At 73.3% G+C, this 54,407-nt stretch carries 61 protein-coding genes and 1 tRNA gene (2 of these 62 running past the window's edge); 38 read left to right on the top strand and 24 right to left on the bottom strand.

Going from position 1 to position 54,407, the window contains the following annotated elements; translation table 11 throughout:
- Together FB455_RS19915 and FB455_RS19910 are read right to left on the bottom strand one after the other, a co-directional pair.
- On the bottom strand, positions 1-1,739 hold the 5' portion of the coding sequence (locus FB455_RS19915; protein WP_013283856.1) for a 2-oxoacid:acceptor oxidoreductase subunit alpha. It extends 109 nt beyond the left edge of the window; 1,739 of the gene's 1,848 nt are visible here — the first part of the coding sequence; its start codon is at positions 1,737-1,739; its stop codon lies beyond the left edge, outside the window.
- Between the two features lie 196 nt (positions 1,740-1,935).
- Positions 1,936-3,357 carry a hypothetical protein gene (locus FB455_RS19910; protein ID WP_013283857.1) on the bottom strand — a complete coding sequence of 474 codons (1,422 nt, stop codon included), beginning with the start codon at positions 3,355-3,357 and terminating at the stop codon, positions 1,936-1,938.
- Positions 3,358-3,482: 125 nt separating this feature from the next.
- Between FB455_RS19910 and FB455_RS19905 the strand changes: the two genes are divergently transcribed.
- Positions 3,483-3,860 carry an NADH-quinone oxidoreductase subunit A gene (locus FB455_RS19905; protein ID WP_013283858.1) on the top strand — a complete coding sequence of 126 codons (378 nt, stop codon included), beginning with the start codon at positions 3,483-3,485 and terminating at the stop codon, positions 3,858-3,860.
- Positions 3,861-3,877: 17 nt separating this feature from the next.
- On the opposite strand, the gene folP is transcribed toward FB455_RS19905, so the two are convergent.
- Positions 3,878-4,747: a dihydropteroate synthase gene (gene folP / locus FB455_RS19900; protein WP_013283859.1), complete on the bottom strand. Its 870-nt coding sequence runs from the start codon at positions 4,745-4,747 to the stop codon at positions 3,878-3,880.
- A 152-nt stretch (positions 4,748-4,899) separates the two neighbouring features.
- Here folP and FB455_RS19890 point away from each other — a divergent pair, with 152 nt between their 5' ends.
- Genes FB455_RS19890 through FB455_RS19875 form a run of 4 tightly spaced genes read left to right on the top strand, consistent with a single transcriptional unit; the run spans position 4,900 to position 7,337 of the window.
- A complete protein-coding gene (locus FB455_RS19890) occupies positions 4,900-5,541 on the top strand; it encodes a DivIVA domain-containing protein (protein ID WP_013283860.1) in 642 nt (213 codons plus the stop codon).
- Complete coding sequence (locus tag FB455_RS19885) at positions 5,538-6,038, top strand: SRPBCC family protein (RefSeq protein WP_013283861.1); 501 nt, start codon at positions 5,538-5,540, stop codon at positions 6,036-6,038. Before FB455_RS19890 ends, FB455_RS19885 begins: the two co-directional genes overlap by 4 nt.
- Before the next feature lie 54 nt (positions 6,039-6,092).
- Positions 6,093-6,677, top strand: a complete 585-nt coding sequence (locus tag FB455_RS19880) for a DNA-3-methyladenine glycosylase I (protein WP_041799170.1) — start codon at positions 6,093-6,095, stop codon at positions 6,675-6,677.
- Between the two features lie 36 nt (positions 6,678-6,713).
- Complete coding sequence (locus tag FB455_RS19875) at positions 6,714-7,337, top strand: hypothetical protein (RefSeq protein ID WP_013283863.1); 624 nt, start codon at positions 6,714-6,716, stop codon at positions 7,335-7,337.
- 22 nt (positions 7,338-7,359) lie between these two features.
- Here FB455_RS19875 and FB455_RS19870 read toward each other — a convergent pair whose 3' ends face one another.
- The gene (locus tag FB455_RS19870) at positions 7,360-8,151 is read right to left on the bottom strand and encodes an enoyl-CoA hydratase/isomerase family protein (protein ID WP_013283864.1); all 792 of its coding nucleotides are present in this window, start codon (positions 8,149-8,151) and stop codon (positions 7,360-7,362) included.
- 3 nt (positions 8,152-8,154) lie between these two features.
- A complete protein-coding gene (locus FB455_RS19865; RefSeq protein WP_013283865.1) occupies positions 8,155-8,973 on the bottom strand; it encodes a PaaX family transcriptional regulator in 819 nt (272 codons plus the stop codon).
- A 190-nt stretch (positions 8,974-9,163) separates the two neighbouring features.
- Between FB455_RS19865 and FB455_RS19860 the strand changes: the two genes are divergently transcribed.
- Together FB455_RS19860 and FB455_RS19855 are read left to right on the top strand one after the other, a co-directional pair.
- Positions 9,164-9,331: a DUF3117 domain-containing protein gene (locus tag FB455_RS19860; RefSeq protein WP_013283866.1), complete on the top strand. Its 168-nt coding sequence runs from the start codon at positions 9,164-9,166 to the stop codon at positions 9,329-9,331.
- Between the two features lie 145 nt (positions 9,332-9,476).
- Complete coding sequence (locus FB455_RS19855) at positions 9,477-10,982, top strand: leucyl aminopeptidase family protein (RefSeq protein ID WP_145754531.1); 1,506 nt, start codon at positions 9,477-9,479, stop codon at positions 10,980-10,982.
- Between the two features lie 64 nt (positions 10,983-11,046).
- On the opposite strand, the gene FB455_RS19850 is transcribed toward FB455_RS19855, so the two are convergent.
- Positions 11,047-11,697, bottom strand: a complete 651-nt coding sequence (locus FB455_RS19850; protein WP_083395284.1) for an O-methyltransferase — start codon at positions 11,695-11,697, stop codon at positions 11,047-11,049.
- Between the two features lie 212 nt (positions 11,698-11,909).
- On the opposite strand from FB455_RS19850, the gene FB455_RS19845 reads away from it, so the two are divergent.
- Positions 11,910-13,214 (top strand): S1C family serine protease, encoded by a 1,305-nt coding sequence (locus FB455_RS19845; RefSeq protein WP_030273655.1) that lies wholly within the window; start codon positions 11,910-11,912, stop codon positions 13,212-13,214.
- Between the two features lie 72 nt (positions 13,215-13,286).
- Positions 13,287-13,703: a twin-arginine translocase TatA/TatE family subunit gene (locus FB455_RS19840; protein ID WP_013283870.1), complete on the top strand. Its 417-nt coding sequence runs from the start codon at positions 13,287-13,289 to the stop codon at positions 13,701-13,703.
- Between the two features lie 59 nt (positions 13,704-13,762).
- Here FB455_RS19840 and FB455_RS19835 read toward each other — a convergent pair whose 3' ends face one another.
- The 3 genes from FB455_RS19835 to FB455_RS19825 form a co-directional block, all read right to left on the bottom strand.
- Positions 13,763-14,911: an Mrp/NBP35 family ATP-binding protein gene (locus FB455_RS19835; protein ID WP_013473894.1), complete on the bottom strand. Its 1,149-nt coding sequence runs from the start codon at positions 14,909-14,911 to the stop codon at positions 13,763-13,765.
- Between the two features lie 72 nt (positions 14,912-14,983).
- The gene (locus tag FB455_RS19830; RefSeq protein WP_013283872.1) at positions 14,984-15,592 is read right to left on the bottom strand and encodes a DUF1003 domain-containing protein; all 609 of its coding nucleotides are present in this window, start codon (positions 15,590-15,592) and stop codon (positions 14,984-14,986) included.
- Entirely contained in the window at positions 15,585-16,871 is a 1,287-nt protein-coding gene (locus tag FB455_RS19825; RefSeq protein WP_013283873.1) for a magnesium transporter MgtE N-terminal domain-containing protein, read from the bottom strand. The genes FB455_RS19830 and FB455_RS19825 overlap by 8 nt, the downstream gene beginning before the upstream one ends.
- Positions 16,872-16,904: 33 nt before the next feature.
- On the opposite strand from FB455_RS19825, the gene FB455_RS19820 reads away from it, so the two are divergent.
- A complete protein-coding gene (locus tag FB455_RS19820) occupies positions 16,905-17,774 on the top strand; it encodes a PhzF family phenazine biosynthesis protein (protein ID WP_013473895.1) in 870 nt (289 codons plus the stop codon).
- Between the two features lie 42 nt (positions 17,775-17,816).
- Positions 17,817-18,350: a hypothetical protein gene (locus FB455_RS19815; RefSeq protein ID WP_176921705.1), complete on the top strand. Its 534-nt coding sequence runs from the start codon at positions 17,817-17,819 to the stop codon at positions 18,348-18,350.
- 25 nt (positions 18,351-18,375) lie between these two features.
- Here the strand turns inward: FB455_RS19815 and FB455_RS19810 are convergent, their stop codons facing one another.
- On the bottom strand, positions 18,376-19,071 hold the full coding sequence (locus FB455_RS19810) for an HAD family hydrolase (RefSeq protein WP_030273651.1): 696 nt from the start codon (positions 19,069-19,071) through the stop codon (positions 18,376-18,378).
- 106 nt (positions 19,072-19,177) lie between these two features.
- Between FB455_RS19810 and FB455_RS19805 the strand changes: the two genes are divergently transcribed.
- Both FB455_RS19805 and FB455_RS19800 read left to right on the top strand, forming a co-directional pair.
- A complete protein-coding gene (locus tag FB455_RS19805) occupies positions 19,178-20,134 on the top strand; it encodes a DMT family transporter (protein WP_145754528.1) in 957 nt (318 codons plus the stop codon).
- 66 nt (positions 20,135-20,200) lie between these two features.
- Positions 20,201-22,333, top strand: a complete 2,133-nt coding sequence (locus tag FB455_RS19800) for an APC family permease (RefSeq protein WP_486481555.1) — start codon at positions 20,201-20,203, stop codon at positions 22,331-22,333.
- 2 nt (positions 22,334-22,335) lie between these two features.
- On the opposite strand, the gene FB455_RS19795 is transcribed toward FB455_RS19800, so the two are convergent.
- Both FB455_RS19795 and FB455_RS19790 read right to left on the bottom strand, forming a co-directional pair.
- Positions 22,336-22,623, bottom strand: a complete 288-nt coding sequence (locus tag FB455_RS19795) for a hypothetical protein (protein WP_145754521.1) — start codon at positions 22,621-22,623, stop codon at positions 22,336-22,338.
- Positions 22,624-22,641: 18 nt separating this feature from the next.
- Complete coding sequence (locus FB455_RS19790; RefSeq protein WP_162881502.1) at positions 22,642-23,466, bottom strand: SDR family NAD(P)-dependent oxidoreductase; 825 nt, start codon at positions 23,464-23,466, stop codon at positions 22,642-22,644.
- Between the two features lie 124 nt (positions 23,467-23,590).
- Here FB455_RS19790 and FB455_RS19785 point away from each other — a divergent pair, with 124 nt between their 5' ends.
- Positions 23,591-24,547 carry an HpcH/HpaI aldolase/citrate lyase family protein gene (locus tag FB455_RS19785; RefSeq protein WP_013283881.1) on the top strand — a complete coding sequence of 319 codons (957 nt, stop codon included), beginning with the start codon at positions 23,591-23,593 and terminating at the stop codon, positions 24,545-24,547.
- A 42-nt stretch (positions 24,548-24,589) separates the two neighbouring features.
- On the opposite strand, the gene FB455_RS19780 is transcribed toward FB455_RS19785, so the two are convergent.
- Complete coding sequence (locus FB455_RS19780) at positions 24,590-25,144, bottom strand: DUF4190 domain-containing protein (RefSeq protein ID WP_145754518.1); 555 nt, start codon at positions 25,142-25,144, stop codon at positions 24,590-24,592.
- Positions 25,145-25,260: 116 nt separating this feature from the next.
- On the opposite strand from FB455_RS19780, the gene FB455_RS19775 reads away from it, so the two are divergent.
- Complete coding sequence (locus tag FB455_RS19775; protein ID WP_145754516.1) at positions 25,261-26,151, top strand: SDR family NAD(P)-dependent oxidoreductase; 891 nt, start codon at positions 25,261-25,263, stop codon at positions 26,149-26,151.
- Between the two features lie 3 nt (positions 26,152-26,154).
- Here FB455_RS19775 and FB455_RS19770 read toward each other — a convergent pair whose 3' ends face one another.
- Positions 26,155-26,562, bottom strand: coding sequence for a DUF4190 domain-containing protein (locus FB455_RS19770; protein WP_013283884.1), 408 nt, complete (start codon positions 26,560-26,562; stop codon positions 26,155-26,157).
- Positions 26,563-26,734: 172 nt separating this feature from the next.
- On the opposite strand from FB455_RS19770, the gene FB455_RS19765 reads away from it, so the two are divergent.
- The gene (locus FB455_RS19765) at positions 26,735-27,931 is read left to right on the top strand and encodes an acyl-CoA dehydrogenase family protein (RefSeq protein ID WP_013283885.1); all 1,197 of its coding nucleotides are present in this window, start codon (positions 26,735-26,737) and stop codon (positions 27,929-27,931) included.
- A gap of 9 nt (positions 27,932-27,940) precedes the next feature.
- Here the strand turns inward: FB455_RS19765 and FB455_RS19760 are convergent, their stop codons facing one another.
- Positions 27,941-28,594 carry a PH domain-containing protein gene (locus FB455_RS19760; protein ID WP_145754513.1) on the bottom strand — a complete coding sequence of 218 codons (654 nt, stop codon included), beginning with the start codon at positions 28,592-28,594 and terminating at the stop codon, positions 27,941-27,943.
- An 89-nt stretch (positions 28,595-28,683) separates the two neighbouring features.
- On the opposite strand from FB455_RS19760, the gene FB455_RS19755 reads away from it, so the two are divergent.
- The gene (locus FB455_RS19755) at positions 28,684-29,340 is read left to right on the top strand and encodes a TetR/AcrR family transcriptional regulator (protein WP_013473901.1); all 657 of its coding nucleotides are present in this window, start codon (positions 28,684-28,686) and stop codon (positions 29,338-29,340) included.
- Here the strand turns inward: FB455_RS19755 and FB455_RS19750 are convergent.
- From FB455_RS19750 to trxA, 3 genes are all read right to left on the bottom strand, one after another.
- Positions 29,297-29,704 (bottom strand): CoA-binding protein, encoded by a 408-nt coding sequence (locus tag FB455_RS19750; RefSeq protein WP_145754511.1) that lies wholly within the window; start codon positions 29,702-29,704, stop codon positions 29,297-29,299. The genes FB455_RS19755 and FB455_RS19750 overlap by 44 nt on opposite strands.
- Positions 29,640-31,742 (bottom strand): intein-containing Rv2578c family radical SAM protein, encoded by a 2,103-nt coding sequence (locus FB455_RS19745; RefSeq protein ID WP_222434138.1) that lies wholly within the window; start codon positions 31,740-31,742, stop codon positions 29,640-29,642. Before FB455_RS19745 ends, FB455_RS19750 begins: the two co-directional genes overlap by 65 nt.
- 110 nt (positions 31,743-31,852) lie before the next feature.
- Complete coding sequence (gene trxA / locus FB455_RS19740; RefSeq protein WP_013283893.1) at positions 31,853-32,215, bottom strand: thioredoxin; 363 nt, start codon at positions 32,213-32,215, stop codon at positions 31,853-31,855.
- A gap of 547 nt (positions 32,216-32,762) precedes the next feature.
- On the opposite strand from trxA, the gene FB455_RS19735 reads away from it, so the two are divergent.
- From FB455_RS19735 to FB455_RS19690, 11 genes are all read left to right on the top strand, one after another.
- Complete coding sequence (locus FB455_RS19735) at positions 32,763-33,278, top strand: MaoC family dehydratase (protein WP_013283894.1); 516 nt, start codon at positions 32,763-32,765, stop codon at positions 33,276-33,278.
- Between the two features lie 95 nt (positions 33,279-33,373).
- Complete coding sequence (locus FB455_RS19730; protein ID WP_013473904.1) at positions 33,374-33,865, top strand: hypothetical protein; 492 nt, start codon at positions 33,374-33,376, stop codon at positions 33,863-33,865.
- Positions 33,866-33,899: 34 nt separating this feature from the next.
- Positions 33,900-34,523, top strand: coding sequence for a TrmH family RNA methyltransferase (locus FB455_RS19725; protein WP_013283896.1), 624 nt, complete (start codon positions 33,900-33,902; stop codon positions 34,521-34,523).
- Between the two features lie 90 nt (positions 34,524-34,613).
- A complete protein-coding gene (locus FB455_RS19720; RefSeq protein WP_316250298.1) occupies positions 34,614-35,312 on the top strand; it encodes a DUF6758 family protein in 699 nt (232 codons plus the stop codon).
- A 118-nt stretch (positions 35,313-35,430) separates the two neighbouring features.
- Positions 35,431-35,589: a hypothetical protein gene (locus FB455_RS34350; RefSeq protein WP_013283898.1), complete on the top strand. Its 159-nt coding sequence runs from the start codon at positions 35,431-35,433 to the stop codon at positions 35,587-35,589.
- A gap of 6 nt (positions 35,590-35,595) precedes the next feature.
- Positions 35,596-36,447 carry a PH domain-containing protein gene (locus FB455_RS19715; RefSeq protein WP_091330263.1) on the top strand — a complete coding sequence of 284 codons (852 nt, stop codon included), beginning with the start codon at positions 35,596-35,598 and terminating at the stop codon, positions 36,445-36,447.
- A gap of 93 nt (positions 36,448-36,540) precedes the next feature.
- Positions 36,541-37,248 carry a SigE family RNA polymerase sigma factor gene (locus FB455_RS19710; protein WP_030273628.1) on the top strand — a complete coding sequence of 236 codons (708 nt, stop codon included), beginning with the start codon at positions 36,541-36,543 and terminating at the stop codon, positions 37,246-37,248.
- Positions 37,249-37,304: 56 nt separating this feature from the next.
- The gene (locus FB455_RS19705; RefSeq protein WP_457113318.1) at positions 37,305-38,522 is read left to right on the top strand and encodes a hypothetical protein; all 1,218 of its coding nucleotides are present in this window, start codon (positions 37,305-37,307) and stop codon (positions 38,520-38,522) included.
- 10 nt (positions 38,523-38,532) lie between these two features.
- Positions 38,533-39,399 carry a PHP domain-containing protein gene (locus tag FB455_RS19700; RefSeq protein ID WP_145754505.1) on the top strand — a complete coding sequence of 289 codons (867 nt, stop codon included), beginning with the start codon at positions 38,533-38,535 and terminating at the stop codon, positions 39,397-39,399.
- A 31-nt stretch (positions 39,400-39,430) separates the two neighbouring features.
- On the top strand, positions 39,431-40,045 hold the full coding sequence (locus FB455_RS19695; protein ID WP_013283903.1) for a MarC family protein: 615 nt from the start codon (positions 39,431-39,433) through the stop codon (positions 40,043-40,045).
- Between the two features lie 124 nt (positions 40,046-40,169).
- The gene (locus FB455_RS19690; RefSeq protein WP_486481556.1) at positions 40,170-41,003 is read left to right on the top strand and encodes a RecB family exonuclease; all 834 of its coding nucleotides are present in this window, start codon (positions 40,170-40,172) and stop codon (positions 41,001-41,003) included.
- A 13-nt stretch (positions 41,004-41,016) separates the two neighbouring features.
- On the opposite strand, the gene FB455_RS19685 is transcribed toward FB455_RS19690, so the two are convergent.
- A complete protein-coding gene (locus tag FB455_RS19685; protein ID WP_145754501.1) occupies positions 41,017-41,868 on the bottom strand; it encodes an oxygenase MpaB family protein in 852 nt (283 codons plus the stop codon).
- Positions 41,869-41,948: 80 nt separating this feature from the next.
- Positions 41,949-42,377 carry a Fur family transcriptional regulator gene (locus tag FB455_RS19680; protein ID WP_013473912.1) on the bottom strand — a complete coding sequence of 143 codons (429 nt, stop codon included), beginning with the start codon at positions 42,375-42,377 and terminating at the stop codon, positions 41,949-41,951.
- A gap of 161 nt (positions 42,378-42,538) precedes the next feature.
- Here FB455_RS19680 and FB455_RS19675 point away from each other — a divergent pair, with 161 nt between their 5' ends.
- Positions 42,539-43,021, top strand: a complete 483-nt coding sequence (locus FB455_RS19675; protein ID WP_145754498.1) for a DUF2231 domain-containing protein — start codon at positions 42,539-42,541, stop codon at positions 43,019-43,021.
- Positions 43,022-43,031: 10 nt separating this feature from the next.
- Here FB455_RS19675 and FB455_RS19670 read toward each other — a convergent pair whose 3' ends face one another.
- Positions 43,032-43,586, bottom strand: a complete 555-nt coding sequence (locus FB455_RS19670; protein WP_145754495.1) for a hypothetical protein — start codon at positions 43,584-43,586, stop codon at positions 43,032-43,034.
- Positions 43,587-43,772: 186 nt separating this feature from the next.
- Here FB455_RS19670 and FB455_RS34345 point away from each other — a divergent pair, with 186 nt between their 5' ends.
- Positions 43,773-43,949: a hypothetical protein gene (locus FB455_RS34345; RefSeq protein ID WP_174361685.1), complete on the top strand. Its 177-nt coding sequence runs from the start codon at positions 43,773-43,775 to the stop codon at positions 43,947-43,949.
- Between the two features lie 5 nt (positions 43,950-43,954).
- On the opposite strand, the gene FB455_RS19660 is transcribed toward FB455_RS34345, so the two are convergent.
- On the bottom strand, positions 43,955-44,431 hold the full coding sequence (locus FB455_RS19660; protein ID WP_145754491.1) for a flagellar biosynthesis protein FlgA: 477 nt from the start codon (positions 44,429-44,431) through the stop codon (positions 43,955-43,957).
- A gap of 366 nt (positions 44,432-44,797) precedes the next feature.
- On the opposite strand from FB455_RS19660, the gene FB455_RS34830 reads away from it, so the two are divergent.
- A complete protein-coding gene (locus tag FB455_RS34830) occupies positions 44,798-45,019 on the top strand; it encodes a hypothetical protein (RefSeq protein ID WP_357000229.1) in 222 nt (73 codons plus the stop codon).
- A 218-nt stretch (positions 45,020-45,237) separates the two neighbouring features.
- Here FB455_RS34830 and FB455_RS19650 read toward each other — a convergent pair whose 3' ends face one another.
- The gene (locus FB455_RS19650; protein ID WP_013283912.1) at positions 45,238-45,885 is read right to left on the bottom strand and encodes a 5-formyltetrahydrofolate cyclo-ligase; all 648 of its coding nucleotides are present in this window, start codon (positions 45,883-45,885) and stop codon (positions 45,238-45,240) included.
- 82 nt (positions 45,886-45,967) lie between these two features.
- On the opposite strand from FB455_RS19650, the gene FB455_RS19645 reads away from it, so the two are divergent.
- The 7 genes from FB455_RS19645 (at position 45,968) to FB455_RS19615 (ending at position 54,110) form a co-directional block, all read left to right on the top strand.
- Positions 45,968-48,157, top strand: a complete 2,190-nt coding sequence (locus tag FB455_RS19645; protein WP_186466425.1) for a diguanylate cyclase — start codon at positions 45,968-45,970, stop codon at positions 48,155-48,157.
- Between the two features lie 9 nt (positions 48,158-48,166).
- Positions 48,167-49,156, top strand: a complete 990-nt coding sequence (locus FB455_RS19640; protein WP_145754487.1) for a UTP--glucose-1-phosphate uridylyltransferase — start codon at positions 48,167-48,169, stop codon at positions 49,154-49,156.
- Positions 49,153-50,466, top strand: coding sequence for a molybdopterin molybdotransferase MoeA (locus tag FB455_RS19635; RefSeq protein WP_013283915.1), 1,314 nt, complete (start codon positions 49,153-49,155; stop codon positions 50,464-50,466). Before FB455_RS19640 ends, FB455_RS19635 begins: the two co-directional genes overlap by 4 nt.
- Before the next feature lie 108 nt (positions 50,467-50,574).
- Positions 50,575-51,216, top strand: a complete 642-nt coding sequence (locus FB455_RS19630) for a GNAT family N-acetyltransferase (RefSeq protein WP_145754486.1) — start codon at positions 50,575-50,577, stop codon at positions 51,214-51,216.
- 168 nt (positions 51,217-51,384) lie between these two features.
- A complete protein-coding gene (gene sepX / locus FB455_RS19625; RefSeq protein WP_186466424.1) occupies positions 51,385-52,167 on the top strand; it encodes a divisome protein SepX/GlpR in 783 nt (260 codons plus the stop codon).
- A gap of 180 nt (positions 52,168-52,347) precedes the next feature.
- A tRNA-Ala gene (locus tag FB455_RS19620) sits at positions 52,348-52,421 on the top strand.
- A gap of 963 nt (positions 52,422-53,384) precedes the next feature.
- Positions 53,385-54,110, top strand: a complete 726-nt coding sequence (locus tag FB455_RS19615) for an RICIN domain-containing protein (protein WP_235437318.1) — start codon at positions 53,385-53,387, stop codon at positions 54,108-54,110.
- An 81-nt stretch (positions 54,111-54,191) separates the two neighbouring features.
- On the opposite strand, the gene FB455_RS19610 is transcribed toward FB455_RS19615, so the two are convergent.
- A protein-coding gene (locus FB455_RS19610; protein ID WP_047890747.1) for a proteasome protein crosses the window boundary here: on the bottom strand, positions 54,192-54,407 show its final stretch. It continues 480 nt past the right edge of the window; 216 of the gene's 696 nt are visible here — the last part of the coding sequence; its start codon lies off the right edge, out of view — the gene reads right to left on this strand; it ends in the stop codon at positions 54,192-54,194.

The raw sequence follows: 54,407 nt of genomic DNA, 5'->3' as shown, positions 1-54,407 counted from the left end.
ATCACGTGGGCGAGCTGGCCGAGGTTCATCTCCGGTACGACCACCTTGTCGTAGCGGCCCAGCACCTCGCCGAGGTTCGCCGGCATCGGGGCCAGGTGCCGCAGGTGGGCCTGGGCCACCGAGAGCCCGCGCTGGCGCAGGCCACGGCAGGCGGCGCCGATCGGCCCGTACGTCGAGCCCCAGCCCAGCACCAGCACCCGGGCGTCGCCGTCCGGGTCCTCCACCTCGACGTCCGGCACCGGGATGGTCTCGATGCGGGCCGCCCGGGTCCGCACCATGAAGTCGTGGTTCGCCGGGTCGTACGAGATGTCGCCGGTCTTGTCGGCCTTCTCCAGGCCGCCGATCCGGTGCTCCAGACCGGCTGTGCCGGGCACCGCCCACGGGCGGGCCAGCGTCTGCGGATCCCGCAGGTACGGCAGGAACGTGGTGCCGTCCTCGCCGTTGGGCTCGGTGGCGAACTCGACCCGCAGGTCGGGCAGCGACTCCACATCGGGCAGCAGCCACGGCTCGGAGCCGTTGGCGACGTAGTTGTCCGACAGCAGGATCACCGGGGTGCGGTAGGTCAGCGCGATCCGGGCCGCCTCCAGCGCCGCGTGGAAGCAGTCCGACGGCGACTTCGGCGCGATCACCGCGACCGGCGCCTCGCCGTGCCGGCCGTACAGGGCCATGTTCAGGTCGGCCTGCTCGGTCTTGGTGGGCATGCCGGTGGACGGCCCGGCCCGCTGCACGTCGACGATGACCAGCGGCAGTTCCAGCGCCACCGCCAGGGAGATCGTCTCGCTCTTGAGCGCCACACCCGGACCGCTCGTGGTGGTCACGCCGAGTGAGCCGCCGTACGACGCGCCGAGCGCCGCACCGACCGCGGCGATCTCGTCCTCGGCCTGCATGGTGACCACGCCGAACTTCTTGTGCTTGCTCAGCTCGTGCAGGATGTCCGAGGCCGGCGTGATCGGGTACGCGCCGAGGAACACCGGCAGCCCGGAGCGCACCCCGGCGGCCACCAGGCCCAGCGACAGCGCCGCGTTGCCGGTGATGTTCCGGTACGTGCCCGGCAGCATCTTGGCGGGCTTGACCTCGTACCGGACGGAGAAGTCCTCGGTGGTCTCGCCGAAGTTCCAGCCGGCCCGGAACGCTGCCACGTTCGCCGCCACCAGCTCGGGGCGGGCCGCGAACTTGCGCTCCAGGAAGCGCAGCGTGGACTCGTACGGACGGGAGTACATCCAGCTCAGCAACCCGAGCGCGAACATGTTCTTGGCCCGCTCGGCGTCCTTCTTGGACACGTCGTGCTCGGCCAGCGCGCCGATCGTCATCGAGGTGAGCGCCACCGGGTGCACCGCGTACCCGGCGAGCGAGTCGTCGTCGAGCGGGCTGGCCGCGTAGCCGACCTTCGCCAGGTTGCGCCGGGTGAACTCGTCGGTGTTGACGATGATGTCGGCCCCGCGCGGCAGGTCGGCCAGGTTGGCCTTCAGCGCGGCCGGGTTCATCGCCACCAGCACGTTCGGCGCGTCACCCGGGGTCAGGATGTCGTAGTCGGCGAAGTGCACCTGGAAGCTCGACACGCCGGGCAGAGTCCCGGCGGGAGCGCGGATCTCGGCGGGGAAGTTGGGCAACGTGGAGATGTCGTTGCCCAGTTGCGCCGTCTCCGAGGTGAACCGGTCGCCGGTGAGCTGCATGCCGTCGCCGGAGTCACCGGCGAACCGGATGACCACCCGGTCCAGCTGACGGATCTGCTTGGTCACACCCGCACCTCGCTTAACTGAGCGCCGTCGCCCTCGCCGGCCCGGCCCGCTCCGATTCTCACGTCAGAGCCTACGTCGCCACGTTAGGGCCACCTTGGTCGAGGTCCGACGTATGGGACTGGATCGGGCCGCTGTATGCCCTGCTTTGCAGCGTTTAGTACCTGGGCCCGTAACCCAGATCACCACATATCCATGATCACCGGTCGGTGATCGGACGCTCCGGCACGGTGATGTCGCTGCGGCGGCGCAGCGAACGGGTCGCCAGAGTCAGTGCGAGCACGACCAGGAGACCGGACACGGCGATCAACGCGACGGCGGTCCCCCGGACCGAGGTGTCGTCGCCGTCCCGTTCGCCGGCGGCGACGAGCACGCCCTGCGAGCCGGTCGGGGCCGGCGCCCCGCCGGGCGGGACGGCGTCCGCCGCCGCCGCGCTGATCCGGAAGCTCATCTGCACCTGCCGGTCGCGCCCGCTACGCGGGTCGAGCCGGCCGATCACCGCGCCGGACAGGGGCGCCCGTCGCTGCGCCTCCGCCGAGGCCGCCAGCGTCAGCCGTACGGTCGCGGTCCGCCCGGCCGCCAGCGTGCCCAGTTCGCAGCGGGTCCGGTCGGCCGACACCGGGGCGCAGCCGCTCTCGGTGCCGGCCACCGTCACCCCTTCGGGCAGGAGCACCTCGATCCGGCCCGCCGCGTCGACCTTGCCGGTGTTGCCCAGCCGGACGGTGAGCGTGCTGGGCGCGCCGCTGATGTCGAACAGCACCTCGTCGGCGCGCAGCGAGATGCCGGGCACCGGCGGCCCGGGCGGGAACAGCACCGCGAAGCCCTCGTCGTCGTACGCCGCGCCGCTCACACCGGGCGCGACGGCGGTGACCTGGACCGATCCGGCCAGCGGCATGGTCCGCCAGGCGTCGCCGTCGACCCGGACCCGGATGGTCGCGCTGAACCGGGCGCCCGGCTCCGCGTCCCACCCGACGCAGCGGTGGTTGCCGCCGCCGGCCGGCTCGCAGCCCGGGGTGCCCGCGTCGGTCAGGCCGGGCGGCAGCGTGTAGCCCAGGCTGATCCGCTCCGCCCGCCCGCCGGTGTTGGTCACCGTCACCCGCAGCGTGGCCACCGTGGCGTCGGCGTTCCAGTAGGCCGGCGGGAGGACCACGTCCTCGGTGCTCACGCGTACCCCCAGGGGCCCGCCGGCCGGCTGCGCCGGCGGTGGCGGCGGGGTCTTGACCGGCGGCACGACCGGCGGGGGTGCCGGTGCCGTGGTGGCCGGCGCGGCGGTGGTCGGCGCCGGTTCGGCGGGCGCGCTCGTCGGCGGGGCCGGCGAGGTGGTGACCGGCGCCGGGGGCGTGGTGGCCGGCGGCGGCGGCTCGGTGGGCGGCGGGGCCGTCGCCGTGGTCGTCGGCTCGCCGGTGGGCGCGGGCTCGGTCGGCTCGCCGCCGGGCTCACCGCCGGGCTCGCCGCCCGGCTCCACCGGCTCGATCAGCCGGAGCGCGGCGGCCGGCCCCGGGTGGGCGTCGGCCCCGGCCGGCGCCACCGCCACCAGCGCCGCGACGAGCGCGGGCGCCAGGAGCGCGAGGGTACGGCGGAGCGCTACCCGCCGAACGGGCGCAACGCGGGGGCGGGCCATCTGTCCTCCGGGACGATCAATGAGATCCCATTATTCGGTGATACTTGCCATCAAGCACTAGTCCTGCGAGGAAACGAATTCGTAACGTGTCCGGGACATCTGGACGGGACCGGTACGCTCCGGTCGTGACCGGATATCTCGGCTCGTACGCCACGCTCGGTCTGCTGCTGCTCGCCGCCGTGCTCTTCTTCGTGACGGCGTTCTCCGCGAACCGGGTGTTACGTCCGAGCCGTCCGGCCGAGCCGTGGGGCAAGCGGGCCTCGTACGAGTGCGGTCTCGACCCGGTCGGCGGCGACTGGGCCCAGATGCAGATCCGGTACTACGTCTACGCGTATCTCTACGTGCTCTTCGCGGTCGAGGCGGTGTTCCTGTTCCCGTGGGCCCTGGTCTTCGACCGGCCCGGCTTCGGCGCCGCCACCGTCGTGGAGATGGGCGTCTTCGTGGCGATCGTCGCGCTCGGCATCCTCTACGCCTGGCGGCGCGGCGTCCTGCGCTGGACCTGACGCGCCGGACCGGCCCGTCAGGCCAGCCCGCGGCGGGTCACCGCCGGCGGCCGGTCGCCCCGGATGGACGCCACCATGTCCAGCACCCGGCGGGTCTCGCGGACCTGGTGGGCGCGGAACACCCGGGCGCCGAGCCAGGCCGAGACCGCCGTGGCGGCGAGCGTCCCCTCCAGCCGCTCGGGCACCGGCAGGTCGAGCGTCTCGCCGATGAAGTCCTTGTTCGACAGGGCCACCAGCAGCGGCCAGCCGGTGTCGGTCAGCTCCGCCAGCCGCCTGGTGATCTCCAGCGAGTGCCGGGTGTTCTTGCCGAAGTCGTGCGCCGGGTCGATCAGGATGCCGTCCCGGCGCACACCCAGCCCGACCGCACGCTCGGCCAGCCCGGTCACGGTGCCGACCACGTCGGCCACCACGTCGTCGAAGGCGGCCCGGTGCGGCCGGGTACGCGGGGCGAGTCCTCCCGCGTGCGAGCAGACCAGGCCGGCGCCGGTCGCCGCGGCGACCCGGGCCAGCGCGGGGTCCGCCCCCGACCAGGTGTCGTTGAGCAGGTCCGCGCCGGCCGCGACCGCCTCCACGGCCACCTCGGCACGCCAGGTGTCGATGGAGACGACCACGTCGGGGAAGGCGGACCGGACCGCCGCGATGGTGTCCACCGTCCGGCGGATCTCCTCGGCCACGTCCACCTCGTCGCCCGGCCCGGCCTTCACCCCGCCGATGTCGATGATCTCGGCGCCCTCGTCCACCGCGCGTTCCACCGCGCGCAGCGCGCTGTCCTGGGCGAATGTGGCGCCGCGGTCGAAGAACGAGTCCGGGGTGCGGTTGACGATCGCCATCACCACCAGCTCACCGGGGCCGAACGCCCGTCCGCCCAGCCGCAACGCCCCGGTCATGCCCGCCTCCTCGCCGCCGGACCGCACCGGCCGGTCCGACGCTATCCGGTCCCGCCCGCGCCGCCCGTGCCGGTCCCGTGCGCCGGACGCATTTACCGACCGGACGTCCCGGAGGGCTCGCCCGATCCCGGCCCGCATGCCACGATCTGTGCATGGGTGAGGTTCTGCTCCTCTTGGTCGTCGCGCTGACCGTCGCGGCTGTGGTGTTCGGGGTGACGGTGCTCGTCTCCGGCAAGGATCCGGGCCTCACGCCGGCCGAGCCGGACGGGCGGGCCGTGCCCCTGCCCGGCAGCCGTCCGCTCGACGAGTCGGACGTGTCCGACGTCCGCTTCGACACGGCGCTGCGCGGCTACCGGATGAGCCAGGTCGACGCGGCGCTGCGCCGGGCGGCGTACGACATCGGCTACAAGACCGAGCTGATCGGCGTCCTGGAGGCGGAGAACGCGGCCCTGCGGGACGGGCGTACCGAGGACGCCGACGCGCTGCGCCGGGCGCGCGAGGAGGCCGCCGCGACCCGTCCCGAGACCGAGCAGGCACCCGACCCGTCCACCCCCGAGCCGGTGGTGATCGACCTGTCCGCGCCCGAGCCGCCGGCCCGGACCGACACCGACGGGCAGCCGGGCCGCACCGACGCCGACGGCCGGGCCGGACGCGCCCCGGCCGAGGCGGGCGTGGCGGAGGCCCCCGCCGCGGCGGCGACCGAGGACACCGTCTCCCCGGCGAACGGGATCGCGGCCGGTCCGGCCGACGACGACCGGGAGCGCGGTTCGGTGGTCCGCTCGGAGTCGGCGTGACCGGCGTCGGCCGGCCGGCCGACGACTTCACCGAGGCGTCCCGCCGGGGCGCCGCCGAGGTCACCGCCACGGTGATCGTCGAGGCCCCGGCCGACCGGGTGTTCGCCGCGCTCACCGCATGGGAGCGGCAGTCGGACTGGATCCCGCTGACCCGGGTGCGGGTGGTCGAGGGCGACGGCGGCGAGGGGAGCCTGGTCGAGGCGGTCACCGCGCTCGGCCCGGCCGTGCTCCGCGACGAGATGCGTGTGGTCCGGGTCGACGCGCCCTACGAGGTCGGCGTGGTGCACTGCGGCAAACTGCTGCGCGGCCCCGGCGTGCTGCGCTGCACCCCGATGGACCGCGACCGCACGCAGGTGGTCTGGCACGAGTGGTTCCACCTGCCGGGCGGGGCGGCCGGCCGGGTGGCGTGGCCGGTGCTCTGGCCCGGCTCGAAGTTCAGCCTCACCCAGGCGCTGAAGAAGTTCGCCCGGCTGGTCGAGCAGGGCCGCCTGCCCTGACGGGCGGTCGTTGGCGCGGCGGGGCTGTCGGTGGCCCGGCCTATCGTGGACGCCGTGACTGACCTGGTGACCGACGCCGACGGGCTGCCGCGCTGCGCGTGGGGGGCGAGCACCCCCGACTACGCCGTCTACCACGACGACGAGTGGGGCCGGCCGCTGCGCGGCGACGACGCGCTCTACGAGCGGCTGACGCTGGAGGCGTTCCAGTCCGGCCTGTCCTGGCTGACCATCCTGCGCAAACGGCAGGCGTTCCGGGACGCCTTCGCCGGCTTCCGGATCGAGTCGGTGGCCCGCTACGGCGAGGCCGACGTGACCCGGCTGATGGCCGACGCGGGGATCGTCCGCAACCGGGCCAAGATCGAGGCGGCGATCGCGAACGCCCGGGCCGCGTCCGGGCTGCCCGAGGGCCTCTCCGCGCTGCTCTGGTCCTTCGCGCCCCCGCCCCGGGCCGCGCGTCCCCGGTCCTTCGCCGAGGTGCCGGCCACCAGCCCGGAGTCCGTGGCGATGGCCAAGGCGCTCAAGAAGCGGGGCTTCCGGTTCGTCGGCCCCACGACCGCCTACGCGCTGATGCAGGCCACGGGCATGGTCGACGACCACCTGGCCGACTGCCACGTGAGCGGTGACCGGGCCGGGGTGTGACGGAGCGCGCCACCTCCGGCGTGATGGGATTGGGGCATGACCGACACCGAGCCGCGTACGAGCGGGACGACAGACGGTGCGACCACGACCGGAGCCTGGGCGGTGCTGCTGCCCGCCGAGCGCTTCGAGGCCGAGCGGCTGGTGCACCACGACGCGCTGGAGCTGACCGGGCTGTCCGAGGCGGCCCGCCCCCGGCCCGGTGACCGGGTGGCAGTGCTCGTCGACGAGCCGCTGCGCCTGGTCGCGCTCGGCCGGGTCGCGCTCGCATCGTCCGAGACCCGGGAGGACCCGGACGATCCGCAGTCCGACGCGGTGGCCGGGTCGCTCGTGGTCACGTACACCCGGCGGGTGCTCGACGAGCCGGTGCCGGTCGACGGCCCGGCGCCGGACGGACCGGTCGTGGCGCTCGACCCGGCCCGCTGGCGGTCGTTGGCCGACCGGCTCGGCCCGCCGCCCGCCCGCAGCACCTGGCTGGTCAGCCTGGACCTGCCGATCGAGGCCGCGTCGCGCGCCGAGGCGGTGCGGATCTTCTGGTCCTACGTGCAGGAGCTGGGCCCGCGGGAGCTGCCGGCGTTCGTCTCGCCGTACGGCGACGAGCTGGCCATGCAGGCGTTCGTGCTCGGCGTCGAGGCCAACCAGGATCCGGAAGAGGACGACTGACCTCCGGGGCCGACCGGGGCGGTCAGCGTCCCTCGAAGACCGGCTTCTGCTTGGCGACGAACGCCGTCGTGGCGGCCCGGTGGTCGGCGGTGGCGCCGCAGATCGCCTGGGCCTGCGCCTCGGCGGCCAGCGCGTCGGCGAGCGTGCCCGCGTCGGCGATGGAGAGCTGACGCTTGATCGCCCCGTACGCGACGGTCGGGCCGGCGGCGAGCCGGGCGGCCAGTTCCTGCGCGGTCGGGAGCACCTGCTCGTCGTCGTCCACCAGCTTGGTCAGCAGGCCCAGCCGGCAGGCCTCCTCGGCGCCGACCGGCTCGGCGAGCATCAGCAGCTCGACGGCCTTGGCGTGACCGACCAGGCGGGGCAGCGTCCAGGAGGCGCCGGTGTCGGCGGCGAGGCCCACCCCGGCGAACGCCATCAGGAACCGGGTCTTCGGGCCGCCGATGCGGAAGTCGGCCAGGAACGCCAGCGAGGCGCCGGCCCCGGCGGCCATCCCGCGCACCGCGGCGACCACCGGCTTGGGCAGGTTGGCCAGCCGGGCGGCGATCGGGTTGTAGTGCGCCCGGACCGTGGCCAGCGGGTCGGCGTCCGAGGTCTCCAGCGTCCGCACGTGCTCGCGCAGGTCCTGCCCGGCGCTGAACGAGCCGCCCGCGCCGGCGAGCACGACCGCCCGGCAGGACCGGTCGGTCTCCAGCTCGGCCAGCGTGTCCCGGAGCGCCTCCTTGAGCGCCACGTCGAGCGAGTTCATCGCCGTCGGGCGGTTCAGCGTCAGGGTGACGACGGCGTCGGTGCGGTCGACGAGCAGCGGCTCGGTCACGTTCTAACGACCCTTCTGTCGGGCGAGGCGGTTGCCGGTGTCGAGGCACTGCTCGACGTACCGGTCGGCGGCCGGCCGGAGCCGGGCCGCGTGCCGGTCGAAGAAGCTGGCCGCGCTGGTGCCCGGCCAGCGCTCGGGCAGCAGTGCCGGGGGCAGTTGCGGATCCCGGAACAGGAACGTACGCCATGCGTGCACGAGCCGGAATCGGGCCGCGTACGCGTCCTCGTCGCTGCTGCGCACAGTGACGCCGGAGAGCAGCGGCTTCTGCTCGGCGACGAACCGCTCGTACGCCCGCCCGATCTCGGCCAGGTCCCAGGCGCGGCGGACCACGCCCATCGCGCCGGGGGTGCCGGCCGCGTGCGCTGCGGTGAACCGCTCGTAGCGCACGCCCGCCTCGTCGAGCAGCAGGTCGACGTCCTCACCCGGGCGGGTGGCCACCCAGGTGCAGTCGTCGAGCGTGCCGTAGCCGAGGAAGGCGAGGTTCGCGGCGAGCCGCTGCCGGTCCCGGCGGGACGAGGGCGCGGTGAGCACCAGGAGATCGAACCGTCCGTCCCAGCTGTGCCGCCCGGTCCGGTAGATCCGGGACGCCGCCTCGTCGAGTCGACGTGCCGCCTTCGGGGTGATCGAATATCCCGGTCCGGACGCGAGCCGGAGCGGTTCCAGCCAGCCCTGACGGACCATCCGGGAGACCGCGGTGCGTACCGCCGGTGGGGCGATCCCGAGCGGGGCGAGCAGCTTGACCAGGGCGGCAACCGGTGCGCGGCCACCCCGGGCCCGGAGGTGGTCGCCGTACAGGTCGAAGAGTGCCGACCGTGCCTGCATGACCGCACATTGTGACAGGCCTATCCAAGATAAGCTAGATGCTGTTACATCAATGCTGCTTCGGTTTGGGTCCGGCGGTGTTCATCAGGGAAAATCGTTGGTCGAGCCTTCCGCGATGGTTGCGGATGGCGATGGCGAAGTGGCTGTGGGGCAACTCACCGACCCTGGTGTAGGTCTGAGGGGAGACAACATGGCGGCGATGAAGCCGCGGACGGGCGACGGTCCGCTGGAAGTCACCAAGGAGGGCCGGGGCATCGTCATGCGAGTCCCGCTGGAGGGTGGTGGCCGGCTCGTCGTCGAGATGACTCCCGACGAGGCCACCGCGCTCGGTGACGCGCTGAAGGCGGCCGCGGGCTGATTCGAGGAGTGTCCCGCACGGCGTCCGCCGTGCGGGCGGTTCGTCCTACCCTGAGCCACCGGCATGCCCGGTGGCTCAGGGTCTTTCCTCGACGGCTGCGTGGGGGAATGTGCCCGTTCAACCCATTTCGGAGGTACGGTCCAGCGTGCTGGTCATTCGTCTGGTGAGTGGGCCCGCAGGGCCCGACGCTCTCGTCCTGCCCGTCCGTCCCGGAGGGCCGGACTCCCCGGACTCCCTGGCCTCGCCGGACCCCACGGTCTCGCCGGCCTCCACGGCCCGCCTGGTCCCGACCGCCGTGCCGCTCGGCGACGACGTCCCTGCCGAGGCCGCAGCCGTCCTGCCCGCCACCCGGCTCACCGGCGCGGCCGGCGAGGTACGCGAGCACCTGCGTCCCGGTGGCTCCCCGGCGCGGCTGTGGCTTCTGGGCGTCGGCGAGGGCGACGAGCGCGACTGGCGCACCGCCGGAGCTGCGCTGGCCCGCGCGGCGAAGGATGAGACGCAGATCACCATCGCACTTCCCGGCGAGGCGACGGCGGCGCTGCGTGGCCTCGCCGAAGGGCTGCTGCTCGGCTCGTACCGATTCCGTCTCACCGAGGCCGGCAAGCGTCCGGTCCTGGCCGAGGTGTCGGTGCTCGTCGACGACCCGGACGCTCTTGCCGGCACGCTCGACGCCGCCCGGGCCACCGCCGAGACGACCCGGCTCGCCCGGGACCTGACCAACATGCCCTCGTCCACCAAGAACCCGGAGTGGTTCGCCGCGCAGGTGGCCGAGGCCGCGTCCGGGCGCCCCGGCCTGCACCTGCGGGTACGCGGCCCGGAGGAGCTGGCGGCCGAGGGCTTCGGCGGTCTCCTCGCCGTCGGCGGCGGCTCCGCGAGCGGCCCGCGCCTGGTGGAGCTGGACTGGCGGCCCGACGGCGCGCGTACCCACGTGGTGCTCGTCGGCAAGGGCATCACGTTCGACACCGGCGGCATCTCGATCAAGCCGGTGCCGGCCATGAAGCTCATGCGCAAGGACATGGCCGGTGCCGCCGCCGTGATCGCCGCGACGCTCGGCGCCGCCGAACTGCGCCTGCCGGTCCGGGTCACCACGCTCGCCCCGCTCGCCGAGAACATGGTCAGCGGCTCGGCGTTCCGCCCCGGCGACGTGATCCGGCACTACGGCGGGCTGACGAGCGAGAGCACCAACTCCGACGCCGAGGGCCGGCTGGTGCTCGCCGACGCGCTGGCGTACGCGGCCCGCGAGCTGAAGCCCGACCTGCTGATCGACCTGGCGACGCTGACCGGCGCGAACGCCGTCGCCCTGGGCAAGCGGCACGCCGCGCTCTACAGCGAGAACGACGCGCTCGCGGCCGGCCTGCTCGACGCGATCACCGCGGCCGGCGAGCGGGCCTGGCGGATGCCGCTGGCCGACGACTACGTGGAGTACCTGGCCAGCGAGATCGCCGACCTGCACAGCTCCCCGGCGCAGGGCGCCGGTTCGGTGGTCGCCGCGCTGTTCCTGCGGGAGTTCACCGGCGACCTGCGGGACCGGTGGGCGCACCTGGACATGTCCGCGCCGTCGTGGTCCGACGACACGCACGGCGAACTGGTCAAGGGCGCCACCGGCTGGGGTGTGCGCGGGCTGCTGCGCTGGCTGGCGACGCTGGGCTGATCAGGCGTGCGGGGCACGCCTGATCAGCCTGGTCAGGCGTGCGGGGCACGCCTGATCAGCCTGGTCAGGCCTTGACGGCGGCGAGCAGACCGTGGCCGACCGGCAGCAGCGCGGGCACCCAGTTCTCCGACTCGCGGATCGCCTTGATCGTCTCCCGTACGGTGACCGTCTCGACGTCCCGCGCTGCCGGGTCGCCGATCCGGCCGGCCGCCAGCGCGCCGTTGAGCGCGAGCACGCCGCCGGGGCGCAGCAGCCGCAGCGCCGCGTCCACGTACGCGGCGAAGCCGGTCGCCACCGCGTCCACGAAGACCAGGTCGTAGGCGCCGTCCGCGAGCCGCGGCAGCACGTCGAGCGCCCGGCCGGTGATGATCCGGGTACGCCCCGACGGGAAGCCCGCCTCCTGGAACAGCCGCCGGGCGATGCGCTGGTATTCGACCTCGACGTCGATCGTGGTGAGCACACCGTCGGGGCGCATGCCGCGCAGCAGCCACACGCCGCTCACCCCGGTGCCGGTGCCGATCTCCACCACGGCCCGGGCGTTGCCGGCGGCGGCGAGCAGCCGCAGGGCGGCACCCGACCCGGGCGTGACCGCCTCCACCCCCACCTCGTGGGCGAGGGCGCGGGCCGTGCGCAGCACGAGATCCTCGGTGACGAAAGACTCGGCGAAGTGGAGCGCCTGGGCCGTCGAACTGCCGTGACCGGCGACCGTGGCGATGGGACACCTCCGAGGGGCGGACTGGTGCGAGGGGCGGTATGCACTGTGAGCGTAGAGGCGGGCCGGTACCGGCGCAGCCGCGAGTCCGCCGCGGAGTGCTCACGGACGGCAACCCCTGACTCCGTTCGCGTCATCCGTGTAATCCTGGATGCGTCCCGCGCGTCACTGTCGTCCGGCTCCGCCGGCCGTCGGCGCGGGGCCAGCGGGACGGAGTGGGAGGCACCGACGTGACCGACGGCTGGGACTGGCGGCGGCCCGGCGGATCGCCGGCACCGGGTGGGCCGGCGTCCGGACGACCGCCGCAGGACGCCCCGGGTCAGGCGACGTCGCCGTGGTGGTCCGACGCGCTGGCCGACCCGTGGCGGGATCCGTACGCGCCCGCCGCCGTGGTGATCCCGGCGGCGCCGGCGTCCGGTGCGGGGGAGCCGGAGCCGGTCACCGACCCGGACCTGCCGACCCGGCCGGGGCTGCGCCAGGTGGTGCTGATCTCCCTGGTCACGGCGCTGCTGGCCGGTTCTCTCGGCAGCGCCCTGACGTACGCCTTCCTGCGCGGCGGTGACGTGCCGACGATCGGTGCGCAGACCGGGCAGGCCCCGGCGCTGGCCCAGCGCAAGCCCGAGTCGCTGGCCGGGGTGGCCGAGCGGGTCCTGCCCAGCGTGGTCACCATCCGGGTGGTCAGCCTCGGCGGCACCAGCGAGGGCTCCGGCTTCGTGGTGACCAGCGAGGGTCACATCGTCACCAACGACCACGTGGTCGCCGACGGCCCCGGCAAGGCCACTGTCGTGTTCAACGACGGCAGCACCGCCGCAGGCACCGTGGTCGGGCAGGATCCGGAGTCGGACCTCGCCGTGATCAAGGTCTCGCGCAGCGGGCTGACCCCGGTGCAGTTCGGCGACTCCGACGCGCTCGCCGTCGGTGACCCGGTGCTCGCCATCGGGTCGCCGTTGTCGCTCGCCAACACCGTCACCGCCGGCATCGTGAGCGCGCTGGACCGGACGATGCAGGCCGGCGAGCCGGGCGGGCCGACCCGCTACTACGCGGCGATCCAGACCGACGCCGCCGTCAACCACGGCAACTCCGGCGGCCCGCTGGTGGACGGCGCCGGGCGGGTGGTCGGGGTGAACTCGACGATCAAGTCGCTGGTGGCCGACGGGCAGGAGGCCGGCAACATCGGCCTCGCCTTCGCCATCCCGATCAACCAGGCGAAGCGGATCACCGAGGACATCATCGGCACCGGCAAGGCCCGGCGTACGGTGATCGGCGCCCAGGTCGGCGGCACCGGCGCCACCGGCGGCGGCGTACGCCTCAACGCGGTCGAGCCGGCCGGCCCGGCGGCGGCGGCCGGACTGCGTACCGGGGACGTGGTGCTCCGGCTGGACGGCCATCCGATGACCGATCCGACAGACCTGGTGGCCCTCGTGCGCAAGTACGCGCCCGGTTCCGTGGTGACAGTCGAGTACCGGCGCGGGTCGGCGCGGCAGAACGCGTCGGTGACGCTCGCCGCGGATGCGAAGTGAGGACCCGTCACCCCCTCCCCGATGGTCACCTGACGTGCGTAGTCTTGCCCTCACACGGACGAGGAGGCCGCGGTGTTCGAGAACCTGAACTGGTGGGAGATCGGCGTCCTGCTGCTCCTGGCGCTGTTGATCTTCGGCGATCGGCTGCCCAACGTGATCAACGACGGCCTCCGGATGGTCCGCAACCTGCGCAACATGGCGCGCAACGCGACCGGTGACCTGAGCCGCGAGCTGGGTACGGACATCCAGCTGGAGGATCTGCACCCCAAGGCGTTCATCCGCAAGCACCTGCTCAGCGAGGACGACGAGCAGGCGATCCGCAAGCCGCTCCAGAGCATGTACGACAACCTGCGCTCGGACGTCACAGGCGTGCACGACGAGCTGAAGGACGTGGCAAAGGCCGCCGACCTGCGTACCCCGAGGGTCGCGACCAGCACCCCGACCCCCGCGCCCCCGGCCCCCCGCCCGTCCTACGACGACGCCACCTGACCGCGCCCCCTCCCGCGTGCGGCGGGAAGGGGCGGTGGGGAGGGAGCGGTGGGTGAGGGTCAGCGGCCGGCCGGCTTGAGGCCCAGGGGCTTGCCGAGCAGGGACTCGCGGCGGACGGCCAGGCGGTCGGCGACCTCGAACAGCGCCTTCGCGGCAGGGGCGTCCGGCTGCGCCAGCACGATCGGCTGACCGGCGTCGCCACCCTCGCGTACCCGCGTGTCCAGCGGGATCTGCCCCAGCACCGGCACCTGCGCGCCGATCGTGCGGGTCAGCGACTCGGCCACCGCCGCGCCGCCACCGGCCCCGAAGACCTCCATCCGGGAGCCGTCCGGCATCTCCAGCCAGGACATGTTCTCGATCACGCCGACCACCCGCTGGTGGGTCTGCAGCGAGATCGCACCGGCCCGCTCGGCCACCTCGGCGGCGGCCGCCTGCGGCGTGGTGACCACAAGGATCTCCGCGTTCGGCAGCAACTGGGCCACCGAGATCGCGATGTCGCCGGTGCCCGGCGGCAGGTCGAGCAGGAGGACGTCCAGGTCACCCCAGTAGACGTCGGCGAGGAACTGCTGAAGCGCCCGGTGCAGCATCGGCCCGCGCCAGACCACAGCGGCGTTGCCGGGGGTGAACATGCCGATCGAGATGACCTTCACGCCGTGCGACTGCGGCGGCATGATCATGTCCTCGACGCGGGTCGGCGCGCCGTCGGCGCCGAGCATCCGGGGCACCGAGTGGCCGTAGATGTCCGCGTCCACCACGCCCACCGACAGGCCCCGCGAGGCCAGCGCGGCGGCCAGGTTGACTGTGACGCTGGACTTGCCGACACCGCCCTTGCCGCTGGCGACCGCGTAGACGCGGGTCCGCGAGCCCGGCTGGGCGAACGGGATCACCGGCTCGGCGGTGGCACCGCCACCGCGCAGCTTCGACTGGAGCTCCTGACGCTGCTCCGGGCTCATCACACCGAAGATGATCTCGACACCGCTCACGCCCGGTACCGCGCCGACGGCGGCGGTGATGTCACTGCGCAGCTTGTCCTTCAGCGGGCAGCCGGCCACGGTGAGCAGCAGCTCCACCCGGACCACGCCGTCCTCACCACGCTCGGCGGACTGGACCATGCCGAGTTCGGTGATCGGCCGGCGGATCTCCGGGTCGTTGACGGTGGCCAGGGCGGCCTGGATCGCGTCGGAGACGGTGCTGACGGGTGCTGACATGCCCGCAATGCTACGTCGCGGGTCATCGGCCACCGCCGCTGGCGGGGGCGGTGTGAGCGATTCGATGACCGCTCAGCCGTCGCGCCGGCCGTCCCGCGCGTAGTCGCTGTCCAGCTCGTCCCGGGGCTCGTCCAGCGGCTCGCCGCCGCCCGTCCGCCGGCCCTCCCGCTCCTGCTGCCGCCGCTCCCGCCTGCGCCGCCGCTCGGCCGCCTCGTCCAGTTCCTCACCCAGCCGGGTCAGCTCCGAGCGCAGGAAGTCCCGGGTCGCCACGTCACCCATCGCTATCCGCAGCGCGGCGATCTCCCGGGCCAGGTACTCCGTGTCGGCCTTCTGGAGCGTGGCCCGCCGCCGGTCCTCGTCCATCGCGATCCGGTCCCGGTCCGCCTGCCGGTTCTGCGCGAGCAGGATCAGCGGCGCCGCGTACGACGCCTGCAGGGAGAGGATCAAGGTCAAGAACGTGAAGGTGTACGGGTCGAAGCGCAGACTCGCCGGCGCCAGCGTGTTCCACAGGAACCAGGCCACCAGGATCAGCGTCATGTAGACGAGGAAGTTCGCCGTACCCATGCCCCGGGCGATGCCCTCGGCCCAGCGGCCGAACGTCTCCGCGTCGATCCGTGGCAGGTGCAGGCTCCGCGGGGCGCGCGGCTGGTCGAGCCGGTCGCCGCGTCGCTGGTCACTCATCGTCGCCGTCCAGGGTGCCGTCGTCGGTGGCGGACGAGGTGGGGGCCGCGTCCCGGTCCCGCCAGTCCCGCGGCAGGGAGTGGTCCAGCACGTCGTCCACTGTCACCGCGCCGACCAGCCGGTTGTTCCGGTCCACCACCGGCATGCCGACCATGTCGTACGTGGCCATCCGCCGGGTGATCTCGGGCAGCGGGGTCGACGTGCGCAGCGGGTCGATGTCGTTCACCACGATGCCGCCGAGCAGGTCGGCCGGCGGTTCGCGGAGCAACCGCTGGAAGTGCACCATACCCAGGTAGCGGCCGGTCGGCGTGGTCAGCGGGGCACGGGCCACGAAGACCTGGGCCGCCACCGCGGGGGACAGCTGCGCCTCCCGGATCCGGGCCAGCGCCTCAGCCACCGTGGCGTCCGGCGGCAGGATCACCGGCTCCGAGGTCATCACGCTGCCGGCGGTGCCGGAGGCGTAGCGCAGCAGCTGGCGTACCGGGTCGGCCTCGTCCGGCTCCATGAGGTCCAGCAGCACGTCCTGCTCCGGCGGGGGCAGCTCGTTGAGCAGGTCGGCCGCGTCGTCCGGCTCCATCTCCTCCAGCACGTCGGCGGCGCGCTGGCGGTCCAGCGCGGCCAGGATCTCCACCTGGTCGCGCTCGGGCAGCTCGCTCAGCACGTCGGCCAGGCGTTCGTCGTCGAGCGCGGCGGCCACCTCGTTGCGCCGGGCGTCGGGCAGATCCTGGAGGGCGTTCGCCAGGTCGGCCGGGCGCATGTCCTCCAGGACGGCGAGCAGGTTCGCCGTACCCCGGTTGTCGCCGACCGCGCCCAGCCCGCGGACCCGGTCCCAGTCGACCTGGTGGAGGTGGCCGCGGCGGGTGAGCCGGCCGGTGTGCTCGCGCACGGCGACGCGGCTCAGCGCCCACTCGCCGCCGCGGCTGGACTCCATCGCCACGTCCACCACCGAGCCGGCCTGCCCGCTGTCGAGCTGGACCCGGCGGTCCAGCAGCTCCTGGAGCACCAGCAGTTCGTTCGGGCGCTTCTCGAACCGGCGCAGGTTGAGCGTGCCGCTGCCGAGCACCACCGCGTCCGTGTCGATGGAGGTGATCCGGTTGATGGACAGGAAGATGCGCCGCCGCATCGGCATCTCGGCGACCAGACCGACCACCTCCGGCGGTCGCTGGGTCGCGCGCATCCGGGCCACCGCGTCGCGGACGCGGCCGACCTGGTCGCCGTTCGGGTCGAAAACGGCGACTCCGGCGAGTCGAGCGAGGTAGACCCGGTTCGGCGTGCTCACGGGCACCAGCCTAAGGGCCTACTCTCTAACAGCATGTCGACCTTGGGCTACGAGATCGTGGACGTCTTCACCGACCGCCCGTTCGCCGGCAACCCGCTGGCCGTGGTGTTCGGCGCGGAAGGGCTGGCCACCGAGCAGATGCAGGCGCTCGCGCTGGAGTTCAACCTGTCCGAGACGGTCTTCGTGCTGCCGCCGACGCAGGTGGGCGCCACCTACCGGGCCCGGATCTTCACCCCGGCCGACGAGCTGCCCTTCGCCGGGCACCCGAGCGTCGGCGCCGCGGTCACCGCGAGCCGGCGTGGCGTCTTCGGCGCGGGCCGGGTCACCCAGGAGTGCGGCGCCGGCGTCCTGCCGATCGAGGTGACCGCCACCGGCGCGACGCTCACCGGCGGCACGCCCACGCTCGGCCCGGAACTCGACCCGGAGCCGCTGCTGGAGATGGTCGGCCTCACCGGCCCCGACCACGTCGGCCCGCCACCGCGGGTCGCCGGGTGCGGCCTCGAATTCCCCTATCTTCCGGTACGCCCGGACGCGGTGGCCCGGGCACGGTTGAACACGACGGCGGCGCAGCGGTACGGAGTGGAGCACGTCAGCCTCTTCTCCTGGGAGCCCGGTTCGCAAACCGCACACGCCCGGGTCTTCGTGCCGGGGCTCGGCGTACCGGAGGACCCGGCGACCGGCTCGGCCGCCCTGGGACTGGGCGTGTGGCTGGTCGCCAGCGGCCTGCTGCCCGGCGAGGGCCGCGCGGAGTACACCGTCCGGCAGGGCATCGAGATCAACCGTCCGTCGACGCTCGCCTGCACGGTGACCGCGTCCGGCGGGCTGGCGGTGGGCGCCACCGTCTCCGGCCAGGTGATGCCGGTGGCCCGAGGCGAGATCACCGTCCCCCCGTTCATCGGCTGACCGCCCCGCCCGTGGCCCTCTCCGGGGTGGGGTGGGCGGGGGATGGGGCAGGATGGCGGGGTGAGTGACGAGGTGGACGAGCGGGTGACGCCGCCGCTCGTGGACGAGGCGGTGAAGAAGGCCGCGGTCTGCTGGGTGAGCACCGCCGGCGGCCCGGCGTACGCGCTGTGGTGCCTGCCGCTGGAGGGCACCCTGCTCGTGGTCACCGGTCCCGGCGAGCAGGCCGCACCCGGGCTGGCCGACAGCGACACGGCCGACGTGACGCTGCGCGGCGACCACGGCGGGCGGATCGTCAGCTGGCCGGCGCGGGTGACCCGGCTGCAACCGGGCACCGAGGAGTGGGACACCGTCGCGCCGCTGGTCGCGGCGAAGCGGCTCAACGCCTCCGGCTCCGCCGCCGAGCTGGTGGAGCGGTGGGCGGCACAGGGGTGCGCGCTGAACCGGCTCGCGCCCGCCGGCACCGCGGTGTCCGGCGCCGACCTGCCGGACGGCTCGCTGAGCGAGCAGCCCCGACCGACCCCTGTGGTACGGGCCGTCCGCAAGCCGTTCCGCCTGCACCGCGTCCGCCGCCGCTGACCGTGCGAACCGTCGGCGGGCCGGGTCAGGCGACGGGGACCGGGTCGAGCAGGTCGAGCACGCCCCTCAGTGAGGTCAGCGACGGCCCGTCGAAACCGTGGTCGGCGTTGAGGACCACGTGGTCGGCGAGATCCGGTGCCGCCAACCGGGCGGCGCTCAGCCCCGCCCGCTCCGCGCCGGTCAGTTCCTGGCTGTCGCCGTCCCCGACGTAGAGGCAGTCGGCCGGGGCCTGGCCGAGCCGGTAACACGCGGCCAGGTAGAGCGCCGGGTCCGGCTTGCAGCGCCCGAGGCGTACCGAGAAGACCTGGGCGTCGAGCAACGGCGCGACGGCGAGCTGCGGCAGGAACGCCGGTAGTTCGTGCGTGCAGTCGCTGACCAGCCCGGTACGGACGCCCCGGTGGCGCAACGCGGCCAGCACCGGCACCGCCTCGGCGCGTAGCCGGGTGTCCGCGCGTACTGCCCGGTGCCGGGTGGCGACGGCGGCGCGCACGGTCGCGTCGGACGGGTGGACGCCGAGCCGGGCGCACACCCAGCGCATCGTCGACTCGGCGTTCCCGAAGGAGCCGCTGGCCCGTTCGTAGAAGCTGCTGTCCAGCACCTCCACCAGGGCCTCGGTGGAGCAGCCGAGCATGTCGGCGGTGGCGCGGTGGGCGGCTCCGCGCCGCACACCATGGGTCAGGGTGCCGAAGAAGTCGAACAGCACCGCCTGGAATCCGGGCATGAGGGAACGCCTCCGGACGTCGAGGGGGGATCGCCGGGACGCGCATGATCGTAACGGAGTGCTGACTTTCCGTGTCGGTCGGGTGTCCGTGTGAGGATTACCGTTCGTGCCGACCGTTCCGCATCGCCCGCCGCTCGACGCGCTGACGGTGGGCGCGCTCGCCCTGGCCGTCGCCTCGGTCTCGTCCTCGGCGCCGCTCGTGGCGTTCGCCGCCGCGTCGGCGCTGGCAGTGGCGTTCTGGCGTACCGCGTTGTCGGTGGCGGTCCTGGGCCCTGTCGCGTTGACCAGGAGGCGCGCCGAACTCCGGGCGCTGACAGCCGGGCCGGGCCGGCGCGAGGGGCTCTACTGCGTACTCTCCGGGGTCGCCCTGGCCGCCCACTTCGCCACCTGGATGCCGAGCGCGCAGCTCACCTCGGTGGCGGCCGCGACCGCGCTCGGGGCGACGCAGCCGGTGTGGCAGGGGCTGATCGCCCGAGGGCAGGGGCGGCGGCTGCCGACGGCGGTGTGGGCCGGAATCGCGGTGGCGGTGCTCGGCGCGGTGCTCGCCACCGGCGCCGACTTCGGCGTCTCCGGCCGGGCGTTCGCCGGCGACCTGCTCGCGGTGGTCGGCGGACTGTTCGCGGCCGTCTACACCGCCTTCGGCGAGCGGGCCCGGGCCAGCATCAGCACCACCACCTACACCACCGTCTGCTACGGCGTCTGCGCGGCGATCCTGCTCGTGGTGTGCCTGGTCGGCGGCGTACGCCTGCACGGCTTCGACGGCGCGACCTGGCTGGCGATCCTCGGCCTGGTGGCGGGCGCCCAGCTGCTCGGCCACTCGATGTTCAACTACGCCCTGCACCGGGTCTCCGCGACCACAGTCAGCGTGCTGATCCTGCTGGAGGCGCCCGGCGCGGCGCTGATCGGCTGGGTGTGGCTGGGGCAGTTGCCCCGGCCGCTGGCCCTGCCGGGCCTGGCGCTGCTGCTGGCCGGCGTTGCGGTGGTGGTGCTCGGCGGCGCGCGCGCCGGCCGTCGCGTCGCGCCGGTCGCGGCCCCCGCCGACCCGACGCCGCTCGGCGACTGAGCCGGTCGGGGCGAAGTCGCGCCGTTCCGGCCACCGGGCCGTCCGGTTTGCACGAAAGTGCTCAGGGTGGGGGCGGACCGGGACGACGCGGCGGAGGCGGGCACCGTCGTCACGCCCTCGGCCGAGTTCCCGCCGCTCGGCGACGAGGAACGGGCGGCGCTCGGCCGGATCGGTGAGCGCTGGCGCGGCCCGCGCCGCGCCGACGACCTGCCGGTCGACCCGACGCTCGGGCGGCACGACCGGCACCCGGCGCCCACCCGGTTCGGCCGGCTGGCGCCGATCGACATGTTCACGGTGGCGCAGCCGGACGAACTGGTCGCCACCGGTGCGGCCGACCTGCCCGGTGACCGGGCCGGCCGGACCGCCGCCCGGGTCCGCCGGGCCCTGCTCGGGCCGCCGCTGTCCAGCGCGTCGGTGCTCTACGAGCGGATGCGCAAACTCGTCGCGCTGCCGGTGCTCTCCTCCGACCTGCTCAGCTCCGTGGCGTACGGGCCGGAGGCGATGCTCGCCGTGCTGGTGCTGGCCGGGAGCGCCGCGCTCGGACTGGCCCTGCCGCTCGCCGCCGTGCTCGTGGTGCTGATGGTCGCCGTCGGCCTCTCCTACCGCCAGACCATCCCGGCCTATCCGCACGGCGCCGGCTCCTACATCGTCGCGGGGGACAACCTCGGGCGTACGCCGGGACTCGCCGCCGCGGCCGGGCTGATGCTCGACTACGTGCTGACCGTGTCCGTGTCGGTGGCGGCCGGGGTGCACGCGGTCACCTCGGCGCTACCCGGGCTCAGCTCGTGGGCGGTGCCGCTCGGGGTGCTGGTGATCGCGGTGCTGCTCGCCGGCAACCTGCGCGGCGTACGCACCGCGGGGAACATCTTCGTGCTGCCCACGTACGCGTTCGTGGTGGTGCTGCTCGCGGTGCTGGCTGTGGGTTACGCGAAGGCCGCGGCGCGGGGTTTCGCACCGGTGCCGCCGCCGTCGGTGCCCGCCGCCGAGGGCCTGAGCCTGCTGCTGGTGCTGCGGGCGTTCTCCTCCGGCGCGGTGTCGATGACCGGCATCGAGGCGGTCTCCAACGCGGTGCCCGCGTTCCGCCCGACCGAGTGGCGCAACGCCCGCACCACGCTCGGCTGGATGGTCGCCATGCTCGTCACGCTGTTCGCCGGCCTGGTCGGGCTGATCCACCTCGACGGCCTGGTGCCCCGGGCGGACGAGACGCTGCTGTCCCAACTCGGCCGGGTGACGTTCCCGAGCGGGCCCGGGTACGCGATCCTCCAGGCCACCACCGCGCTGATCCTGCTGCTCGCCGCGAACACGGCGTTCAACGACTTCCCCCGGCTGCTGTTCTTCATGGCCCGCGACGGGCACGCGCCGCGCCGGTTCCTGCACATGGGTGACCGGCTGGCGTTCAGCAACGGGCTGGTGGCGCTGGCGCTGACCGCAGCGGCGGTGTTCGTCGCGTTCGGCGGGCACACCGAGCGGCTGATCCCGCTGTACGCGGTGGGCGTGTTCCTCGCCTTCACGCTGTCCCAGACCGGGATGGTGGTGCACTGGCGGCGCCACCGGGGGCCGGGATGGCGCCGCCGGCTCGCCGTCAACGCGGCCGGGGCGGCGCTGTCCGGGCTGGTGCTGCTGACCGCGGCGGTCGCCAAGTTCACCGAGGGCGCCTGGGTGGTGGTGCTCGCCGTGCCGCTGCTCGTGCTGCTGTTCCGCCGGATCCACAGGCACTACGCCCGGCTGCACCACGCGCTGGCTCTGCATCCGCCGCCGTCCGCGCCGCCCGCCGAGGGCGACGAACTGCCCCAGCAGGTACGCCACCTGGTGGTCGTGCCGGTGGCCCGGCTGAACCGGGCGTCGCTGCGCGCGCTGGCGTACGCGACGTCACTCGGGCGGCCGACGCTCGCCGTGCACCTCGCTCCCGAGGAGGCCGAGGCGGACCGGTTCCGGGAACAGTGGCGGGCCTGGGGGGACCACCTGCGGCTGGAGACGATCGTGTCGCCGTACCGGTCGGTGATCGGGCCGCTGGCGCACTACCTGGAGGCGCTGCACGCCGCGAGCCCGGACCTGACGCTCACCGTGATCGTGCCGGAGGTGGTGCTGCGCCGGCGGCGGTACCGGCTGCTGCACAGCCGCGCCGAGCAGCGGCTACGGGTCGCGTTGCGCGCGCTGCCCGGCGTGGTGGTCACGAGCGTCCCGGTGCACGTGTCGTGACCTCAGACGTCGTGGACCTCCAGCACCCGGGTGGCGGGGGCCGCGTCGCCCAGCTCGGCGCGCAGCGCGACGCGCTCCGGGTCGACCAGGAACGCGTCGAGCCCGGCGCGGGCGGCGAACCGGATGACGTGCACCTCGGTCTCCCCGTCCCCGGTGCGCAGCCGCCGTTCCAACTCGCCGCCGTGCCGGCCGAGCAGCGCCAGCACCGCGTCCTCGTACCGCCGCCCGGCGTTCACGTCGGCGCTCAGGTCGACGAGCGCGACCAGCAGGACCGCTTGCTCCGTGGTCATGTGTTCCTCTCGGTTCCGTCAGGCGTCCAGCCCGAGCGCCTTCGCGCTGGCCGTCCAGAGCCGGGCGGCCAGCGCCGGGTCGGCGGCCTTGGGCCGGGGCCGGTGCGGCTTGCGGTCGGCGTAGTAGCCGCCGTCGATCAGCCGGGCCGGATCCTGGCAGGCGAGCCAGACGAGCGTCTCCGCGCCCTTCTCCGGGCTGCGGAACGGCAGCAGCCGCATGCCGAGCGCCACGATCCGGCTCTCGTTGCCGAAGCGGGTACGCACCACGCCGGGGTGGAACACGTGCGCCGGCACCTCCGGCCAGCGTCGCGCCGCCTCGGCGGTGAACAGGATGTTCGCCTGCTTGCTGGTGCCGTACGCGCGGAACGGCCGGTAGGAGCGCAACGCGGAGTTGAGGTCGTCCGGGTCCAGCACACCGCTGCGGTGCGCGTCCGATCCGGTGACCACCATCCGCCCGATCCGGTCCCGCAGCAGGTTGCTGAGCAGGAACGGGGCGAGGTGGTTGGCCTGCATGCTCAGCTCGAACCCGTCGACCGTGGTGATCGGTTCCAGCACGATCGCGCCGGCGTTGTTGGCGAGCACGTCGATCCGGTCGTACCGCTCGCGTAACCGCTCGGCGAGCCCGCGTACGTCGTCGAGCACCGCGAAGTCGGCGCGGAACAGCTCCGGCTGCTCGCCGCAGCACTCGCGGACCCGTTCGCCCGCGGCGCGCAGCCGGGCCGGGTCGCGGCCGACCAGCACCACCTGGTCACCGCGGCGCGCCAGTTCCTCCGCGGCAGCCAGCCCGATGCCGGAGCTGGCCCCGGTCAGCACCACGATCCGACGCTCAGTGAGATCTTCCACAGGTCCATTCACCCCGGTCACGGCACGAGGTTACCGTGGCGTCACCACGCCCTTTGGGATCGTTAAGTTCTCGAAATCCACCGCTGCGCCGGCACTCGCGCCGGACGCTGGAAGGAGCGCATCCATGACCGCTGTCGGTCGTCCCCGCCGATCCTGCCTGGCGGTACCCGGCTCCAGCGTCAAAATGCTCGGCAAGGCCCAGGGCCTCCCCGCCGACCAGGTCTTCCTGGACCTGGAGGACGCGGTCGCCCCGCTGGCCAAGCCGGACGCGCGCAAGAACATCGTGGCCGCGCTGAACGAGGGCGACTGGGCGGGCAAGACCCGCGTGGTCCGGGTCAACGACCTGACCACGCCGTGGACCTACCGGGACGTCATCGAGGTGGTCGAGGGCGCCGGGGCGAACCTGGACTGCATCATGCTGCCGAAGGTGCAGAACGCCGAGCAGGTGCACTGGCTGGACCTGCTGCTCACCCAGATCGAGAAGACGCTCGGCCTGGAGGTGGGCCGGATCGGCATCGAGGCACAGATCGAGAACGCGGCCGGGCTGGTGAACGTGGACGCCATCGCCGGCGCCTCGCCCCGGGTCGAGACGATCATCTTCGGCCCGGCCGACTTCATGGCCTCGATCAACATGAAGTCGCTGGTGGTCGGCGCGCTGATCCCGGACTACCCGGGCGACCCGTACCACTACATCCTCATGCGCATCCTGATGGCCGCGCGGATGCACGACAAGCAGGCCATCGACGGCCCGTTCCTGCAGATCCGGGACGTGGACGCGTTCCGCGAGGTGGCGAAGCGCTCGGCGGCGCTGGGCTTCGACGGCAAGTGGGTGCTGCACCCCGGCCAGATCGACGCCGCGAACGAGGTCTACTCCCCGGCGCAGGCCGACTACGACCACGCCGAGCTGATCCTCGACGCGTACGACTACTACACCTCGGAGGCGGGCGGGAAGCTCGGCGCGGTGATGCTCGGCGACGAGATGATCGACGAGGCGTCCCGCAAGATGGCGCTGGTGATCGCCGCCAAGGGACGCGCCGCCGGCATGTCCCGTACCTCCTCGTTCACCCCGCCCTCGGAGTGACCGGCCCGGGCCGCCCCGAGTTCGCGGGGCGGCCCGCCGAGTTCAGTAGGTCGTGCTGTCGTAGCCGGACGAGTCCTGGTTGGCCGCCCAGACAATGAAGATCACGATGGCGGCGGTGGCCAGCACGGCCAGCACGGTGGCGATCCAGCCGACGATGATGCCTGCGGTGGCGAAGCCCTCGCCGCCCTCGCCGCGCTCCCTGATCTGCTTACGGGACACGTGGCCGAGGATCGCGCCCACCACGCCGATGTAGCCGCCGAGGCCGTAACCGCAGAGGCCGAGCGCGCCGACGATCGAAATGACCATCGCGGCGATGGCCAGGCCGTTCTGCTTCGGTCCGGAGGGGTACCCGTATCCGGGATAACCACCCGGGGGCGGGTACGCGCCCGGCTGCGGATAGGCGCCCGGCGGGTAACCGGCCGCCGCGTACGGGTCGGCGGACTTCATGCCGGCGTACGGGTCGGCGGACGCGTACGGGTCCGCCGAGGTGGGCTGGGCCGGGATGGGATTGCCGGCCATCGGATCGGCCGGTGGGCTCGACTGCGGCCCGGCCGCCGAGGGGCCCTGCCAGCCACCGGACGGTGGGGGATAGGTCATCTGATCATCTCCAGGTACGTGGTCGCGCTCAGGGTAGCCACCTTGCGCGCGACACGGACGTCCCCTTTCCGGCCACCGCGTTGCCCGTGGGGTCGGCACGGGGCAGGATCCTCGGCATGGCACTTGACGCGCGTGGGGGTCGGTCGCGACGGGACATGAGCCGGCCGGGGTCGGTGCGGCGCCCGCGCGCCGGCGAGCCGGCCGGCACCGCCGACTCCGAACGGCCGGCGCCGCTGCCGGAACCGGCCACCATGCGCCTGGACGGCCGGGTCGCGCTGGTGACCGGCGCGGGCAGCCCGGACGGCATCGGGTACGCGACCGCGCGCCGGCTGTCCGACCTGGGCGCCCGGGTGGCGATCGTGTCCACCACGAGGCGCATCCACGAACGCGCGGGCGAGCTGGGCGTCACCGGTTTCGTCGCCGACCTCACCGACGAGTCGGAGGTGGGCGCGCTCGCCGACGCGGTGGCCGAGCAGCTCGGCGACGTCGAGGTGCTGGTGAACAACGCGGGCCTGGCCAGCCGGGCCAGCCCGGAGGTGCTGCGACCGGTGGCCCAGCTGACGTACGACGAGTGGCGCGGCGAGATCGACCGCAACCTGACCACCGCATTCCTGTGCAGCCGCGCGTTCATCGGCGGCATGGCCGAGCGGGGCTGGGGCCGGATCGTCAACCTGGCCGCCACCGCCGGGCCGGTCAACGCGCTGCCCACCGAGGCGGCCTACGCGGCGGCCAAGGCCGGTGTGGTCGGGCTGACCCGGGCGCTGGCGATGGAGATGATCGCCGACGGGGTGACGGTGAACGCGGTGGCGCCCGGAATCATCCACACCGCGGCGTCCACCATGGCCGAGATCAAGCAGGGCCTGGGTACGCCGGTCGGGCGTCCCGGCACGCCGGACGAGGTGGCCGCGGCCATCGCGTTCCTCTGCTCGCCGGCCGCGTCGTACATCACCGGGCAGATGCTCGTGGTCGACGGCGGCAACAGCGTCCGGGAGGCGCAGTTCCGCTGACTGTCAGTAGGTGCCGTTGTCGGAGTTGGCCCAGATCGCCAGCCCGATCCAGCCGCAGCAGACCAGCAGGCCGATCGCGGTGAAGATGTAGCTGAGGATCAGCCCCCAGTTGGCGAGCTGGTCGCCGTCCTCGCCGGTCTGCCGGATCTGCCGCTTGGCCAGGTGGCCGCAGACGATGCCGGCGGGCGCGAAGACGAACGCGAAGACGAGCGACAGGATGGCGAGCACGTTCGTGCCACGGGGGCCTGGTCCCGGCCCCTGGCCGGGCGGGCCGTACTGGCCGTAGGGCGGCTGCGGTGCGTACGGGGGTTGCTGGCCCCACTGCGGGTGCTGCTGGCCGTACTGCGGCTGCCCGTACGGCTGGCCGTGCGACGGCGGCTCGTACGGCGACGGTGGCTGCTCGTCGGTCACGGGCGCCCCTTTCCCCAGGTCGACGGCCCTTTCTCTTGCGGACGCTACCCGCAGCGGTGAACCTTTTCACAGCGGTTGTGTGGACTGGTCACCTTGGCGCGGCCGGTCGCGGGACCGATACTGACCGAGCGTTCAGTTACCCATGAGTAAGGCGCCGACCCCGGAGGCTGAGATGGCCCGACTCGCCCAGACACCCGGACTGACCGACGTGCAGCGGTCGATCCTGGAAACCGTCCGGGAGTTCGCCGACAAGGAGATCATCCCGCACGCGCAGCGGCTGGAGCACGCCGACGAGTACCCGAGCGACATCCTCGACGGGATGCGCGAGATGGGGCTGTTCGGCCTCACCATCGACGAGGAGTACGGCGGCCTGGGCGAGTCCCTGCTGACCTACGCGCTCGTGGTCGAGGAGCTGTCCCGGGGCTGGATGTCGATCTCCGGCATCGTCAACACCCACTTCATCGTGGCGTACCTGATCTCGCAGCACGGCTCGGCCGACCAGAAGGCCCGGCTGCTGCCCCGGATGGCCACCGGCGAGGTGCGGGGCGCGTTCTCGATGTCGGAGCCCGAGTGCGGCTCGGACGTCTCGGCGATCAAGTCGAAGGCCGTCCGCGACGGCGACAACTACGTCCTCAACGGCCAGAAGATGTGGCTGACCAACGGGGCGTACTCGTCGGTGGTGGCCACCCTGGTCAAGACCGACACCGGGGCCGACTCGGTCTACGGCAACATGAGCACCTTCCTGCTGGAGAAGGAGCCCGGCTTCGGCGAGACCGCGCCCGGCCTCACCATCCCCGGCAAGATCGACAAGATGGGCTACAAGGGCGTCGAGACCACCGAGATGGTGCTCGACGGCGTCACGGTGCCCGCCTCCGCCGTGCTCGGCGGCGAGGAGAAGGTCGGCCGCGGCTTCTACCAGATGATGGACGGCATCGAGGTCGGCCGCGTCAACGTCGCGGCCCGCGCCTGCGGCATCTCGATCCGGGCGTTCGAGCTGGCGGTCGCGTACGCCCAGCAGCGCCACACCTTCGGCCAGCCGCTCGCCAGGCACCAGGCCGTCGCGTTCAAGCTCGCCGAGATGGGTACGAAGATCGAGGCCGCGCACGCGCTCATGGTCAACGCGGCCCGGCTCAAGGACGCCGGCCAGCGCAACGACGTCGAGGCGGGCATGGCGAAGCTGCTCGCGTCCGAGTACTGCGCCGAGGTGGTGCAGGAGGCGTTCCGGATCCACGGCGGCTACGGCTACTCCAAGGAGTACGAGATCGAGCGCCTGATGCGCGAGGCGCCGTTCCTGCTGATCGGCGAGGGCACCTCGGAGATCCAGAAGACGATCATCTCGCGCGGTCTGCTCAAGCAGTACAAGCAGTAGGGGCCCGGCTCACCGCTCGGGCCGGCGCGCTGCCTGCTCGGCGGCGGGCAGGTGCCGCCGCGCGTGCTCGGCCAGCGCCGTCGGGTCGTCGGCGTACAGCCGGATCTCCCGTACCGGCTCGCTCGGCCCCTTCGGCAGCCGTACCGACAGCGGCTCGCGCAGCACCACGTCGACCGCCGTCTGGCTGCCGACGCCGAGGTTGAGCACCGCCGGGTCGTCCGCGTCGTACTGGACGGCCCGGCTGGACGGCAGTGACCGGCGGCGGACCGCCACCCGGGCGACCGCGCTCCACGGGATCGTGACGTCGACCGAGGTGCCGTTGCGCACCCGCAGGCCGGCGTCGTCGACGACGTGCGGATGGATCCGGAGGGCGGCCAGCAGCCCGATCATCCACAGCACACCCCAGACGCCGAGCGCGATCGCCGCGTGCCGCACTGTCGGCTGGTCGACCGTGTGCCGCAGGATCACGTCGAGGATCGGGATCTCGATCGTGGACAGGGCGATGAAGGCCAGCAGGATCGGCTGCACGCCGCCGACGTAGGCGTACGTCCCCGCGCCCGGGGCGACCGGATACGGGCGGCGCAGGATCCACCGGGTGAGGCTGCGCCACATGCCCCACTCGTACGCCACCGCACGCCGCGCCAGCCGGATCGCCCGTTCCATGACCGCACCCCCTCTTTTTCAATACAACTGCAATGTAAAACGCGTGTCGGCGGTGTGTCAATGCAGTCGTATTGTGAAACCATGGGGACATGCCGAAGCGGGTCGACCACCGGGAGCGTCGCGCGCTGATCGCCGACGCGCTGATGCGGGTCGCTGCCGAACAGGGCCTGGAGGCGGTCAGCCTGCGCCACGTGGCCGCCGCCGCCGAGGTCAGCACCGGGATGGTGCAGCACTACTTCCGCACCCGGGACGAGATGATGGTCTTCGCGCTCGCCGTGGTGCGCGAGCGCAACGAGGCCCGGGTCCGGAAGGCGGTCGAGCCGCTCGGCGCGACTCCGGCGCCCCGGGCGCTGCTGCGGGCCATGCTGGCCGAGCTGCTGCCGCTGGACGAGGACCGGCGGGCGGACGGGCGGGTGGCCCTGGCGTTCCTCGCGTACACCGCCGTCCGGCCGGCCGTGGCCGCCGCGCTGCACGACGAGACGGCCGCGCTGCTGGCCTTCGTGGCCGGGCAGATCGCCACCGGCTCACCGTTCGTCGCGGACGGCCGGGTGGACCCGGAACGGGCCGCGGTCGGGCTGCTCGCGGTGATGGAGGGTCTCGGCATCTACGTGCTCGGCGGTCACTACCCCCCGGAGACCGCGTTGGCCGCGCTCGACGCCCAGCTCGACCTGATCTTCGGGCCCGAGCCCCCGCCCGGAGCCGTCAGTCGCGACGGGTCAGGCCGGCGGCGGCCCGCTCGACGATGAGGCACTTGTCCTCGACGTAGTCGAGGCCGGCCTCCTCGGCGATCCGGCGCGCCTCGTCCGAGAAGATCCCGAGCTGCAACCACACCGCCGGGGCGCCGATCGCCACCGCCTGCCGCACCACGTCGACCGCGTCGCGGGCCGGGCGGAACACGTCGACCAGGTCGACCGGGTGCGGGATGTCGGCGAGCGCCGGGTACGCCTTCTCGCCGAACAGCTCGTCCACAGTCGGGTTGACCGGGATGATCCGCCACCCGTGCCGCTGCATCTCCAGCGGTACGCGGTGCGCGGCCTTGCCCGGATCACGGGAGGCGCCCACGACGGCGATCACGGCGGAGTCGGCGAGGATCTGCTGAGCGGAACGCATTCCCCGAGACTAGCCCCGCCGGTGCGGGCGGCGGGGTCTCGGGCAGCCGGCGATTGTCGCCGGTCTCGCCGCGGTTCAGCCCGTGTCGGCGTGCCGCCATCCGCACCCGCGCTGTCACCTCCCGCTGGTACGCCTGCGGCGCGTATGAGCCGGCCTGGTAGAGCTGCCGGTAGCGGGGCACCAGGTGGGGGAACTCCCGGGCGAGCCAGCGGGCGTACCACTCCCGGGCACCGGGCCGCAGGTGCAGCGGCAGCGGCGTCACGCTCGCCGCCCCGGAGGCGGCGATCGCCGCGACAGTGGCGTCGATGGACTCCTCGTCGTCGCTGAGGCCGGGCAGGATCGGCGCCATCAGCACGCCGACGGAGAAGCCGGCGTCGGTGAGGGTGCGGACCGCGTCGAGGCGGCGGCGCGGGCTCGGCGTACCAGGCTCGGCCGCCCGCCAGAGCGCCTCGTCGACGAACCCCACCGAGTACGACAGCCCGACCCGTGTCACCTCGGCCGCCTGGCGCAACAGGGGCAGGTCGCGCAGCAGCAGCGTGCCCTTCGTCAGGATGGAGAACGGGTTCGCGAAGTCCCGCAGCGCCTCGATGATCGGCGGCATCAGGCCGTAGCGGCCCTCGGCCCGCTGGTAACAGTCCACGTTGGTGCCCATGGCGACGTGCGCGCCGCGCCAGCGAGGCGCGGCCAGTTCGCGGCGGACCAGCTCACCGGCGTTGACCTTGACGATCACCTTGCGGTCGAAGTCGGCGCCCGGGTCCAGGTCGAGGTAGGTGTGGGTGTTGCGGGCGAAGCAGTTGTGGCTGACCACGCCGTTGGCGATGAAGTCGCCGGTGCCGGTGGTGATGTCCCACAGCGGAAGCTCCAGGCCGAGGTCCTCGACGGCTGTCACCTGGAGCTGCGCCGCGCACTTGAGCGCCATGCCCTCGATCGAGCGCCGGGCGGTGACGGCCGGGTCGGTGAGGTGGAAGAAGCGCAGCCGCTCCGGCAGCCCGCCGGTCAGCCGGAGCTGACGCGCCGCTCCCGGTGCGCCGGGCACGTCGAGCGCCCACCGGAAGTCGAAACGCTCCAGCGCCGCGGCCGCGCGGGCCTGGCTCTCGTCGTCGGCGACGCTGATCCGGAACACGCCCCGGTGGCAGGTGCCGGCGGCGTCGAACATGCCGGCCAGGTAGCCCAGCGCCCAGTCGTCAGTCGTCTCGTCGATCGGCTCGAACAGCCCGGTGACGACGTCGGCCGGGCCGGAAGTGCGTACCACAGTGGTCGTCGCCCGGCGGCCGACCCGGACGACGGTGGCCCGCTCGACGGTGACCCCCGCGTCGGCCAGATAGCGTTCGGCCCGGTCCAGCGCCTCCGCCTCGGCGGTGGCCAGCCGGAACCGGGTGTCGCGCCGGTGACCGGAGTGGCCGTCGTCGCGGACCAGGGCGTGCAGGTAGCCGCGGCGGTAGTCGGCCGAGCGCTTCGGCGCCACCGCGAACCCGCCGGTGCCCAGCAGGCGGTTGCGGGTGGTCAGGTGCGGACGGCGTCCGCCGCCGCGCATGGTCCCGGTGACGTGCTTCCAGCCGCGTTCGGTGAGGAACCGGTGGTCGCCGCTGGCGACGAGCGTGGTGCCGTCGGCCAGTGTGACCCGGTGGGCCCGCTTCACCGTTGACCACTTGTCGAGCACCGTGGTGACGACGTAGTGGCGGTAGGCGCCGCTGCGCCGGGTGCCGTAGATCCGGTCGCCGGGCTCCAGCTCGCTGATCGCCCTGGTGCGGCCGTCGGCCATCAGGATCGGAGTGTCGCCGCCCAGGCAGTAGACGCAGGCGTGCGAGCAGCCCCGGTAGGGGTTGATCGTCCACTCGAACGGCACGCGCGACCGGCCGGGCACCCGGTTGATGATCGACTTGGCGTGGACCTCGTAGAAGGTCATGCCGGCGAAGCCCGGGGTGTCGAACGTGCGGGCGACGGCGCCGGGCAGCGCCAGCGGCAGGGGTGGAGCCGCCGGCGCCGCCCGATCGGGAGTCCCCTCGTCCGGGGGAGCGGAGAGGTTGTCCCAGCGCATGGGGTTCATTCGAACACGTGTTCGAACAAAGCGCAAGCGAGCCCGCCGCGGTACGGAAACGCCGCCGGCCGGCGCCCGAAGCAGGGCACCGGCCGGCGGCGTGTGGAACGTCAGTGGTTGTGCTCGGCCAGCTTCTTGCGGACGTCGTCCATGTCCAGCGCCTGGACCTGCTCGATGAGGTTCTCCAGCGCCGACTCCGGCAGCGCGCCCGGCTGGGCGAAGACGATCACGCCGTCACGGATCGCCATGATCGTCGGGATGGAGCTGATGTTGAACTTCGCCGCCAGCTCCTGCTGCGCCTCGGTGTCGACCTTGCCGAAGGCGATGTCCGGGTGCTTCTCCGAGGAGCGCTCGTAGACCGGGGCGAAGCGCTTGCACGGGCCGCACCAGTCCGCCCAGAAGTCGAGCAGGACGATCCCGTCGCGCCCGGTCACCTCGTCAAAGTTGGCCGTGGTCAGCTCAACCGTTGCCATTTGCTCTCTCCGATCACCGCGGATTGTCGTACGTCCGGTGGAACCAGGGTCAGTCCGTCCGAATTCCCGCCGCGGGGGTGACGAAACGCTGAGCGCCGGGACGGTGACCCTGAGCACATCGAACACCATCTGTTGGCTCCGTTCGTGCGGAACGCAAATGCACGCCGCACTTGCGTGACGGGACGTGATGGGAGCGTTTCCAAGGAGATCACTCTCAGTTTCCGCTACGTCTCGGTAACTTCGGGCTTGACGAGCATCTATCCGGCCTGCGGAGATCGCTTATCGACCTCGTGTCGGTTACTTTGAGTAGTGTTACGAAAAGGTAAATGTGACCTCCGTCTCTGTCGGCGACGGGTGGTCGTACGGCAGAATTCTTCGCATCAGAGCGTGGGCGGCGGGTGCCGGGGAGGGCCCCGCCGCTCATTGCGTCCGGACCTCGGTGGCCCCCGGTGTGACATTTCCGCCGGGCGAGCGCCCCGCCCCTCGCCTTAACAAGCGATAAGGCATGCTGTGCCGAACTCCATCGCCGCCCGTGAAGGGGACAAGGATGCAGTTCGGCCGCTACTACGAGGAGTTCGAGGTCGGCGCGGTCTACCGGCACTGGCCGGGCAAGACGGTCACCGAGTACGACGACCACCTCTTCTGCCTGCTCACCATGAACCACCACCCGCTGCACATGGACGCGCACTACGCCGAGTCCGCCTCGCAGTTCAAGCGCAACGTGGTGGTCGGCAACTACATCTACTCGCTGCTGCTGGGCATGTCCGTGCCGGACGTCAGCGGCAAGGCGATCGCCAACCTGGAGATCGAGTCGCTGCGGCACGTCGCACCGACGTTCCACGGCGACACCATCTACGGCGAGACGACGGTGCTGGACAAGCGGGAGTCGGCCTCGAAGCCCGACCGCGGCGTGGTCGCGGTCGAGACCCGCGGCTACAACCAGGACGGCACGCTCGTCTGTGTGTTCCGCCGCAAGGTCATGGTCCCCAAGAAGGAGTACGCGGCCGCCGCCGTCCCGGACGGCGTCGACCCGGAGCGTCCCAGCTTCCCCGAGCCGCGCTGACCTCGCGTCCGTCCGGCCACCGGGCCTCGTTCTCCGTTCGGCGGGGACGGGGCCCGGACCTCGTCCGGGGGCATATGCTCGGGCTGGAGGTTCCCATGAGCCACTCCGTAGCCGGAGAGCCGCCTTCCGCCGGTCGCCGTGCCGCACCGCTCACCACCGCCGCCTACTCGGCGGCGGAGTGGGACCTGCTGACCGACCTGCCGGGCCGCGTCCTCGTCGCCGCCGCCTCACCCGGACCCGGGCGCCCGCCGCGTGGCGTCGCCGCCGGTCTGGCCGGCCTGGACGCGGTGGCCGCCGGCCGGGCCTTCGACAGCGATCTCGTCCGCGCCGTGGTGGCCGCCATCTACGCCCGCCACGACGGGACCACCGAGCGGGACGAGCGCCTCACCGACCTGGTCGACCTGCTGGCCGCCGCCCGGGCCGCGGTACGGGTGCTGCGCCGCCGTGCCGACCCGGCCGACTCGGCGGCGTACCGGCAGTGGGTGGAGTCGGTCGCCGCCCGGGTGTGCCGGGCCGGGCAGACTGCGTCGAGCCCCGCCGACACACGCTTCCTCGACCGGCTGGGCGGCGCGCTCGACCTGCGCTGACCGGGGACGCCGTCGGGCCGTACCCTCGGCAACCGTGACCGACGACCAGCTCGACGTGGGTGTGGGGCCGTGGCCCGGTGACCCGCCGGACGACCCGCGCTACGACCCGGAGCTGCTCACCGCCGGGGACCGGCGCAACGTGGTGGACCGCTACCGCTACTGGCGGCGCGAGGCGGTGGTGGCCGACCTGGACCGGCGCCGGCACGACTTCCACGTGGCGATCGAGAACTGGCAGCACGACTTCAACATCGGCACCGTGGTCCGCAACGCCAACGCCTTCCTCGCCGCCGAGGTGCACATCGTCGGGCGGCGGCGGTGGAACCGGCGGGGTGCCATGGTGACCGACCGCTACCAGCACGTCCGGCACCACCCGACGATCGAGGAGTTCGTCGCGTGGGCGCGCGACGAGCGGTTGCCTGTGGTCGGGATCGACAACCTGCCCGGCTCCCGGCCGATGGAGACCGCGGTGCTGCCGCGCCGCTGCGTGCTCCTGTTCGGCCAGGAGGGGCCCGGTCTGTCGGCGGTGGCCCGGTCGGCGTGCGAGGCGCTGTTCTCGATCGCCCAGTACGGCTCGACCCGGTCCATCAACGCGGGCGTGGCCAGCGGCATCGCCATGCACGCCTGGATCCGGTCGTACGCCGGGCCGCCGCCGGACTGAACGCCGCGTGGGTCCACCGCCGGACGGAAATCCCACGTTCGTCGGCCCGCCCCGCTTGACGCCTCGCGGGTCCGGGGTGACGGTGAGGGTGTGACTGTCGCGGTGAGTTGTCCGAAGTGCGCGGGCCCGGTGCGCGAGCCGGATCTGATGCACGCCGAGCACCGGTGCGTGCGCTGCGGCCCGGTCGCGCCGCTGCACGTGCCGGAGCACATCAGTGCCGAGATCATGGCCAGCGTGGTCGAGCGGATGGCCGCCGACCCCGACCCGGCAGGCCGGCTCCGGATGCCGCTGTGGTGCCCGTGGCCGCTCCCGCCGGGCTGGACGCTCACCGGCGTGGCGTGGGCGGGCGACGACCGCGCGGGCGTACGGGCCACGCTCGTCGCCTGCGCCGGTCCGGCCCCCCTGGACGGTGGCCCGGCCGACCTGATCTTCGTCGCCGAGGAACCCGGCGTCGGTCTCGGTTCCCGCTTCGCGGGACTGCCCGGACCCGACCCCGGCCCACAGGTGGAGGAGGCGCTCACCGATCCCGGCCCTGGTCATCCCGAGCGCCTGCCGCACGCGAAGATCCGGGTGGGCGGCCATCCGACTCCACTGTGGCTCGTTCGCTCCGAAACGGATCGAAGCGCGTACGCCGGCGAGGCTCGGGGAATGTGGCTCCATGCGATAGCCTGGCCGGCGAGTGCGGGTCACCTCCTCGCGGAAGAAGTCGTGCTGCACGACCTCACCGAGTGGACACCGCCCGAACTCGTGTACGGCGCACCATCTCCGTACCTGCACGGGCGGGCCTGACCGGCTTGCCACGGCTAGTCGGAGAGCGGACGCAGATATTCACGGTAAGACACCATGCTGATACTCTGGGTGCCGCTGCGGTAAACGGACCCGGCGCCGCGCGAGAGGATGGCCCGCTATGGTCAAGAAGGTCCTCACCTGGGCCGGCATCGCATTCTTGATCTTCTTTGTTGCGTACCGGCCCAACTCCGCCGCCGACGTCTTCAAGTCTCTCGGCGGCGGCATCATGGACATCGCGCAGGGCTTCGGCGACTTCTTCACCAACCTCGTCGCCTAGCCGCCCATGGGAAGCCCCTCCGGTCCACCCTTCGACCCGGACGACCCCGACCGGGCACGCCGGGAGCGCGACACCGAGCCGATCCCCCGGATCGACCCGGACGACCCGGCCGGTTACGGCCCCGGCCCGTACGCGGACGCGGACGACGCCGGTTACGGCAGCGCCTACACCGGTGAGGGGCGGTCCGGCCGGGCCTGGGCGCGTGACCCGGACGGCTTCCCGGACCAGCCGATCTCCGAGGACGAGCTGGCCGGGCTGCGGTCCGACGCCTCCGGCATGGCACCCCGCCGGGTGCTGCCGCTGGAGGACGAGCCCAGCTCGCTCGTGGCGCGTTACCTCTTCCCCACCGAGCGCTACCGGGGCGAGTGGAAGCGGCACTGGATCCACCTCACCACCCCGATCATCGTCGGCGTGGCGGCCACGTTCGTGCTCGGCTACCTCTCCGGCTTCCTCGCCGGGCGGGACGTCGGCGCGTTGACCACCGTCGCCGTGCTGCTCTGGTTCGCCGTGATGGGCTGGGTGGCCTGGAAGGTCGCCGACTGGTGGTACGACCGGTTCATCCTGACCAACAAGCGGGTGATGGTGGTCAACGGGATCATCACCCGGCAGGTCGCGATGATGCCGCTCACCCGGGTCACCGACATGAAGTACGAGCAGAGCCCGACCGGCCGCGCCCTCAACTACGGCACGTTCGTGCTGGAGTCCGCCGGTCAGGAACAGGCACTCCGAGTGATCAAGAACCTGCCCAACCCGAACGAGCTCTACCTGCGCGTGGTCGAGGAGATGTACGAGCCGCAGGCGGTCGAGGCGCGGCTGGGCAAGGAAGCCGACGAGGCCAAGGCCGACGACGGAGCCTGAAACTTTTCGTCCGAACATCGGATGAACTGCACACCTTCCGCCATCGACCCGACCGGGCAGGCCGTGGCATTCTGCCAGGCAGGACGGGGGGAGATGAGTGTGGTGGTGAGCAGAGATCCGCTGGAGGAGGAGTTCCGCGAGTTCGTCGCGGCCCGGTCCGGCGCACTGCTGCGCACCGCGTACCTGCTCGCCGGTGACTGGGCCACCGCCGAGGATCTGCTCCAGACCGCGCTGACCAAGACCTACCTCGCCTGGAAGCGGCTCGGCGGGATCGACGCCATCGAGCCGTACGCCCGCCGGGTCATGGTCAACACGTCCACCAGCTGGTGGCGGCGCCGCTGGCACGGCGAGCGCCCCACCGAGGTGCTGCCGGAGCGCGCCGGCGTCGACGAGATCGAGCAGCAACTCGACCGGGACGCGCTCTGGCGGCACCTCCAGGCGCTGCCGGCCCGGCAGCGCGCCGTGCTGGTGCTGCGCTTCTACGAGGACATGTCCGAGGCGCAGACAGCCGCGCTGCTGGAGATCTCCCCGGGCACGGTCAAGAGCCAGACCTCCCGTGCGCTGAACACGCTGCGCCGCCGGCTCGGCTCCGAGGCGGCCCTGAGCCTGCCCACGCCGGCCGACGCGCCAGCCGCGACCCCGCCTGCCTCGCCCGCCGCAGCCGGCCGATCCGTCCCGCCGGCCCGGGGCGCCGAGCCGACCCGTATCCCGGCGCGGCAGCCCGCCGCCCGGGTGCCGCGACCGGCCCCACCCGCGGCTCCGGTCCGCCCCGCCGTCCCGATCGCGGCGAAGAGCCGATGAGCGGCACCCGGCAGCACGGTGACAACCGGACGGGCAGCCCGGAGCGTCCATTCCCCGTGAGCGACGACGAGCTGGAGCGGGCGCTGCGGGAGACCCTGTCCCGCCGCGTCGAGACGTCCCGCCCGCTGCCCGCCGACCCGGCCGGGGAGATCCTGCGCCGGGCGCGGCGCACGGGCCGGCGGCGCACGCTCACCGGCCTGGCCCTGGCCGGGGTCGCCACCGTTGTCGTCACCACCGGGGTGGCCCAGTTCAGCGCGCCCGGCGGCGACGGCGGCACGCCCACAGTGGTGCTCGGCGACCCGCCCGTCCTCTTCCCGTCCCCGTCGCCCTCCGGGCCGTCCTCGGTCACCCGCTTCGGGCCGGTCCGCGCCGAACTCGACCTGCTCGTCGGTGACCGGCTGGACACCAGCGGCGGTGAACGGCGGCAGCTGACCGGGGTGAGCGGCGTCGAACGGGCGCAGCGGATCCACGAGCAGGAGGGCTGGCTGCTCACCTCGGCGGCCACCGTCGCCGGCCGTACCCTCTGGTGGGTGCCGGTCGGTGGCGCCGCGCCGCAGGTCATGCTCGCCGCCGCGGACGCGGTGGCGATCTCCCCGGACGGCCGCCAGGTCGCCTGGCGGGACGGCACGGACGTGATCGCCGCCGGTGTGGTCGCCGGCCAGCTCATCGCGCCGGTCCGGATCGCCGCGCCGGAGGGCGCCGTGCCGGTCGGCTTCACCGGCGACGCGGTGCTGATCCGGCAGCCCGGCGACGGCGGGATGAGCGTCTGGAACCGCGCGCTGGGCGGACAGCCGGGCCCGGTGAACCCGGCCGTCCGCACCGTCTACGGCACCCGGCCCGACGGCCGGGTGGTCGGCCTGGTCGCCGCCGGCCGGGACCAGCAGCTCTGCCTGGCCCTGCTCGACCCGGCCCGGGACCTCGCCCCGGTGCGTACCGGATGTGGCCTGAAGCTGGCCACCGACGGACTCGGCGCCGTCTCCTTCGACGGCCGGTGGCTGCTCGCCAACGGCACGTCGCGCACCGCCCTCCTGGTCGACCTGCGCGACCCGGCCAGCCCGGTCACCCACCCGGCCGGCCCGGTGCTGGCCGGCGGCGTGTCCTGGACCCGGGCCGGGGTGGCGCTGCACGTGGACGCGACCGGCGGGCTGGTCCGGGTCAAGCCCGAGCGGGTGCTGGCCGGTGACCGGCCCACGGCCTCGAAGGTCGAAGGGCTGGCGCCGGAGGACCGCCCGGTGGTGGTGGCCGACGTCCCCACGGTGCCGGACGGGGCGTAGCGTCGGGCGGGTGAGCGTCCCCGCCCGCATCGACCTGCACACCCACTCCACCGCCAGCGACGGCACCCTGACGCCCGCCGACCTGGTCCGGGCCGCCGCCGAGGCCGGGCTCGACGTGGTGGCACTCACCGACCACGACACCACCGCCGGCTGGGCGCCCGCCGTCGCCGCCCTGCCGCCCGGCCTCACCCTGATCCGCGGCGCGGAGATCTCCTGCCGGTGGTTCGGCGCCGAACCGGCGATCCCGCTGCACCTCCTCGCGTACCTGTTCGACCCGGCCGAGCCGCACCTGGCCGCGGAACTGGCCCGGGTCCGCCGGGCCCGCGAGGAACGCGGCGAGCGCATCGTCCGGCTGCTCCAGGCCGACGGCATCCCGGTGAGCTGGACGGAGATCCTGGCCGGCGCGGGCGGCGGCACCGTCGGCCGCCCGCACATCGCGCAGGCGCTGATCCGGGCCGGTCTGGTCACCACCACCACCGAGGCGTTCGGGCCGGACTGGCTCGGCGAGCGGTACCGGCTGCCGAAGGACGACATCGAGGTGTTCCAGGCGGTGGCGCTGGTGCGGGCGGCCGGTGGCGTGCCCGTCTTCGCCCACCCGAGGGCCAGCAGGCGCGGCCGGATCGTGCCGGACGAGCTGATTGCGGACCTGGCGGCGGCCGGCCTGGCCGGGCTGGAGGCCGACCACGAGGACCACGACCCGGCCGAGCGGGAGCACGTCCGCGGGCTCGCCACCGACCTGGGACTGCTGGTCACCGGCTCGTCCGACTTCCACGGCACGCACAAGACGGTCCGGCTCGGCGCGCACACCACCGACCCCGAGGCGTACGAGCGGATCGTCGCGCAGGCCCGCGGGGTGACCCCTGTCGCTTCGAGCTGAAGCGATCCGACGGCACGGCTACCGTGTCCGCGTGGATCTCAAGCTCTTCGGCGAGGTCTTCGTGACCCTGCTGGTGATCGTCGACCCGCCCGGAATGATGCCCATCTTCCTCGCGCTGACCGGGCCGCTGCCCGCGCGCGACCGGAACCGGGCCGCCTGGCAGGCCGTGGCGCTGGCGCTCGGGGTCATCGTGATCTTCGCGGTGGCGGGGCAGACGATCCTGGCATACCTGCACGTCGACCTGCCCGCCCTCCAGGCGGCGGGCGGCCTGCTGCTGATCCTGGTCGCGCTGGAGTTGCTGACCGGCAAGGCGGACGACCCGAGCAACCAGGTCACCTCCAACATCGCGCTGGTGCCGCTCGGCACCCCGCTGCTGGCCGGGCCGGGCGCCATCGTGGCGACCATGCTGTTCGTGCAGCAGGCCGGCGGCGCCGTCGACTACCTCGCCATCGGGCTCGCCATCGTCGCGGTGATGGTCACCGTCTGGGTGGTGCTGCGCTTCTCCGGCGGGATCGTCAAGGTGCTGCGCCCCGGCGGCATCGAGGTGCTGACCCGGATCGCCGGTCTGCTGCTGGCCGCCATCGCGGTGCAGCTCATCGCCGACGCGATCGCCGCGTTCGTGACCCAGTACCTCAACAACGCCTGAGCGGGTCCGTCCGCTGTCGTACCCGGATGGCAGGATTCTCCGGGTGCGACGACAGTCAGCAGCCAGCGGCTCCAAGGCTCCCCGACCCCGCGCCGAGCAGTCCGAGCAGCTCGGCTTCGAGGGCATGCCGGAACGCCTGTTCGTCTGCACACCGAGCAAACTCGGTGCGTACGCGGACTGTCCCCGCCGCTACCGCTACGCCTACGTGGACCGGCCCGCGCCGCCCAAGGGCCCGCCGTGGGCGCACAACTCGCTCGGCGCGAGCGTCCACACCGCGCTGAAGAACTGGTACGCGCTGGCCCCCGACCGCCGCCGCCCCGAGGTGCTCGGCACGCTGCTCAAGGGCACCTGGGTCCGCGAGGGCTACCGCGACGACGAGCAGGAGCGCGACGCCTTCCGGCGGGCGCTGACCTGGCTGGAGAGCTACGTGGCGGGCCTCGACCCGGCCGACGAGCCGGTCGGCGTGGAACGGGTGGTCGCAGTCAAGACCGCGGTGCTCGCGTTCAACGGCCGCACCGACCGGATCGACTCGCGTCCCGGCCCGGACGGGCGGCCCGAGCTGGTCATCGTCGACTACAAGACCGGCCGCACCGGGCTCGACGCCGACGACGCGCGCGGCTCGCAGGCGCTCGCGCTCTACGCGTACGCGGCCGAGCGGGTGTTCCGCAAGCCGTGCCGCCGGGTCGAGCTGCACCACCTGCCGACCGGCACCGTCGCCGCGCACGAGCACACGCCGGAGTCCCTGAACCGGCAGCTCACCCGCGCCGAGGACACCGCCCGCGACATCATGGCCGCCGAGCGCGCGGTGGCCGACGGCGCCGACCCCGACGCGGCGTTCCCCACTGAGCCGGGCCCGCGGTGCGGCTGGTGCGACTACCGGCGTACGTGCCCGACCGGCGTGCAGACCCCGGGCAAGGAGCCCTGGTCCGCAGTCGAGCGTTTCGCCGACCCGGAGTGAGTGCGCGACGCCGTCAGGCCGCGGTCAGGCGGGCGGCGCGTTCCTTGGCGGCCTGCTGCAACGGGCCCTCCCGGTAGCGCCGGGGCACCGCGGCCAGTGCCAGCCGCAGCGCCCGCGCGCTCAGGTCCGCCGACAGGGCGGTGGTGGGCAGGCCCAGCCCGCCGTAGAGCCGCAACGCCCACGGCGGCAGCATCCCCAGCGCGGTGGCGGCGATCCCGAAATACGCCCAGCGCGGCGGACCCAGGTTCAGGCCGACCCGCGCCGGCAGGCTGAGCTTCCACGGGATCGGCGGCGCGGTCAGGAACACCGCGGTCTCGGCCGCCTCCCGGGTCATCCGCAACCGGGGGCGTACGTCCCGGTAGTAGTCGGCCACCTCGGCGGCGGTACCCGGCACGTCGTCCGGGTCCAGCCCGACCAGGGCCGCCGACCGGCGCTGCTCGGTGTAGTAGCCGTCCACCTCGTCGTCGGTGAGCGCCAGCCCGGACCGCCGGGCGGTGCTCACGAACGACTCGACCTCGGTGACGTGCACCCAGCGCAGCAGCTCCGGATCGTCGACGCGGAACTCCTCACCGGTGAACGGGTCGGTGGCGCGCATCCGGGCGTGCCGCGTACGCAGCCGTCGCCCGGCCCCCTCCGCCTCGGCGGTGGTGCCGTAGATCGTCGCTCCCACGTACGTCGCCGTGCGGACGAGCCGCCCCCAGGCGTCGGTGCGGTAGTTGCTGTTCTGGGCGACGCCGGCCATTGCGCGAGGGTGCAGCGCCTGGAGGTAGAGCGAGCGCAGGCCGGCGACGATCAGGATCGGTTCCTCGTGCACCTTCCACGTGACCGATCCCGGACCGAAGAGGCCGAGGTCTTCGGTGTCCACCGATCAAGAGTGCCACGCGCCGTCGTCGGCCATCCTCGGTGCGGCGGCCAGTCGACGTGCGGCGGTCGTCGGTGCGGCGGTCAGTCGTCGGCGGAGCGGCGGGACTGGCAGGTAGGGCAGAGGCCCCAGAAGGTCACTTCCGCCTCGTCCAGCTCGAAGCCGTGCGCCACGTTCGGGTCCAGGCAGGGGGCGCTGCCGACCGCGCAGTCCACGTCGGCGATCTCCCCGCAGCCCCGGCACACCACGTGGTGGTGGTTGTCGCCGACCCGGGCCTCGTACCGCGCGGGACTGCCGGCCGGCTCGATCCGGCGGGACAGCCCGGCCCGGGACAGGGCGCCGAGGACGTCGTAGACGGCCTGGGTGGAGACCGAGTCGATCCGCCGGCGGACCCGCCGGGTGATCTCGTCGACCTCCAGGTGACCGCCGGCGGAGAGCACGTCCAGCACGGCGAGACGCGGCCGGGTGACCCGTAGGCCCCTCGACCGGAGCAGCTCCTCGCCTGTGGACATGGATCCATGACAGCACGGCTCAGGCGGGCCGACAAGCGAGCGTTGTTCACCCGTGGCCGGGGCCACAGGTGAACCGGCACCGCCGCGCCCGCGTGTATCGAAGAAGACGGCGTCACGCCGTACGCTGAGCGCGCCAAACCACCCACTCGCCGGAGGTGTCGGTGTTCAGGGAAATCAACGGTCTGCCCGTCCACGTGCTCGTCATCCACGCGGCGGTGGTGCTGGTGCCGCTGCTGGCACTGCTCGCCGTCGCGTACGGGGTGCTGCCCCGCTGGCGGCCCCGCCTCGGCTGGGCGGTCGCGGCGCTCGCCGTGGCCACCCCGATCGTCGCCTGGGTGGCGACCGAGTCCGGCGAGGAGCTGGAGGAGGCCCTGCGCGCGAAGGGCTACCCGCCGGACCGGCTCCAGCAGATCCACGAGCACGCCGAGTACGGCGACACGCTGTTCTGGTTCGCGCTCGGGCTCGGCGTCGTGGCGCTGCTGCTCGTGCTGTCGACGAGCCGCCTCGTCGCGGGCCGGAACCTGCCCCGCTGGCTCCCGATCCTGCTCACCGTCGTGGTGGCGGTGCTCGCGGTCTTCGCGATCGTGTACGTCTACCTGACCGGGGACAGCGGCGCCAAGATGGTCTGGGACGGCGTCGTCTGACCGGTACGGCTCAGAACAGCACCCGCGAGCAGAGCAGGCAGGTGAGCAGCACCAGCACCACTGCGACGGCTGCCCCGATGCCGTAGGTGAGCCGCTGCGCGCGCTGCTCCGCCTGGTCCATCGCGGCCATGTCCTGCGGCGGGAGCCGTCGGGGCGGTGACGGCTGCACGTGTACCGGTGGCCGCCAGCCGGGCGGCGGAGGCGTGCTCGGCGGCGGTCCCGCGTACCCCGAGGGCGGTGGGCCACCACCGGGCGACCCCGGCCACGCGCCGCCGGCCACCGTCCAGCCGCCCGCCGCCTCCGGCCGGGCCCACGGGCTGTCGGTGGCCGCCTCGCGTGACCACGGGCTGGCGGTCCCGGCCGGTTCGGCGGTGCGGTCCGGTTCATGGTCTCCGCCGGCGTCACCGGCGTCACCCGGCCGAGATCCGGGACCGGCCGGGTGGACGTCCGCGCTGTCCGCGCCGTCCCGGGGGGCCGCCCCGGGGGCGTTCTCCCCGGCGGGTGCCGGTTGGTCCGGGCGTCGCCAGGTCTCGTCGTCGGGGCTGCCACCGCTCGGCGTCGTCACGCCGTCCGACGCTACCAACGCCCCGGGCCGGTCGGCCGCCCGACGCGTCGATCACCGCCACCCCGGCCCGTCGCGCCCGGTGTGTGGCGTTCCGACGGCTCCCGGCCCGGTACGGCCGGGCTCGGGACGATCCGGCCGGTCCCGGGGATCGAGCCGACGCCCCGTTCGGCGGTATCGTTGCTGCTCGTGACCGACCCCGCCATCCGGACACCGCGCGACGACGACGACCGCGTGGTCGACCTCAGCGACGACTTCGTGGTGCTGCCCGAGCAGACCAGCGACGACACCGACCGCGGCTGGGGCGAGCGCCCCGGCGGCAACGACGACTGGCTGCTCGCCGAACGCCCCCCGCACTGGGGCTGATCGCGTCAGCCGCGTACCACCACGGCGAAGCGGCTGCCCTCCGGCAACCCGACCGCCCGCCTGGCCTGCTCCGGCGGCAGCGCCAGGTAGAGCGCAGAGGAGCCGTCGACCGCGCCGGTGGCGCCGACCACGTCGAGCACCAGCGCGCGCGGAGCTAGCAGCGTCGGGTCGGGCGAACCGCCGGCCGGCACGACGAGCAGGTCGACGCGGGCACCCGGGCGCAGCACCGCGAGCGCGGCCGGCTCGGCCAGCCGGATCGGCACGCCGACCGCACCGGCCGGCAGGGCGGGGATGCCGCCGGACGGGGACGCCGTCGCCGAGGCGGCCGGCAGGACGCGGGGTGGTGGGCAGGACGGCGGCGTCCGGAGCACCGCAGCGGCCAGGCCGAGCAGCACCGCGACGAGCGTCACCCGCAGCAGCGTCCGGCGCCGGGGCAGCCCGCGCCAGCGGACCGGACGCAACGTCGCCTCGCCATCCGCCACCGCTGCCTCCCGCCGCCGGTCAACCGTCCGACCCGCAGGCTAGGCCCGGCCTCCCGGCGCGCGCCGCCCCATCGCCCGCCCCTGTGGATAACCCGCCGCCCTGTGGAAAACCGTTCCCCCGGGGAGGCCCGCCGTCACCAGCGGAGGTCCGGTGCGGCCGGAACCGCCAGCTCGGGGAGGTTGCTGCTTCCGGACCGGCGGATGCAGCAACCTCGCCGAGCTGGCGAGCATCCGCCACCGGCCGAGCAGCAACTTCCCCGAGGTGGCGAGCATCCGCCACCGGCCGAGCAGCAGCCTCGCCGAGGTGGCGAGCACCCGCCGCGAACGGAACGTGGCCGCCCCCGAGCGGGAACGGCCACGTGTCGCGTGCGAGCAGCGGGTCAGGACGAGCTGGACGCCGCCGGCGCCTTGCTCGCCGTCGACCCGGATCCGGACGAAGAAGACGAACCGGATGAGGAAGACGACCCGGACGAGGAGGACGACGAGGACGAGGAGTCCGACGACGAGGACGAGGACGACTCGGACTTGGCCGGCTTGCTCGTCGAGGCGCCGTTGTCGGAGCCGGACGGACGGGAGTCCGTACGGTAGAAGCCGGAGCCCTTGAACACGATGCCTACCGAGTTGAAGAGCTTTCGCAGCCGCCCCTCACACGCCGGGCACTCGGTCAGCGGCTCGTCCGAGAAGGACTGCACCGCCTCGAGCTGGTGGCCGCACGCGGTGCAGGCGTACTGGTACGTGGGCACGTTCTCCTCCGGATCTTCGGCACGGCCTTCTGGCACTCGTGGACTTCGAGTGCCAATGGTGCGTCATGACCCCCGGGTTCGTCCAGCGGAAGCGCCCGGGCCCACACCCGGGACCGCCACCAGCCCGTCCGCCGGAGTGATCACACAGTGCACCGGGCGGTCGTGCGGCAGGGCGGGCACCGCCGCGACCAGCTCGCCGTCGTGCAGCAGCGCCACTGTCGGCACTGTGGCGGGCACCCGGGCCAGCGCGCGGTCGTACGAGCCGCCGCCCCGGCCCAGCCGGATGCCGCGGCGGTCCACCGCGACCGCCGGCACCACGACCAGGGCGGCTCCGGCCACCGCGGCACGCCCCCGGGGCGGTGCGGTCGGCTCGCGCAGGCCCCGGCCGGCGGCGCGCAACGACTCCGGGCCGGTGTACGGGGCCCAGTCCAGGTCCAGGTCCCCGCGCAGCACCGGCAGCAGCAGTTCGGCGTCGGGCGGCAGCGCGGCCCGCAGCACGTCCGGCAGGTCGTCCCCGCCGGGCTCCGAGGCGACCGGCACGTACGCGCTCATCCTGGCCGGCCGCAGCCGTCGTACCAACGTCACCAGCTCGGCCTGGACGGCGGCCGCCGCCACCGCGCGGTCGGCCGCGGACAGCGACCGGCGCGCGGCGAGTAGCGCGATGCGCATCTCCCGCTTCGCATCGTGCGCTTCATCCGAAAATTCCGGCACGCAACACTCCTGACGCAACGCTTGCCTAATGGTCGCTCTGTGTCAGCATCGCACCAAGGGAGCGGAACTTCCGGGGGGAAGATTGACGCTACGCGGGCGGTTGACGGCGGCTTTCCTCGCGGTGGTCCTCGGCCCCGTCCTGCTCGGCGCGTTCTTCGTCGGGGCGACGCTCAGCGCGGTCGACCACAGCCGCGCCACCGAGCGGCTGGGCCTGGCCGCGGCCGGTGTCCGTACCTCGATCGACGCACTCTGCCAGCAACTCCGCGCGGCGGCCGACGCGGTCGCGCTGGTCGGCGACCCGGTCGTCCGGTCGCGCGCGGCCGACCAGGTGGTCGCCCGGGGCCTGGCCGCCGCCGTGCTGATCGCCGACGCCGCCGGCCGCACCACCTACACCACGCCCGGCGGGCCGGCCGGCCGCTGGCAGGACTGCGCCGGCGCGCCCGCCACCGGTGTCGCCGCGCTGGCCGCCCAGGTCCGGCTCCGCGACCCGGCCGGCACCGACCTGGGCGCGGTCGCCGCCGCCCAGCCCGTCGACCGGGCCTTCGTGGCGCGGCTCGCCGCCGTGACCGGCGTCGGGATCACCCTCCTCGACGACCCCGGCGGCATCACCCACACGACCGAGGACCAGGGGGTACGCGCAGCGGTGCTGGCCGCCGCCGGCAAGGCGGACGGGAACCGGGTGACCGGGACCGGCGACGGCCGGTACGTGCGCCGGGTCGGCCCGTCTCCCGGTCAGCCGCTGCCGCTGGTGCTGTCGGTGCCGGGGGAACGTGCGCCCGGCCTGTACGGGGCGCTGATCGCCGCCGTCGCGCTCGCCGCACTGCTCGCAGTGCTCGCGGCCTGGCGGCTGGCCCGGGTGACCACCCGGCCGCTCGGTGAGCTGGCCGGCGCGGTGGACCGGGTGGCGCGCGGCGACCTGAGCGCCCGGGTGCCGGTGCGCAGCCGCGACGAGATCGGGCGGCTGGCGAGCGCGTTCAACCGGATGACCCGGGAGACCGGCACCTATGTGACGGCGCTGACCAGCAGCCGCGACCAGCTTCGCAACCACCTGGCGGTGCTCGGCGACACGCTCGCCAGCACGCACGACCTGCAACGCATCCTGCGGGTGATCCTGGACAGCGCGATCGCCGCCACCGGCGCCCGGGCCGGCGCGGTGCTGCTGGTCGACGGCGACGGCGTCCTCGTCGGCCGGTGCGTGGAGGGTCTGACCGGGCGCTGGCCCACGGGCGACCCGGCCGACCCGGCGACGCTGCGGGTGCCGGTCGGCTCCGGGGTGCTCGGCGCGGTGGCCGCCACCGGCGAACCGCTGCGCGGACGGTGGGCGTCGCCGGACACGCCGACCGGGGAGCCGTCCTGCGAGACGTACGTGGCGGTGCCGTTCGCCACCCCCGGCACCGCCGAGCCGCGCGGCCCGGACCGGCCCGGCCACCCGCCCGCCGACGGCGACCCGCCCGGCTCGGCCTGTGCGGCGCTCGGCGTGCTCGTGCTCTACGACCGGCTCGGCGGGCACGAGTTCCACGACGACGACGTGGTGACGCTGCGGACGTTCGCCGGGCACGCGGCGGTCGCGGTGGAGAACGTCCGGGTGCACGAGGAGGCGCAACGGCTCTCCCTCACCGACCCGCTCACCGGCCTGTGGAACTACCGCTACCTGCGTGAGTCGATCCGCCGGGAGGTGGAGCGGGCGAACCGGTTCGGCCGCATGCTCAGCGTGCTCGCGCTCGACCTGGACCGGTTCAAGAACGTCAACGACACCTGGGGGCACGCCGCCGGGGACGCCGTCCTGGTCGAGTTCGCCCGCCGGGTACGCGGCGTGATCCGCGAGGTGGACCTGGCGTTCCGGCAGGGCGGCGAGGAGTTCGTGGTGCTGCTGCCGGAAACCGACGCCCGGGGCGCCACGATCGTCGCCGAGCGGCTCGGCGCGGTGGTACGCGACCAGCCGGTGGCCGTCGAGGGGAGCGGCGACGAGCCGGTGCGGGTGCCGGTGACCGTCTCCATCGGCATCGCCGTCTACCCGGACCATGCCGCCGGCGGCCAGCAGGTGCTCGACGCCGCCGACGACGCGTTGTACGCGGCCAAGGCCGCCGGACGCGACGGCTACCGGCTCGCCCCGGCGCCCGATCCGGTGCCCACCCAGGAGATCCCGGTGGTGGCCGCCGGGGTCAGCCCGCCGGACGGGCTGCCCCGAGCCGGCGCGGCGGACCCGGCGGGCACCGTCCAGGGCGGCGCGTCTTCCGGTCCTCACCCGCCGCGGCAGAGCCGTGGCCGATAGTCTCGCGACATGTCGGAGCACTCAGCGAACCCCTCAGCGGCCCCCGGTCGCTCCCGCGCGGTCAAGGCCGTGATCCCGGCCGCCGGCCTGGCCACCCGGTTCCTGCCGGCCACCAAGGCGGTTCCCAAGGAACTGCTGCCGGTCGTCGACCGGCCGGTGCTGCAGTACATCGTCGAGGAGGCCGCGCAGGCCGGCATCGACGACATCCTGCTGATCACCGGTCGCGGCAAGACCTCGATGGTGGACCACTTCGACCGCCGGCCCGACCTGGAGGAACGGCTCGCCAAGAAGCCCGAGCTGCTGGCCGAGGTCAAGCGCACCGAGGAACTCGCAGCGATCTACACGGTCCGCCAGCCGGAACAGCTCGGCCTCGGTCACGCGGTCGGGTACGCCGAGTCGCACGTCGGCGACGCGCCCTTCGCGGTGCTGCTCGGCGACGAGTTCGTCAAGCCCTCCGAGCCGCTGCTGCCGGCCATGCTGGAACTCCAGGCCCGCACCGGCGGCGTGGTGCTCGCGTTCTTCGAGGTCGACCCGGCCGAGACCAGCCGCTACGGCATCGCGTCGGTCGAGCCGGCCGAGTCGGAATACGCCGACATCGCCGAGGTCGTCAAGGTCACCGGCATGGTGGAGAAGCCCAGCCCGGAGGACGCCCCCAGCAACCTCGCCGTCCTCGGCCGGTACGTGCTCCCCGGGAAGATCTTCGACGCGATCCGGCGCACCCGACCGGGCAGCGGCGGCGAGATCCAGCTGACCGACGCGATGGAGCTGCTGCGTACCGAGGGGGTGCCGGTGCACGCCATCGTCTACCGGGGCACCCGCTACGACACCGGCATGCCGCTCGGCTACCTCCAGACCGTGGTGCAGATCGCCGCCGAGCGGGAGGACCTGGGCGCCGAGTTCCGCAAGTGGCTGACCGAGTTCGTCAACAACGGTGACGAGACGGTCACCGCCGCGGTCCTCAACGGCATCCGCGACGCGTCCGGCGGTGCCGATACATGACAGCGACGGCCGACGCCGAGGCGGCCGCGAACGAGTTGACGCCGCTCGCCGACTACCTGGGCAGTGTGCTGCGCAGGTTACGCGCGCTGCCTCCACTCGACCTCGACCTGACCCAGGCGTACGGCAACGTGCTCGCCGAGGACGTGGTCGCCCCGCACTCGTACCCCGCCTTCGACCAGGCGGCGGTGGACGGGTACGCCGCGCGCTGGGAGGACATCTCCGGTGGGAGTCGGGGGCCGGGCTACGTCCCGGCCCCCTCCGGTATGCCCGGCGGCCGCAGCATCCGCCTCAACGTGGTGGGTGACCTGGGTGCTGCGAGCTGGCGACCGGTGCGGCTCACCCCCGGCGCCTGCTTCTCGGTCGCGGCGGGCGCGCCGCTGCCGATCGGCGCGGACGTGGTCGTCCCGGTGGAGTGGACCGACCAGGGCATGGCCGCCGTCGAGATCTTCCGCGCCCCCAAACGGGGGTACGGCCTGCGCCGCGCCGGGGAGGAACTGGTCGCCGGCACGCTGCTCGCCCGCGCCGGGGCGTACGTCTCACCGGCCCTGGTCGCGGTGTTCGCCGCCACCGGCATCGGGCACGTGGTGGTGCGGCCCAGCCCGCGCGTGGTCATCGTGGCCACCGGCGACGAGCTGGTGGACGTGGGCCGGGGCAGCCAGCCCGGCCAGGTGGTGGACACCAACTCGCACGCGCTGACCGCGGCGGCGGCGGAGGCGGGCGCGCTCGCGTACCGGGTGGGGATCTGCGACGACGACCCGGAGGCGCTGCGCGGCCTGCTGGAGGACCAGACGCTGCGCGCCGACCTGATCATCACCACCGGCGGCACCGGCACCGGTCCCGGCGACATGGTCCGCCGCATCCTGTCCCGCCGCGACGGCGGGCGCGCCGGGCCGGTCGCCTTCACAGAGGTGGCCCTCTATCCCGGAACGGCTCTCGGGTTCGGTACGGTCGGCGCCGAGGAGGTGCCGGTGGTGTGTCTTCCCGGTGAGCCCGGCGCGGCGCTGATCGGCTTCGAGGTGCTGGCCCGCCCGGCCATCCAGCTGCTGGCCGGGGCCGAGCCGGTGTTCCGGCCGAGCGTCCGCGCGCACCTGCTGGAGACGGTCTCGTCCCCGGTGGGGCTGCGCGAGTTCCGGCCCGCGCACGTGGCCGAGCGGCGCGGCGGCGGGTACACCGTGCAGCCGCTCGCCGGTGGCCCGTACACGCTCTCCGGCCTGGCCGAGGCCAACGGCCTGCTGGTACTCGGCGAGCGGGTCACCACTGCGGCTGCCGGGTCTACGGTGGACGTGCTCCTGCTGGACCGGCGCCGGTGAGCGCGAGGAGTGAGCTTGCGAGCCCCGCAGTCGCGAGCGGAAGGCAAGCTCGGTGAGCGCGAGGAGTGAGCTTGCGAGCCCCGCAGTCGCGAGCGAAAGGCAAGCTCGGTGAGGTTCCGGCGGGCGCCGGGGTGGCCGGCGGTGCTGGTGGACGGTCCGGTGGTGCTGCGGCCGTACCGGCGTTCGGACGCCACCGCCTGGTCGGAGATCCGGCGCGCGAACCGGGAGTGGCTGGCGCCGTGGGAGTCGCATGTGCCCGGCGGCTGGTACGAGACGAACTCGCCCGCCGCGTTCCGCCTGGTGCACGCCGACCAGCGCAAGTCCGCGCGTACCGGTGAGGGCATGCCGTTCGCGGTCTGCCTGCGCGAGGACGGGCAGGAGCGGCTGGTCGGCCACGTCAACATCGGCAGCATCGTGCGGCGGGCGTTCTGCTCCGGGTACGTGGGCTACTGGGTCGACTCCAGGGTGGCCGGTCGCGGCGTGATCCCGACCGCTGTCGCGCTCGCCGTGGACCACGCGTTCGGGCCGGGCGGCCTGCACCGGATCGAGGTGAACATCCGGCCGGAGAACATGCCGTCCCGGCGGGTGGTGGAGAAGCTCGGCTTCCGCGAGGAGGCCTATCACGTGCGCTACATGCACATCGACGGCGCGTGGCGCGACCACATCGGATACGCGATGACCGGCGAGGAAGTGGTAGCCGAGGGCGGACTGCTGGCGCGCTGGCACCGCGTACGTGACAACCGCCGCTGAGGCGAACGCCCGGCGCGGCGCACTGTGAACCGGGTCGGCGGCCCGTAACCTCAAGTAACTGCAAGCTGTGGCAAGCGCTGCCCGCCCGCACGAAGTGCGCCGTAAACGACGGTCGACGGAAGAAGTTGCGGCGGTGACGCTCGCCGGAGAACTTTGGTGACGGGAGGGGTGAGGGTGCCCACGTCGGTGCTCCTCGCCGTCCTCGCCGCCGCCGGTCTGCTCGCCCTCGCTCCGGCGCTGGTCCGCCGGTACGACGCCACCGAGCGGCTGGTGGCGGAGCGGGCGCAGTCGACGGCGCGGGTGCTCCAGCGCCGGCGTCGACGGCGCACCGTGCCCGGGCGGCGACCACTGCACCCCCCGCGCTCCCTCGTTGTGACTCTCAGTGAAGACTCCGACACGGGCAGTCTCGCCCGTCCGGTCTCCGCGCCACCGCTGCGTCGTCGCTCCGGGCGGCTCCGGCCGGTCTCCGCAGTGCCGGCCCAGTCCCGCCGACGGCACTCGCCCCGGCGGCGGCACACCCCGGCGGTCTACCGCCGGCGCCGGGTGCTGGCCGCGCTGCTGCTGCTCAACCTGGTCGAGCTGGGCGGCGTGGTACTCGTCGGACCCGGGTTCTGGATCAGCGTCTCGGTCACCGGCACACTGCTCGTGGCGTACGTCGTACACCTGCGGCAGCGTGCCCTGGCCGAGCGCCGGCGGCGGCGCGCGGACGCCCGCGAGGCGGCCTGGCTGGCCGCCCGCCAGGCCGAGGTGCGCCGCGAGCAGGCCCGGCGCGCGGCGGCTCGCCGGGAGGCGCAGCGTCGGCTGGCCGCCCAGCGCGAGGCGGTCCGGCGTACGGCGATGGGGCTGGACCGTCCCGCGGACCTGCCACCGGCGGCGAGCGGCGGTTCGGTGTCCTACCGGCGTGCGGGCGGCCTGCGCGGACGCCCCTACCAGTCCGGCCGAGGCGCCTGACCGCCGTGCCGGCGCCTTGCTGGTGGCGATCTTGGAGGGTTTGGGCCCCTCCGAGGGCCTTTTCCTTCCAAGATCTACGGGGCGGCGGGGCGGTTCGCGTCGTGGGGGCGCGACCTGTTAGCCTTGTTGTCGGCCCGCCCGGTGAAAGCCGGGTGGGACCGACGCTGGTTCGCCGGCGGAGGGGCTGTGGCGCAGACCGGTAGCGCACCTCGTTCGCATCGAGGGGGTCAGGGGTTCAAATCCCCTCAGCTCCACCCAGTTCAAAGGCCGTCTCCCGTGGTGGGGGACGGCCTTTTCTGATCTTCTGCAGCAAGTGGCTTGGGCGCATCGTGAGGTGGGCGCTCACCCGCGGCGGTGCGACACGCCATGGCCGAGACGGTCTTCGCCACCCTCACGACCGAACTGGTCTACACCCGCGCCTGGCCGTGACGGCACGAACTGGAAACGGTCGTCTTCTCTTCCATCGAAGGCTTCTGCGGCCCACGGCGCCGGCACGGCCGTCTGGGTAACGTCAGCCCCGACGCCTACGAGAAGACCCGTCACGAGTCCCTGACACACTCATGAAGCTGTTGAGATAGACGTCCGAGTGGTCAACGCCGACACGACAGGAACAGCCGCTGCGACAGTAGTCGGGCGGGTCAAGGGCGACCGCGAGGGTGAAGGACCCGAAACCTGCTGTGTCCCGCCACCGACCAGCAGGCGAACAGCGCGCCGGATGTCAGGTGCCCGGCGCCGTCTCGAGCCGTCTTCCAGGTCGGTTGGGCCACCTGCTCGGCGGCGTCGCCGCTCGCCCTTTGCGGTGTTTATGAGGGCGTTTGTTGCCGAGCATTAGCGTCCGAGACGGCGACAACCGGAAGTCTTCGCCATTCAAGAAAATGTTATGACTTGTTGCCGATGCTTGGGATATCCAGTTTGTCGGCAATGGCCCCCGGGATTCGATCGGCACTCCTGACTTCCTTATTGTTAATCGCGTTTAGAGTTCCGGCCGACCGGGGGATCCGGGCGTCGTCGGCCAGCGCCCCACAATGAGCCGACAAACCAGTCGGGCCGCCCCGAACAGGCGCGATTTTGCCACCCGCTCGACCTGTTGTGGCTGCCAGGAGCGCCCGTACCGTTGCGGCACCAGCGTTCCGTGTGATTGGCCAGATGAATTGCGGCAATTGCAGGCGTGCTGATTGTATCGAAAATCGTCTTTGATGGGAACGACAGTGAAAAACATGCGAAAGTCTGTGGTGGTCTTGGCGGTTCTGGCCATGGCCGCGGCGGGATGCGAGCAGGACAGTGAGTCAAGCCCGTCTGCGTCCGAGTCGGCCACGCCGACGAGCGTGGCATCCGCCTCTGCATCCGCCGCCGCGTCCGCGCCCGCGGTGGCGGTCGACACGTCCATCAACGAGAAGCCGGTGGACGGTTCAGACGCCGCTGCCGTGAAGACGGTGGATGTCGCGGCGCAGCCGGCGGCCCAGGCCCCAGCCTCGGCGGGGGGATACTACAAGCTCAAGACCGTGTTCCGCGGTGAGAACGAGTGCCTGGAAGGCAACCGCGTCGACGGCAACTCAACCCTCGCCGGCGCCGCGTTCCAGAACACCTGCAAGGACGTTGACGGGCAGGCCTGGAGTCTCACCAAGCGCCCCGACGGCTACTACACGCTGCGGACGAAGTTCCTCGGCGGGGAGAAGTGCCTCGAAGGCAACCAGATCGCCGGGAAGGTCCTCGGCGGCGCCGCGTTCCTGGACACGTGCCGCGAGGTCACCGGACAGCAGTGGAAGCTGGTCAAGGCCGGAGACAACCTCTTCCGGCTGCAGACGAAGTTCCGGGAGAAGGAAGGCGAATGCCTGGAAGGTAACCGATTCGCGCCGACGTCCGTCCTGAAGGGTGCGGCGTTCACCGACAAGTGCCAGAACGTGACCGGGCAGCTCTGGTACCTCACCGCGATCCCTGCCTGACGACACCGCATTGACCGGAGGAGCCCGGACTGTTGTCCGGGCTCCTCCGCGCGGATGACGGTTTGCTCGCACGCCCCGGCGTCAGTCGAACAGGCCGTCGAGCGCCTTCTGTTCGAGATCGCGCCAGCGCTCGGCGTCCTTCAGCGCCTTGGTGATCTCCTTCTCGTCGAGGTGGTGGGCGCCCTCCTCGCGGATGCACGCGACGCTGAAGGGCCCGCCGACCGACGGCGAGGTCCGCTCCAGAGCCTCCAGCACCCGTACCACGCCCACCACGCCGTACTCGACGGTGCGCGTGGT

This window comes from Micromonospora sp. CNZ296, assembly GCF_007827635.1.
Note: the sequence above shows the minus strand (reverse complement) of the source record. Positions and strands in the feature narration are given on the sequence as shown.

Bases quoted from the DNA above. Each gene is read 5' to 3' on its own strand.
- FB455_RS19820 (WP_013473895.1), top strand. From the start codon at position 16,905: ATGTCGACCTTGGGCTACGAGATCGTGGACGTCTTCACCGACCGCCCG.
- FB455_RS19785 (WP_013283881.1), top strand. From the start codon at position 23,591: ATGACCGCTGTCGGTCGTCCCCGCCGATCCTGCCTGGCGGTACCCGGC.
- FB455_RS34350 (WP_013283898.1), top strand. From the start codon at position 35,431: ATGGTCAAGAAGGTCCTCACCTGGGCCGGCATCGCATTCTTGATCTTC.
- FB455_RS19635 (WP_013283915.1), top strand. From the start codon at position 49,153: ATGACAGCGACGGCCGACGCCGAGGCGGCCGCGAACGAGTTGACGCCG.
- FB455_RS19690 (WP_486481556.1), top strand. From the start codon at position 40,170: ATGCCGGAACGCCTGTTCGTCTGCACACCGAGCAAACTCGGTGCGTAC.
- FB455_RS19765 (WP_013283885.1), top strand. From the start codon at position 26,735: ATGGCCCGACTCGCCCAGACACCCGGACTGACCGACGTGCAGCGGTCG.
- folP (WP_013283859.1), bottom strand. From the start codon at position 4,747: ATGACCGGGGCGTTGCGGCTGGGCGGACGGGCGTTCGGCCCCGGTGAG.
- FB455_RS19865 (WP_013283865.1), bottom strand. From the start codon at position 8,973: ATGCAGGCACGGTCGGCACTCTTCGACCTGTACGGCGACCACCTCCGG.
- FB455_RS19715 (WP_091330263.1), top strand. From the start codon at position 35,596: ATGGGAAGCCCCTCCGGTCCACCCTTCGACCCGGACGACCCCGACCGG.
- FB455_RS19860 (WP_013283866.1), top strand. From the start codon at position 9,164: ATGGCGGCGATGAAGCCGCGGACGGGCGACGGTCCGCTGGAAGTCACC.
- FB455_RS19910 (WP_013283857.1), bottom strand. From the start codon at position 3,357: ATGGCCCGCCCCCGCGTTGCGCCCGTTCGGCGGGTAGCGCTCCGCCGT.
- FB455_RS19710 (WP_030273628.1), top strand. From the start codon at position 36,541: ATGAGTGTGGTGGTGAGCAGAGATCCGCTGGAGGAGGAGTTCCGCGAG.
- FB455_RS19615 (WP_235437318.1), top strand. From the start codon at position 53,385: ATGCGAAAGTCTGTGGTGGTCTTGGCGGTTCTGGCCATGGCCGCGGCG.
- trxA (WP_013283893.1), bottom strand. From the start codon at position 32,215: ATGGCAACGGTTGAGCTGACCACGGCCAACTTTGACGAGGTGACCGGG.
- FB455_RS19830 (WP_013283872.1), bottom strand. From the start codon at position 15,592: ATGAGTGACCAGCGACGCGGCGACCGGCTCGACCAGCCGCGCGCCCCG.
- FB455_RS19760 (WP_145754513.1), bottom strand. From the start codon at position 28,594: ATGGAACGGGCGATCCGGCTGGCGCGGCGTGCGGTGGCGTACGAGTGG.
- FB455_RS19815 (WP_176921705.1), top strand. From the start codon at position 17,817: ATGGGGCAGGATGGCGGGGTGAGTGACGAGGTGGACGAGCGGGTGACG.
- FB455_RS19835 (WP_013473894.1), bottom strand. From the start codon at position 14,911: ATGTCAGCACCCGTCAGCACCGTCTCCGACGCGATCCAGGCCGCCCTG.
- FB455_RS19730 (WP_013473904.1), top strand. From the start codon at position 33,374: ATGAGCCACTCCGTAGCCGGAGAGCCGCCTTCCGCCGGTCGCCGTGCC.
- FB455_RS19750 (WP_145754511.1), bottom strand. From the start codon at position 29,704: ATGCGTTCCGCTCAGCAGATCCTCGCCGACTCCGCCGTGATCGCCGTC.
- FB455_RS19890 (WP_013283860.1), top strand. From the start codon at position 4,900: ATGGGTGAGGTTCTGCTCCTCTTGGTCGTCGCGCTGACCGTCGCGGCT.
- FB455_RS19795 (WP_145754521.1), bottom strand. From the start codon at position 22,623: ATGACCACGGAGCAAGCGGTCCTGCTGGTCGCGCTCGTCGACCTGAGC.
- FB455_RS19640 (WP_145754487.1), top strand. From the start codon at position 48,167: ATGTCGGAGCACTCAGCGAACCCCTCAGCGGCCCCCGGTCGCTCCCGC.
- FB455_RS19745 (WP_222434138.1), bottom strand. From the start codon at position 31,742: ATGCGCTGGGACAACCTCTCCGCTCCCCCGGACGAGGGGACTCCCGAT.
- FB455_RS19810 (WP_030273651.1), bottom strand. From the start codon at position 19,071: ATGCCCGGATTCCAGGCGGTGCTGTTCGACTTCTTCGGCACCCTGACC.
- FB455_RS19680 (WP_013473912.1), bottom strand. From the start codon at position 42,377: ATGTCCACAGGCGAGGAGCTGCTCCGGTCGAGGGGCCTACGGGTCACC.
- FB455_RS19875 (WP_013283863.1), top strand. From the start codon at position 6,714: ATGACCGACACCGAGCCGCGTACGAGCGGGACGACAGACGGTGCGACC.
- FB455_RS19780 (WP_145754518.1), bottom strand. From the start codon at position 25,144: ATGACCTATCCCCCACCGTCCGGTGGCTGGCAGGGCCCCTCGGCGGCC.
- FB455_RS19735 (WP_013283894.1), top strand. From the start codon at position 32,763: ATGCAGTTCGGCCGCTACTACGAGGAGTTCGAGGTCGGCGCGGTCTAC.
- FB455_RS19755 (WP_013473901.1), top strand. From the start codon at position 28,684: ATGCCGAAGCGGGTCGACCACCGGGAGCGTCGCGCGCTGATCGCCGAC.
- FB455_RS19775 (WP_145754516.1), top strand. From the start codon at position 25,261: ATGGCACTTGACGCGCGTGGGGGTCGGTCGCGACGGGACATGAGCCGG.